The 56570-nt window shown below is 64.8% G+C and carries 47 protein-coding genes and 2 tRNA genes (1 of these 49 running past the window's edge); 21 read left to right on the top strand and 28 right to left on the bottom strand.

Going from position 1 to position 56570, the window contains the following annotated elements:
• Positions 1 to 350 precede the first annotated feature (350 nt).
• Both AC1DXS_RS07705 and AC1DXS_RS07710 read left to right on the top strand, forming a co-directional pair.
• On the top strand, positions 351 to 2981 hold the full coding sequence (locus AC1DXS_RS07705) for a two-partner secretion domain-containing protein (protein WP_477736932.1): 2631 nt from the start codon (positions 351 to 353) through the stop codon (positions 2979 to 2981).
• Positions 2982 to 3230: 249 nt separating this feature from the next.
• Positions 3231 to 4916, top strand: a complete 1686-nt coding sequence (locus tag AC1DXS_RS07710) for a ShlB/FhaC/HecB family hemolysin secretion/activation protein (protein WP_477736933.1) — start codon at positions 3231 to 3233, stop codon at positions 4914 to 4916.
• 578 nt (positions 4917 to 5494) lie between these two features.
• Here the strand turns inward: AC1DXS_RS07710 and AC1DXS_RS07715 are convergent.
• From AC1DXS_RS07715 to AC1DXS_RS07755, 9 genes are all read right to left on the bottom strand, one after another.
• Entirely contained in the window at positions 5495 to 5887 is a 393-nt protein-coding gene (locus tag AC1DXS_RS07715; protein ID WP_477736934.1) for a pentapeptide MXKDX repeat protein, read from the bottom strand.
• A 105-nt stretch (positions 5888 to 5992) separates the two neighbouring features.
• Entirely contained in the window at positions 5993 to 6787 is a 795-nt protein-coding gene (locus AC1DXS_RS07720; protein WP_477736935.1) for a molybdopterin-binding protein, read from the bottom strand.
• 24 nt (positions 6788 to 6811) lie between these two features.
• Positions 6812 to 7420: a cytochrome b/b6 domain-containing protein gene (locus AC1DXS_RS07725; protein ID WP_477736936.1), complete on the bottom strand. Its 609-nt coding sequence runs from the start codon at positions 7418 to 7420 to the stop codon at positions 6812 to 6814.
• Positions 7421 to 7536: 116 nt separating this feature from the next.
• Complete coding sequence (locus tag AC1DXS_RS07730; RefSeq protein WP_477736937.1) at positions 7537 to 9609, bottom strand: SdrD B-like domain-containing protein; 2073 nt, start codon at positions 9607 to 9609, stop codon at positions 7537 to 7539.
• The gene (locus tag AC1DXS_RS07735; RefSeq protein WP_477736938.1) at positions 9606 to 10433 is read right to left on the bottom strand and encodes a COG1361 family protein; all 828 of its coding nucleotides are present in this window, start codon (positions 10431 to 10433) and stop codon (positions 9606 to 9608) included. Before AC1DXS_RS07735 ends, AC1DXS_RS07730 begins: the two co-directional genes overlap by 4 nt.
• Positions 10430 to 10912 (bottom strand): hypothetical protein, encoded by a 483-nt coding sequence (locus AC1DXS_RS07740; RefSeq protein ID WP_477736939.1) that lies wholly within the window; start codon positions 10910 to 10912, stop codon positions 10430 to 10432. The genes AC1DXS_RS07735 and AC1DXS_RS07740 overlap by 4 nt, the downstream gene beginning before the upstream one ends.
• On the bottom strand, positions 10912 to 11580 hold the full coding sequence (locus AC1DXS_RS07745) for a hypothetical protein (protein WP_477736940.1): 669 nt from the start codon (positions 11578 to 11580) through the stop codon (positions 10912 to 10914). The genes AC1DXS_RS07740 and AC1DXS_RS07745 overlap by 1 nt, the downstream gene beginning before the upstream one ends.
• A gap of 76 nt (positions 11581 to 11656) precedes the next feature.
• Positions 11657 to 12304: a hypothetical protein gene (locus tag AC1DXS_RS07750; RefSeq protein ID WP_477736941.1), complete on the bottom strand. Its 648-nt coding sequence runs from the start codon at positions 12302 to 12304 to the stop codon at positions 11657 to 11659.
• 52 nt (positions 12305 to 12356) lie between these two features.
• Complete coding sequence (locus AC1DXS_RS07755) at positions 12357 to 12545, bottom strand: hypothetical protein (RefSeq protein ID WP_477736942.1); 189 nt, start codon at positions 12543 to 12545, stop codon at positions 12357 to 12359.
• Positions 12546 to 12709: 164 nt separating this feature from the next.
• Between AC1DXS_RS07755 and AC1DXS_RS07760 the strand changes: the two genes are divergently transcribed.
• On the top strand, positions 12710 to 13276 hold the full coding sequence (locus AC1DXS_RS07760) for a TVP38/TMEM64 family protein (RefSeq protein WP_477736943.1): 567 nt from the start codon (positions 12710 to 12712) through the stop codon (positions 13274 to 13276).
• A 164-nt stretch (positions 13277 to 13440) separates the two neighbouring features.
• Here the strand turns inward: AC1DXS_RS07760 and AC1DXS_RS07765 are convergent, their stop codons facing one another.
• From AC1DXS_RS07765 to AC1DXS_RS07785, 5 genes are all read right to left on the bottom strand, one after another.
• Positions 13441 to 13953, bottom strand: coding sequence for an O-acetyl-ADP-ribose deacetylase (locus AC1DXS_RS07765; protein ID WP_477736944.1), 513 nt, complete (start codon positions 13951 to 13953; stop codon positions 13441 to 13443).
• A 64-nt stretch (positions 13954 to 14017) separates the two neighbouring features.
• On the bottom strand, positions 14018 to 14749 hold the full coding sequence (locus AC1DXS_RS07770) for an amino acid ABC transporter ATP-binding protein (RefSeq protein WP_477736945.1): 732 nt from the start codon (positions 14747 to 14749) through the stop codon (positions 14018 to 14020).
• Positions 14727 to 15494, bottom strand: coding sequence for an amino acid ABC transporter permease (locus AC1DXS_RS07775; RefSeq protein ID WP_477736946.1), 768 nt, complete (start codon positions 15492 to 15494; stop codon positions 14727 to 14729). Before AC1DXS_RS07775 ends, AC1DXS_RS07770 begins: the two co-directional genes overlap by 23 nt.
• 20 nt (positions 15495 to 15514) lie before the next feature.
• On the bottom strand, positions 15515 to 16282 hold the full coding sequence (locus AC1DXS_RS07780) for a basic amino acid ABC transporter substrate-binding protein (RefSeq protein ID WP_477736947.1): 768 nt from the start codon (positions 16280 to 16282) through the stop codon (positions 15515 to 15517).
• Between the two features lie 194 nt (positions 16283 to 16476).
• On the bottom strand, positions 16477 to 17370 hold the full coding sequence (locus AC1DXS_RS07785) for a dienelactone hydrolase family protein (protein WP_477736948.1): 894 nt from the start codon (positions 17368 to 17370) through the stop codon (positions 16477 to 16479).
• Between the two features lie 345 nt (positions 17371 to 17715).
• Here AC1DXS_RS07785 and AC1DXS_RS07790 point away from each other — a divergent pair, with 345 nt between their 5' ends.
• From AC1DXS_RS07790 to AC1DXS_RS07805, 4 genes are all read left to right on the top strand, one after another.
• On the top strand, positions 17716 to 18522 hold the full coding sequence (locus AC1DXS_RS07790; protein WP_477736949.1) for a DUF2726 domain-containing protein: 807 nt from the start codon (positions 17716 to 17718) through the stop codon (positions 18520 to 18522).
• A gap of 92 nt (positions 18523 to 18614) precedes the next feature.
• Complete coding sequence (locus AC1DXS_RS07795; protein ID WP_477736950.1) at positions 18615 to 18902, top strand: HNH endonuclease; 288 nt, start codon at positions 18615 to 18617, stop codon at positions 18900 to 18902.
• On the top strand, positions 18899 to 21709 hold the full coding sequence (locus AC1DXS_RS07800) for a 7TM diverse intracellular signaling domain-containing protein (protein WP_477736951.1): 2811 nt from the start codon (positions 18899 to 18901) through the stop codon (positions 21707 to 21709). Before AC1DXS_RS07795 ends, AC1DXS_RS07800 begins: the two co-directional genes overlap by 4 nt.
• A gap of 12 nt (positions 21710 to 21721) precedes the next feature.
• Positions 21722 to 23308, top strand: a complete 1587-nt coding sequence (locus AC1DXS_RS07805) for an alkaline phosphatase D family protein (RefSeq protein ID WP_477736952.1) — start codon at positions 21722 to 21724, stop codon at positions 23306 to 23308.
• Between the two features lie 60 nt (positions 23309 to 23368).
• Here AC1DXS_RS07805 and AC1DXS_RS07810 read toward each other — a convergent pair whose 3' ends face one another.
• The 5 genes from AC1DXS_RS07810 to mfd form a co-directional block, all read right to left on the bottom strand.
• A complete protein-coding gene (locus tag AC1DXS_RS07810; protein ID WP_477736953.1) occupies positions 23369 to 24490 on the bottom strand; it encodes a 2OG-Fe(II) oxygenase in 1122 nt (373 codons plus the stop codon).
• A 25-nt stretch (positions 24491 to 24515) separates the two neighbouring features.
• Positions 24516 to 25934, bottom strand: coding sequence for a TolC family outer membrane protein (locus tag AC1DXS_RS07815; protein ID WP_477736954.1), 1419 nt, complete (start codon positions 25932 to 25934; stop codon positions 24516 to 24518).
• A gap of 122 nt (positions 25935 to 26056) precedes the next feature.
• Positions 26057 to 27916: an ABC transporter ATP-binding protein gene (locus AC1DXS_RS07820; protein ID WP_477736955.1), complete on the bottom strand. Its 1860-nt coding sequence runs from the start codon at positions 27914 to 27916 to the stop codon at positions 26057 to 26059.
• A 115-nt stretch (positions 27917 to 28031) separates the two neighbouring features.
• Entirely contained in the window at positions 28032 to 28742 is a 711-nt protein-coding gene (gene serB / locus AC1DXS_RS07825; RefSeq protein ID WP_477736956.1) for a phosphoserine phosphatase SerB, read from the bottom strand.
• Positions 28739 to 32227: a transcription-repair coupling factor gene (mfd, locus tag AC1DXS_RS07830; protein ID WP_477737022.1), complete on the bottom strand. Its 3489-nt coding sequence runs from the start codon at positions 32225 to 32227 to the stop codon at positions 28739 to 28741. The genes serB and mfd overlap by 4 nt, the downstream gene beginning before the upstream one ends.
• 140 nt (positions 32228 to 32367) lie before the next feature.
• On the opposite strand from mfd, the gene ispD reads away from it, so the two are divergent.
• Positions 32368 to 33099, top strand: a complete 732-nt coding sequence (gene ispD / locus AC1DXS_RS07835) for a 2-C-methyl-D-erythritol 4-phosphate cytidylyltransferase (protein ID WP_477736957.1) — start codon at positions 32368 to 32370, stop codon at positions 33097 to 33099.
• 41 nt (positions 33100 to 33140) lie between these two features.
• The gene (ispF, locus tag AC1DXS_RS07840) at positions 33141 to 33635 is read left to right on the top strand and encodes a 2-C-methyl-D-erythritol 2,4-cyclodiphosphate synthase (RefSeq protein ID WP_477736958.1); all 495 of its coding nucleotides are present in this window, start codon (positions 33141 to 33143) and stop codon (positions 33633 to 33635) included.
• Positions 33636 to 33648: 13 nt separating this feature from the next.
• Here the strand turns inward: ispF and AC1DXS_RS07845 are convergent, their stop codons facing one another.
• Together AC1DXS_RS07845 and ompR are read right to left on the bottom strand one after the other, a co-directional pair.
• The gene (locus tag AC1DXS_RS07845) at positions 33649 to 35025 is read right to left on the bottom strand and encodes a sensor histidine kinase (RefSeq protein ID WP_477736959.1); all 1377 of its coding nucleotides are present in this window, start codon (positions 35023 to 35025) and stop codon (positions 33649 to 33651) included.
• A gap of 246 nt (positions 35026 to 35271) precedes the next feature.
• Positions 35272 to 36009, bottom strand: coding sequence for an osmolarity response regulator transcription factor OmpR (ompR, locus tag AC1DXS_RS07850; protein WP_007866319.1), 738 nt, complete (start codon positions 36007 to 36009; stop codon positions 35272 to 35274).
• Positions 36010 to 36396: 387 nt separating this feature from the next.
• On the opposite strand from ompR, the gene AC1DXS_RS07855 reads away from it, so the two are divergent.
• A complete protein-coding gene (locus tag AC1DXS_RS07855) occupies positions 36397 to 37110 on the top strand; it encodes an SIMPL domain-containing protein (RefSeq protein ID WP_477736960.1) in 714 nt (237 codons plus the stop codon).
• A 28-nt stretch (positions 37111 to 37138) separates the two neighbouring features.
• Here the strand turns inward: AC1DXS_RS07855 and AC1DXS_RS07860 are convergent, their stop codons facing one another.
• Positions 37139 to 37600 (bottom strand): multidrug/biocide efflux PACE transporter, encoded by a 462-nt coding sequence (locus AC1DXS_RS07860; protein WP_477736961.1) that lies wholly within the window; start codon positions 37598 to 37600, stop codon positions 37139 to 37141.
• A 130-nt stretch (positions 37601 to 37730) separates the two neighbouring features.
• Here AC1DXS_RS07860 and AC1DXS_RS07865 point away from each other — a divergent pair, with 130 nt between their 5' ends.
• Positions 37731 to 38642 carry a LysR family transcriptional regulator gene (locus AC1DXS_RS07865; protein ID WP_477736962.1) on the top strand — a complete coding sequence of 304 codons (912 nt, stop codon included), beginning with the start codon at positions 37731 to 37733 and terminating at the stop codon, positions 38640 to 38642.
• A gap of 72 nt (positions 38643 to 38714) precedes the next feature.
• Here the strand turns inward: AC1DXS_RS07865 and AC1DXS_RS07870 are convergent, their stop codons facing one another.
• Positions 38715 to 39341 (bottom strand): outer membrane beta-barrel protein, encoded by a 627-nt coding sequence (locus AC1DXS_RS07870; RefSeq protein WP_477736963.1) that lies wholly within the window; start codon positions 39339 to 39341, stop codon positions 38715 to 38717.
• Between the two features lie 244 nt (positions 39342 to 39585).
• Between AC1DXS_RS07870 and AC1DXS_RS07875 the strand changes: the two genes are divergently transcribed.
• Genes AC1DXS_RS07875 through AC1DXS_RS07885 form a run of 3 tightly spaced genes read left to right on the top strand, consistent with a single transcriptional unit; the run spans position 39586 to position 42609 of the window.
• Positions 39586 to 40431 carry an N-formylglutamate amidohydrolase gene (locus tag AC1DXS_RS07875; RefSeq protein WP_477736964.1) on the top strand — a complete coding sequence of 282 codons (846 nt, stop codon included), beginning with the start codon at positions 39586 to 39588 and terminating at the stop codon, positions 40429 to 40431.
• A 46-nt stretch (positions 40432 to 40477) separates the two neighbouring features.
• Complete coding sequence (locus AC1DXS_RS07880; RefSeq protein WP_477736965.1) at positions 40478 to 41515, top strand: histone deacetylase family protein; 1038 nt, start codon at positions 40478 to 40480, stop codon at positions 41513 to 41515.
• A complete protein-coding gene (locus AC1DXS_RS07885; RefSeq protein ID WP_477736966.1) occupies positions 41515 to 42609 on the top strand; it encodes an NAD(P)/FAD-dependent oxidoreductase in 1095 nt (364 codons plus the stop codon). Before AC1DXS_RS07880 ends, AC1DXS_RS07885 begins: the two co-directional genes overlap by 1 nt.
• A gap of 6 nt (positions 42610 to 42615) precedes the next feature.
• Here the strand turns inward: AC1DXS_RS07885 and AC1DXS_RS07890 are convergent, their stop codons facing one another.
• The gene (locus AC1DXS_RS07890) at positions 42616 to 43398 is read right to left on the bottom strand and encodes a 3-hydroxybutyrate dehydrogenase (protein WP_477736967.1); all 783 of its coding nucleotides are present in this window, start codon (positions 43396 to 43398) and stop codon (positions 42616 to 42618) included.
• A gap of 118 nt (positions 43399 to 43516) precedes the next feature.
• Here AC1DXS_RS07890 and AC1DXS_RS07895 point away from each other — a divergent pair, with 118 nt between their 5' ends.
• From AC1DXS_RS07895 to rimO, 5 genes are all read left to right on the top strand, one after another.
• On the top strand, positions 43517 to 44422 hold the full coding sequence (locus AC1DXS_RS07895; protein ID WP_477736968.1) for an alpha/beta fold hydrolase: 906 nt from the start codon (positions 43517 to 43519) through the stop codon (positions 44420 to 44422).
• Positions 44423 to 44469: 47 nt separating this feature from the next.
• Entirely contained in the window at positions 44470 to 46731 is a 2262-nt protein-coding gene (locus tag AC1DXS_RS07900) for a RelA/SpoT family protein (RefSeq protein ID WP_477736969.1), read from the top strand.
• A gap of 265 nt (positions 46732 to 46996) precedes the next feature.
• Positions 46997 to 47073 (top strand) — tRNA-Val (locus tag AC1DXS_RS07905).
• Between the two features lie 273 nt (positions 47074 to 47346).
• Entirely contained in the window at positions 47347 to 47838 is a 492-nt protein-coding gene (gene phaR / locus AC1DXS_RS07910) for a polyhydroxyalkanoate synthesis repressor PhaR (RefSeq protein ID WP_051001938.1), read from the top strand.
• 97 nt (positions 47839 to 47935) lie between these two features.
• Positions 47936 to 49345 (top strand): 30S ribosomal protein S12 methylthiotransferase RimO, encoded by a 1410-nt coding sequence (gene rimO / locus AC1DXS_RS07915; RefSeq protein ID WP_477736970.1) that lies wholly within the window; start codon positions 47936 to 47938, stop codon positions 49343 to 49345.
• A 132-nt stretch (positions 49346 to 49477) separates the two neighbouring features.
• On the opposite strand, the gene AC1DXS_RS07920 is transcribed toward rimO, so the two are convergent.
• Positions 49478 to 49562: transfer RNA gene (locus AC1DXS_RS07920), tRNA-Leu, on the bottom strand.
• Positions 49563 to 49677: 115 nt separating this feature from the next.
• Between AC1DXS_RS07920 and rnr the strand changes: the two genes are divergently transcribed.
• Positions 49678 to 52035 carry a ribonuclease R gene (gene rnr / locus AC1DXS_RS07925; RefSeq protein ID WP_477737023.1) on the top strand — a complete coding sequence of 786 codons (2358 nt, stop codon included), beginning with the start codon at positions 49678 to 49680 and terminating at the stop codon, positions 52033 to 52035.
• Positions 52036 to 52096: 61 nt separating this feature from the next.
• Positions 52097 to 52654: a YggT family protein gene (locus AC1DXS_RS07930; protein WP_477736971.1), complete on the top strand. Its 558-nt coding sequence runs from the start codon at positions 52097 to 52099 to the stop codon at positions 52652 to 52654.
• Here AC1DXS_RS07930 and AC1DXS_RS07935 read toward each other — a convergent pair.
• The 3 genes from AC1DXS_RS07935 to AC1DXS_RS07945 form a co-directional block, all read right to left on the bottom strand.
• Positions 52651 to 54150: an NAD(P)H-hydrate dehydratase gene (locus AC1DXS_RS07935; protein WP_477736972.1), complete on the bottom strand. Its 1500-nt coding sequence runs from the start codon at positions 54148 to 54150 to the stop codon at positions 52651 to 52653. The genes AC1DXS_RS07930 and AC1DXS_RS07935 overlap by 4 nt on opposite strands.
• Before the next feature lie 73 nt (positions 54151 to 54223).
• Complete coding sequence (locus tag AC1DXS_RS07940) at positions 54224 to 55483, bottom strand: D-amino acid dehydrogenase (protein WP_477736973.1); 1260 nt, start codon at positions 55481 to 55483, stop codon at positions 54224 to 54226.
• Between the two features lie 120 nt (positions 55484 to 55603).
• Positions 55604 to 56570 carry the 3' portion of an amidase gene (locus tag AC1DXS_RS07945; protein ID WP_477736974.1) on the bottom strand. Its footprint extends 386 nt past the window's final position, so only the last 967 of its 1353 coding nucleotides appear in the window; its start codon lies beyond the right edge, outside the window; its stop codon occupies positions 55604 to 55606.

Raw genomic sequence — 56570 nt, forward strand, 5'->3', positions numbered from 1 at the left:
GTCCTGGCTGGGCCGAGGAGCGCAGAGACAAGCGGATCAGGGCAAAAACTTGTTTGAGCGAAGCGAGTTGTTTTTGACCCCGCTTGGCTCGAGCACCGCAGGTTGCCCGAAGCGAAGCGTAGGGACCCAGACTGCGGGTCGCCTTTCTTTTGGGTACTTTTCTTTGGCGAAGCAAAGAAAAGTGCCTCGCCCGCCGGGGCGAGTCCCGGCCAGCAAGACCAAGAAGAGGAAGGAGGAGGAAGAGCGCGAAAGGCCGGAGCAAGACCCGGCCCACAATTTCATTTGTAATGTTCCCCCTCTGGGCGAGCAGCACCAAGAGGCATACCATCGCTGGCAGGCAAGGAGGAATCATGAAAAGCCACGCCAGCATCAACCGCATTTACCGCCTGGTCTGGAGCCCGGTTTCCAACAGCGGTGTCGCCGTGGCGGAGAACGCCAGGGGCCGTGGCAGGACGACTATTTCCCTGGGAATGGCAGGCTTGGTGCTTGCCGTGGCATGTCTTGCGCAGCAGGCCCGGGCCGCCGATGCGGGCAATGCCAGTGTTGCCGCCGGCACGGGCAGTGTCTTCACGCTGGGCAATACCACCACCATCAACCAAAGCAGCCAGCGCCTGGCGATCGACTGGACCAGCCTGTCAACCCGCGCCAACGAGGCACTGGTGTTCAACCAGCCCAATGCGGCGGCGATTGCGCTGAACCGCATCACGGGTAGCAGCCCGAGCGAGCTGCTCGGCAGCCTGACGGCCGATGGCCAGGTGTTTATCCTGAACCCGAATGGCGTGCTGTTTGGCGCGAGCTCTCAAGTCAACGTCGGCGGCCTGGTCGCTTCGACCTTGAACATGAGCAATGCCGAATTTATGGCGGGCAGGCATTTATTCACAGGCTCGGGCGGCTCGGTTGTCAACAAGGGAAACTTGAACGCGGGGCAGGGTGGTTACCTGGCGCTGCTGGCGCCCGAGGTACGCAATGAAGGCGTGATGACGGCCTCACTGGGCACGGCATTGCTGGCTGCCGGCAACAAGGTCACGCTCAACCTCGACAACGGCAGCCTGCTGGGCTACAGCATTGACCAGGGTGCGATCAGGGCGCTGGCTGAGAACAAACAGCTGATCCAGGCCAACGGCGGTCAGGTGCTGCTGTCGGCCAAAGCGATGGACAGCCTGACCATGGCCACAGTCAACAACACCGGCGTGATTGAAGCCAAAACGATTCAGAACAAAGCCGGCCGCATTTTGCTGATGGGCGATATGGAGAGCGGTACCGTCAATGTGGGCGGCACACTGGATGCCAGCGCTCCCAATAGCGGCAGCGGCGGCTTTGTCGAAACCAGCGCGGCCCACGTGAAGGTAGCCGACGGCGCTGTCATCACCACGCTGGCCGCCAGCGGAAACCACGGCAGCTGGCTGATCGACCCGACCGACTTCACCATCACCGCGGGCAGCGGCGGCTTGACCGGCAGCGGCATGGGCGCGACGACGCTGGCCAACAACCTCAACCTGGGCAATGTGGCGCTGGCGACCAACAATGCGGGCGGCAGCGAGGCCGGCGACATTCATGTCAATGCGGCGGTCACCTGGAACGCCGGCACCACGCTGACCTTGAGCGCCTGGCGCAACATCAACATCAACGCGTCCATCACCTCGCAGCACGCCAACGGCAAGCTGGCGCTGGAATACGGGCTGGGCGCGCTCAACGCGGGCAACACGGCGACTTACAACGTGCGCGCCCCGGTCAACCTGCGGGCCGGCGACAACTTCAGCACCCGGCTGGGCAGCGACGGTGTCACCGAGCCCTACAAGGTCATCACCAGCCTGGGGGCGGCCGGCAGCACCACCGGCACCGACCTGCAGGGCATCAACGGCAACCCCACCGGCAACTATGTGCTGGGCGCCGACATCGATGCGAGCGCCACGGTGAACTGGAACGCCGGCTCGGGCTTTGACACCCTGGGCGGCGTGGGCGCGCCCGGCATTTTCGAGGGGCGTTTTGACGGCCTGAACCACAGGATCAGCAACTTGTTCATCAACCGCCCTGGCGACAACTTTGTCGGCCTCTTTGGCCTCACACAAAGCACCAGCATCCAGAACCTGGGGCTGGTCGGCGGCAGCATCACCGGCGGTGACTTTGTGGGGGCCATCGCGGGGCAGGGCTGCTGCACCACCTTCCGCAATGTCTACAGCACGGCATCGGTGCAGGGCAGCGACTATGTCGGCGGGCTGGTGGGCGAACTCAGCGACGGCGGCATCACCGACGCCTACGCCGGCGGCGCCGTGACGGGCAGTGACAGGGTGGGCGGGCTGGTCGGCAGTTCGCTGGACGGCACCATCACACGCGCCTACAGCACCGGCCGCGTCAGCGCCACCGGCATGGTGGGCGGGCTGGTGGGCGAGGAGTTCGGCACCGCGGTGACCCGCGACAGCTATTGGGATATCGATAGCTCGGGCCAGGCCACCAGTGCGGGCGGCACGGGCAAGGCCAGCGGCCAGATGCTGCAGGCCGCCACCTTCAGCGGCTGGGACATCGCCACGCAGGGCGGCAGCACGGCCACCTGGCGCATTTACGAGGGCCAGACCGGCCCACTGCTGCGCGGCTTTTTGCAGCCGCTCACGCTGCCCGATACCAGCGTGGCCTTTAACGGCGCGCAGCAGTCGGGCGTGGGCGCGGCGGGCGTCACGGCCGCCAGCGGTATCAACCCCGGCATCTACAGCGCCTGGTCGGGCCAGGAGGGGTTTGACATCACGGGCGGCAGGCTGATCATTCGAGGCGATGAGCCCCGGTTCCTGATCGACGAGGCCTACCGCAGTGCCATGGTTTACCTGGCGGGTGTCGGCCGTCCGGCCAATGCCCAAGCCGGCCAGGACCCCTGCGCCCTGGCCGATGCCTTGTCCGCCGCCGGGGTGGAGTCGGGCGACGAGGCCAGCCAAAAGGCCTTGGCCGTGCTGCAAGGGGCTTGCCGTGGTGCAAGGCCTCGAGGCTCATGATGCGCCTGCGCCAGTGCGCTTTCCACGTCAAAGCCCTGGGCGTTGTCGTCTATGTCGCTAAAAATAGGGACATACAGGCCGGCCGCGCTCTGCGACAGTGCGGGAGCGGCGCATCTGCTGCATTTGCAGTATGGCGCCGCGGTCCGGGGATACAGAAAATCGTGGGATGCCGGGAGGACGCGGCTGGCGGCCCTGGGGTGGCGGCCGTTGCCGTGTGTAGCCGCGTGAGTGTCATATCGAAGTGAAACAATGAAAACCAATTCCTTGCCTCTTTCCACCCTGGCCTCGGCGCTGTTGCTGGCAATCCACGGCGGCGCCTGGGCGCAGACCCCGCCTGTGCCCGACGCCGGCCAGGTGCTGCGCGACCTGCGCCAGGCCCCGGCGCTGCCGCCGCAGCAGGCCGCACCGTTGCAACGTATCGAGGAATCCGCAGACCTGAGCCAGAAGGGCGAGGCCCAGGTGCTGGTCAAGTCCATTGCCATCACCGGCAACCAGGAAATCCCCACGGCGGAGCTGCAAGCCCTGGTGGCCGGTCTGGTCGGCGCCGAGCAATCGCTGAGCCAGCTCAATGCCGCCGCGCGCCGCATCACCGCCTATTACCGCGGCAAGGGTTTTGCCGTGGCCCGCGCCTTTCTGCCGGCGCAGGACATCACCGACGGCGCCGTCACCATTCGCGTGATCGAAGGACGCATCTCCAGCCACAAGATCAACAACCAGTCGCTGCTCAGCGACGAGCGCGCCCAGGCCTACCTGGGGCAGGTCAAGGACGGCGACGTCATCAAGAGCGACCAGATAGACCGCGGCCTGCTGCTGCTGCAGGACACGCCCGGCGTGAGCACCTCACGCGCCACGCTGCAGCCCGGTGCCAGCGTGGGCACCTCCGAACTGCTGATCGAGGTCAACCCCGCCAAGCCCTACAGCGGCAGCGTGGTGGCCGACAACTACGGCAGCCGCTACACCGGCGAGTTCCGCCTGGCCGGCACCTTCAACCTGGTGAGCCCGCTGCGGATTGGCGACCAGCTCACGGCCAATGTGCTGACGGCCGGCTCCGGCCTGACGTTTGCCCGCCTGGCCTACCAGCTGCCCGTCGGCAGCGACGGCCTGAAACTGGGCGCGGCTTACTCCGACATCCACTACAAGCTGGGCAAGGAGTTCGAAGCCCTGCAGGCCCACGGCACGGCGACCAGCACCAGCGTGTTCGCGGCCTATCCTTTTATCCGCAGCCAGTTCACGAACCTGAACGGCACGGTCTCTTACGAAGACAAAAGCCTGAAGGACTATGTGGACGGCACGGCCACCTTCACGCCCAAAAAAGTCGGCGTTACCAGCTTCGGCCTTTCGGGCAGCCTGCAGGACGCGTTGGGCGGCGGCGGCATCACCGGTGTGGACCTGAGCGTGGCCTTCGGCAACCTGAGCATCAATTCGCCCACGGCGCTGGCCATCGATGCAGCTTCGGCCCAGTCCAACGGCAGCTACACGCGCTTCAGCTATGGCGCCAACCGCCTGCAGCGCTTTACCGACAGCACCTTCCTGGCGCTTTCCGTGACCGGGCAGACCGCCAGCAAGAACCTGGATTCGTCCGAGAAATTCTCGCTGGGCGGGATCAACGGCGTGCGCGCCTATCCGCAAGGCGAGGCCAGCGGCGACGAAGGCTACCGCGCCACGGTGGAGCTGCGCCACAACGTGATGCCCAATGTGCAGGCCACGGTGTTCTATGACGTGGGCAAGGTCACGATCAACCGCAAGCCTTTCGGCCCCGCTGCTTCCAACAGCCGCAACCTGGCGGGTGTGGGCGTGGGCCTCAACGCGGGCCTGGGCCCGGTGCAACTGCGTTCTTCGCTGGCCTGGCGCACCGACGGTGGCTTGCCGACGTCCATCCCGGCTTCGGCGGCCAAGCGGCCTACGTTGTGGATGCAGGCGTCGGTTGCTTTTTGATATAGCGCCCGCACCCTGATTTCAATCCCTCTCCCTCTGGGAGAGGGTAGGGTGAGGGTTTGCGGCCTTTAAATATGCGCGGCTCACACATCGAGCACCGCCGGCCCTCATCCCCGCCTTCTCCCAGAGGGAGAAGGAGTAAAAACCAAACTTCCAGAGTTCACCTCTTTTCCCTCTGGGCGCGGGTGGGGTGAGCGCCTGTGCCCGGTTCAGGCGCGAGCGGCGCTGAAAAGTAGCGTGCCGAGGTTTCCAGCACGCACCGCGCGTTCAGCTCGACATCGAAGCAGGGCCGTGGCGACTGCACATAAAAAGGCCAGATGGAGGCCGCGGGTGCGCGGCCCGCTTGCGGGCGGACCAGCGGTGTAGCGGCCCGAGGCACAGGGGTGTGGGAAAGCTGCATGTCTGTCCTTTGCCCCTGGCAGGGGCGGTATTGTTGTTCTGTAAGAACCCCAATACTACTGGATATAAATACAGTAATCCACCCTGATTTACCCCTGGAAACAATGAGCCCAGGCGCCCGTGAGCGCCTTACTTGGCGCACGGAGCGCCGTGGCTTTTGAAGAGGGCTTGCGGGCCTGTTATTTCTTCATCCCGTCCTTGGCCATGGCGTCTTTGCCCATCGCATCCTTGCCCATGGCATCTTTCGCCATGGCGTCTTTTTTCATGCCGTCCTTTGCCATGGAGTCCTTCTTCATCTTGTCTTTTTTGGCCGAGGCCATCTTGTCGCCGTCATGCTTCATGCCGTCCTTGGCCATTGCATCTTTGCCCATCGCATCTTTCGCCATGGCGTCCTTGCCCATGGCATCCTTCTTCATGCCATCCTTGGCCATGGCATCTTTACCCATGGCATCTTTACCCATGGCATCTTTGCCCATGGCGTCCTTTTTCATGGCGTCCTGGGCCAATACGCTGCCGCCGGCAAAAAGCATGCAGGCAGACAGGAGGGCGGCGGTCAAAGTCTTGGTGTTCATGGTGTGTGTCCTTGATGAGTGTGTTGGAAAGTTATTGAAGAAAAAAACGGCAAGAGCCCTTGATGGATGAATGCCTTGCCGGCGTTGCGGGGTCTCTGAGCGGGCTCAGCTCCCTCCGAACCAGTTGTAGCCCTGGTCTTCCCAGTAGCCTCCAGGGTAGGTGTTGGTGACAAAAATCGCCTGGATGTGTTTGGGGTTCTTGTAGCCGAGCTTGGTGGGCATGCGCAGCTTCATCGGAAAGCCGTATTTGGGCGGCAGCACCTGGCCGTCGTAGGTCAGCGCCAGCAGGGTTTGCGGGTGCAGGGCGGTGGCCATGTCTATGCTGGTGTAGTAGTCGTCGGCGCATTTGAAGCCGACGTATTTGGCGGTGGTGTCGGCGCCTACCTTGCGCAGGAAATGAAAGAAGGGCACGCCGCCCCATTTGCCGATGGCGCTCCATCCCTCGACGCAGATGTGGCGCGTGACCTGGTCGGCCTGCGGCATGGCGCGCAGCTCGGGCAGCGACCATTTACGCCTGTCGGCGACCAGGCCGGCAACCTCAAGGCGAAAGTTTTCTCCGTCGACTTCACGCACCTCGTCTTCGCCGTAATAGGCGTTGAAAGGAAAGGGCCGGGTGATCATGGAATCGGGGTAAGTGGGCGCCAGGCGATTCGGGTCGAAGAGCAGGCCTTGCACGTCATCGTTGACGCGCGAAATGCGGCTGAGGGCGGTGTTGACGGATTCGCTGTCGTCCAGCATGCAGCCGCTCAGCATCGCCAGGCCGCCCAGGGTGAGCGAGCCGCGCAAAAAGTTGCGGCGGGCCGATGAGAGCTTGTTCGCGGTCGCGATGCGGTCGACCGCTTCCTTGAGGACGGCATCGCCGTCGATGTTGGTGAGGCGCCTGGGGCGTTGGATGTTCATGGGTGTTCCTTGAGGGGGCGGTGTTCAGCGGCCGCGCAGCATGTAGACCAGGGTTTTGGGCACCAGTGCCACCATCACCAGGTGCACGGCGACAAACCCGGCAAGCGCCGCCATCGCAAAAAAGTGGACCAGGCGCGCGCCTTCGTAGCCACCCATCAGTTCACGCAGCAGGGGGAACTGCACCGATTTCCAGAGCACCAGGCCCGAAACAACGATGAGCACGCTGTCAGCCATGACAAAGAGGTAGGCCAGGCGCTGCACCATGTTGTAGTGGCGCGGGTCGGCATGGGCGAGCTTGCCCTTCAGTGCTGCCAGCAGGTCGGCCGCGATGCCTTTGAGGGTGAGCGGGAAAAACTTGTGGAACAGCCGCCGCGTGAAGATATTGAAGGCCAGGTAAAGAATGCCGTTGAAGAACAGCAGCCACATGGCGGCGAAATGCCACTGAAGCGCACCGCCCAGCCAGCCGCCCAGCGTGAGGTCCTTGGGAATGGTGAAGCCCAGGAAGGCGGTGGCGTTGTAGATGCGCCAGCCGCTCATCATGAGCACGACCACGGCCAGCGCATTCAGCCAGTGCATGGCGCGCAGCCAGCCGGGGTGAATGCTGGGGTGGGTCGCCTGTTTGTTGGTGTTCATCTGAGAATGCTCCTCTCGGTTCGCCGCAATGTTTGCTGCGTTGGGGTTTGGTCGGGCGAGCTGCGGCTTTCTTACAGGCCCCATGAAATTTATTTGCCGGCGGGCGCCGCCGTGCTTCAGCGTTCGCGTTGCACCGCGAAATCGTGCGAATGCGCTTGTCGCACCAGGACCGTGGTTTTGAGGGGATCGCGAAGAACGGGATTCCAGGGCAGCGGGATGTTGTCCGGGGAGATTTCGAGCAGGTGCTCGCCGGCCGCGACCGAGGGGAACTCATACCTGCCCTGGGCGTCTGTCTGCGTCACATAGCGCCGGTCGAGGATGACGGTGACGCCCGGCACGCCGGCTTCGGACGCTTCCCGCCGGCCGTTGGCGTCGGCGTCGAAGAAGACGGTTCCGCCCAGGCTGCCTGCGCCTGTGCCTGGCAGGCCGCCCAGCGGTGCGCTTGCCGTGCCGGCGTTGCCCTGGTAGCGCAGCAGCAGTTGCAGGCTGCGGTTGCTTTGGGTGACCGGGTTGCCTGGCAGCGTGGCCGCGGTCAGGGCGGAGACGACCAGTGCCTGCGGGGATTCCTGGCCGCGCGACTCGGTGTAGCGCAGGGAGAGCGACCATCCGCCGTAGGCTTGCCAGTTCAGGCCGATGTTGGCGTTCATCGATTCGCTGCCGCCGCTGCGGCGTGTCCCGCGCAGGGATGCGTCCATGGACCATTGCGGCCAGGGCGACAGGGTGGCCAGCACACCCCAGATCAAGCCGAGGGTGGGCTGGTCGCTTGTGTTGATCCGCTCCAGGGCCAAGGAGGTGCTGAGGAAGGTGGTCGATTGCACCGGCCAGCTGTGGTCAAGCCCCAGCCTGAGGCTTCGCGCGCCCTGGGCATTGGCCAGATCGGCGCGCCATTGTGTCTGGCCCCAGTCGCCGTTGCGGTTCCATGAGAGCTGGATCGCCTGCCCGGGGCTGGTGATGGTGCGAAAACTCAGCACCGCGGCCACCGAGTTGCGCATGTCCAGCAGGTAGCGGCCGTTCAGGCTGGCGAAGACGCTGCCCCCCGAGGCTGCGCTGCCCGCCTGGCCGCCGCTGACGCTGTCGCTCAGTTCGACGGCAAACCCGGCTTGCCATTGGCGTGCGGATGTGTCGCCCTGCCAGTACAACCCCTGCAGGTCGCCGGCAAGGCCTGTCGTGCCCCATCGCAGTTTGGGTTCAAAGCGGAACAAGCCCGCGGTCTGGCGCCAGCGCTCGGTTCGCCAGGCGGCGTCCAGCCAGAGGCCTGTCGCCGCGCCGTCCTGCGTGCCCTGGCTTTGCACCATATTGGCCTGAAGGCGCAGGCCGCCCACGCGTTCATTGGCCGCGTCATAGCCGGCGGCCAGCCCGCTTCCCCATGGGGCGGGGCCCTCCCAGGATGCGGCGGCAAAGTAGGCGCGCGTGTCCTGGGTGGCGCCGGAGGCCGCGCCTGTGGGGATGTTTTTGCCGTCCATCAGCTGGAAGGCCGCATCGCCGCGTTCAGCCGACCCACCCGATTTGGCGATGGGCACCCGAAATTGCGCACCCAGAGAGGAGATGCTGCCGCCCGAAGCCTCAAAGCCGGCGGCGTTGACCCCGCTGAAGAGGCCTGTGCGTCCCGCCGCCGCGTTCAGATCCAGGGTGTCCTGCAGGTACCACTGGCCGCCTATCCCCTGGATCGCCGTCGTGGGGACGGACACCCGGCCTGTGCCGCGCGCGAGCCGCGTGCTGCCGGTGTTGATGCTGCCGGCCTGGTGATTGGCAAACCATCCGCCGTCCAGCGGCAATGCCCGCTGGTCAATGCGCCAATCGTGATCCCCGGCCGCCGCCTGGGAGGCGAAGGTGCCGGAACCTTGCCGGGCCAGGCTGGCGTGGACGGACAGGGCGCCGTGGTTAGGGGTGTCGATGAATCCGCCGAGGTCTATCGCGCGGGTTGCGGTGTTTCCGTTGCCTGTCTGCCGGAACACCGAGTAGTCAATGCGCCAGCTTCGCGGCCAGCCGGCTTCGTTGTAGCTGCTGGCCTTGAGCTGGAGGCCGCCGTCGATTTCAGGCTGGCCGTCCATGACGCGATCAATGTAGGGTGTGCCCGTCTGGCCCAGTGCCGCCGCCGTTGCCAGGCCGGCGCACAGTCCCGCGAGGCGCTGGCGCCATCTGCGCGAACTGGGGGAAAGAGCGGCCGGCGGATGCGCCTGCGCTTTCATGGCGCGAAGTGCTGTTCAATGTTTTGCGTCTTGCCTTTGCCCCAATCGAGCTTCCCGCGCACCGTGACCGGAAACCGGATTTTCGCGGCGCTGTCCTGGTCGCCGGGACGGGTTGCGCTCAGGAAGATCGCGCGTGTTTCACCCGGCAGGATCGGGGTGTTGGCGGGCGTGAATTCGAGCGCGGTGTTGGAGGCATCCGTGCCTGCCAGGAAGCCGTTCACACGGCCATGGGCCGTGCCGCTGTTGCGTACCTGCAGGACGGGTGTGGGCTGGCCGTTAAGGGGCTGGACCCCGGCCCCGGCGATGCTTAGCTCCGGCACCGCACCCGCGATGGCCGCGTACACCACAATCCCCAGGCGAGCCGCAAACGGGATGGGCGGGCCCGACTCCATGCGCGTGAGCTGCTCCTGGCCCTCGAGCAGGATGGCGAATCGGCACTCACCGGCCTGGGCATCGGGCGGCACGTCGACCTCGAAACGGAAGCGATAGGGCCGGCCCCCCGCCATGATGAGCTCGCGCCGCTCGATGGCGACCCACGGCCTGCAGCTGCCGGGCTGCAGTTCGTCGGAAAAGGTCACCGAGTTATCCGGGCCCAGCAGCCAGTCGGCCGTCTTGATGCCGAAGCTGGTGGCGGTCGCCGAGGCATTGGTGATCTCGATGACCTGGCGGCTACGCTCACCGGGCTTGAGCTCGAGTTCAAACCGCGGAGGGGACACCGCCAGCGCGAACTCGCCGGCCCCCGCGACCGGTGGGACAAGGACGGCCGCAAGGGAAAAAAGGCCCGCCAGGCAGGGCCGGGCAAACGCCACGCGAAGGCTGTTCATGGAGTGTCCACCTCAAAATAAAACTGCAGTGCCTGCGTGGAAACCAGGGCCCTGCCGTCGGTGCTGAGCGTGAGCTCCAGGGTTTCTTCCAGCGAGGCCGCGCCGGCGATGCCGTCAAAAACCAGCGCGCGCGCGCCACTGCGGACAGTTCCGGGCAGCAAACGACCCTGGGTGCGCCATGCGGCACGGATAGGTTCGCCCGCCACCGGTGCCAGTCCCATATAGAGCTTGACGGGCTGGTTCAGCCAGCGCGAGAGGTTCAGGCGCAGTGCCACGCGTACGCTGCCTTGCACAGAGTGGTCCGCTCCGCGGCCTGGCACCAGCTGCCGCCAGCGCATGGGCAGGACGCCCTGGCTGACGACAGTGCCGCTGTCGTCCACGCGCGTCGTGGCGGCGGCTGCGCATTCCGTGGCGCACAGGCTTGCGGCCAGCAGGGGGGCCGCGAGGACGCTTCGTGCGAGGCATGACGGCCTGCTCATCATGGCGCCGTCAAGGTGTAGCCGACCCTGCCTGTGAAAGTGCCGGAGCCCACCAGCTGGGTGTTGGCGTAGTTGAACTGCAGACAGCTTTCAAACCAGGTGTTGCGCGAGATGCTCAGCAGGACTTGCGATGCGCCGCCGGCGAATGTGCCATTGGAAATGGTCGGTGCCGAGTCGGATGCGCCGGCTGACACCCAGGACACGGCGCTGAAAGGAATGCTGTCGCCGCTGGCATTGGTCAGCGACGCTGGTGGCGCCGCGCTGAGGGTGGCATTGGCGCCCGTACCCGGTGTACGGTAGAAGCCGCCGACATAGACCTGCGTGGGCACCGCGCAAAACGCGCGTCCATCGTAGGCGCTTGCCGTCGTGGTGCTGTCGGTGGTCATGGCAAGGGGACCACCCCCCAGGCTGGCAGCGGGAACAGTGACGCTGACACGGTTGATGGTGGCGTTGTTTCCGGGAACGCCCCCGGAACTGAAATTCCCGCCAGTCATGGCGCCGACCCCTACTTGCAGAAACAGGGAGGGAGTACCCGGCGTGATGCTGACGGAGAAAGCCTGAACGCCGGTGCACAGCAAGACGCTGCTGACGGTGATGAGAGCGCTGCGGACTCCGGGTTCACCGCGGCAAAGTTTCGATGCAAGGGCAGGCAGGGCAAGCATGGGCATCGCTTGAAACTTGTCAGGAAGAGTCAATGAAATGGCCTCATCGGCAGAGGCCATTTGTCTGGAGAACCGCGAAGAATCAGAGTTGGGTGGCGGTGTAGGTCACGCGGCCGTTTTTGGCTACCGTGCCGCCGTAAGAGCCGGCAGCGGGGATGGTTGCATTGAGGTAGCTGTAAGTCCACTTGCCTTCGACACGGACAAGGCGATTGGTGGCGGTCAACGTGGCGGCGGTGCCCGCACCACCGGCAGCGCCGGTATTGAAGGCGGGGTGGGTAATGGCCGCGTTGGTGAAGCCGGCTGTGGTGGCTGCCAGAGCCGCGCCTGCGACGCTGACCTGGCTCCAGGGAATGACTTCGCCTGCGGTGCCGGTCGTCAGGGGGCCGGTGGTGGCCGAGTTGAGGCTGATGTTGCCGCCGTTGCCGTAGACCCGCACCGTTACCGCACCCAGGGTCAGGTCGCCACCCACACCGGCAATCACGCTGCCGTCGCCGACGTTGGCCGCAGGCACCGTGAACGTTGTCGCGTCGACGGTGGCTGTGGTCGACGTGTTGCCGGCGCTGGTGCCGACGCGCAAGAACAGTACTTGCGGAATGACGATGGTGAAATCCAGGCGCGCCGCGGCGGTTGAACCCACAATGGCAGGTGTGGTGTATGTGGATTCGGCGTGAGCGGGCGCAAGCAGCAATCCGCTGAGGCTCAAAGTGCTGACAAGCAGTATTTTTTTCATGAAGGCTCCTGTGCAATCGTTCTGGCGTTGAGTGGAGGCGCAGGTCACATGTTCATTTACGACGACGTGCACCGGGAATGATCTTTTTCACTGACCCGCTTTCAAGAAAATATTGAAGGAAGTGAACAGCGGAAAAGAACTGGCTCAGGTTATCGATATCCGTCGCCAGCTTGCGAGCAATGGTCCGCGAGAAGACATTCTTCGTTGATTTTTTTGTACTCGCATACAAAGAAGAAAGCACCAAGGGTCCTTGGGCCGTCCTGGCCCTCCATGCATGCGGCTCAATGCGTGTGCGTGATTGGAACGGCGTGAGCTGATTCAGGCATATCGCCGGCGAGGTTTGCACCGGTTCGGCGCCTAGAATCGGCGAAAACTGCCTGCAGGCGCAGGTAACACGACCAAAAGATGCATCGCTTCAAACGACTGTTCGCCGTGATGGCCTTTCTGGGCCTGTTGCTGGTGGTGTTCCAGCTCTCGGGACTGCGCGACAACCTGAGCCTGGCGTTCCTGCACCGGAAGTTTCTGGACAACGAGGCCAGCGGCATGCTGGTTTTTATTGCGCTGTTCGCGCTGGGCAACCTGGTCCAGATCCCGGGCTGGATATTCCTGGCGGCCGCGGTGTTGGCGCTGGGCGAAGCCTGGGGCGGCGTGGCGACCTACTGCGCGGCGGTGGTTTCATGCGTCTTCACCTTCTGGCTGATACGCCTGCTCGGCGGCGATGCCTTGCGGCAGGTCAGGGGCAAGTGGGCGCAGCGCGTGCTCGCCCAGCTTGACGCAAGGCCGGTGGCCGGTGTCGTGTTGTTGCGCACCTTGCTGCAAACCGCGCCGGCGCTGAACTATGCGCTGGCGATGTCGGGCGTGAAATTTCGCGACTATCTAATCGGGACGCTGTTGGGCCTGCCGCTGCCGATTGCGCTGTACTGCGTATTCTTTGATTACCTGGCGCGGGTGCTCAAGGTGCCGGGGTATTGAGGGGTTATCAGGCCTGAGTTTGTTATCGATGGCCGTGGCCCTCCCTCCGCCCTCTCCCAGAGGGAGAGGGCGCAAGAAACGGCCACTTTTTTCGGATTTACTCCCTCTCCCTCTGGGAGAGGGTTGGGGTGAGGGCTGGCGGCAGAAGTGCTCGCCGCGTATGCTCAAGTGCCACCGAGCAGCCGCTCATAAACCGCGAGGTCTTGCGCCGAGAAACAGCAGAACACCACCTCTGTCACCGATGAAGGCTGCTCCAAGGCCAGGCGCACGCTGGCGACTGCGATCTGGGCAGCCAACTCGATGGGATAGCCGTAAATGCCGGTGCTGATGCTGGGGAAGGCCAGCGAGGCAATGCCTTTGGCGGCCGCGATCTCCATGGATTGCCTGTAGCAGGAGGCCAGCAATTCAGGCTCGCCGTTGGAGCCTCCGCGCCAGACCGGGCCCACCGTGTGGATGATCAATTTTGCGGGGAGCCTATAGCCCTTGGTTGCTTTGGCCTGGCCGGTTTTGCAGCCGCCTAACAGCCTGCATTCATGGACCAGGTCTGGGCCGGCGGCGCGGTGGATCGCGCCGTCAACACCGCCGCCGCCCAGCAGGGACGAATTGGCGGCATTGACGACGGCGTCGACTTGCAGCTTGGTGATGTCGGCCTGAATGGCTCGGAGTACTGCGGTCATGGCGGGCTTTTCGGAGATTGGCAGGTGCTGGCCAGGCAGGAGGCCCACAAAAGCGGGCCGCCGCTCACAACACCTTGCTCAAAAAGCGCTGGGTGCGCTCTTCCCGGGGGTTGTCAAAGATTTCGGCCGGCGATCCTTCCTCGATCACCAGGCCTTCGTCGATGAACATCACGCGGTCGGCCACCTGGCGGGCAAAACCCATTTCATGGGTCACGACCACCATGGTCATGCCTTCTTCGGCCAGGGCCTGCATCACGGCCAGCACTTCACCGACCATTTCCGGGTCGAGTGCGGAAGTGGGTTCGTCGAAGAGCATGATGCGCGGCTGCATGGCCAGCGCACGGGCAATCGCCACGCGCTGCTGCTGCCCGCCGGAGAGCTGGTTGGGGTAGGCGTCTATCTTGTCGAGCAGCCCGACCTTGACCAGCAGCTCGCTGGCGCGGTTGCGCGCTTCCAGGGCCGTGAGCTTGCGCACCTTGGTGGGCGCCAGCGTGATGTTTTCCAGCACGGTCTTGTGCGGGAACAGGTTGAAGCGCTGGAACACCATGCCGATTTCGGAGCGCAGGGCGTCGACGTCGGTCTTGGGTTCGTGCACCGAAACGCCGTGCACCAGCACCTCGCCGCCGCTGGCTTCTTCCAGGCCGTTGAGGCAGCGCAAAAAAGTGCTCTTGCCGGATCCGGAAGGGCCGATGACGCAGACGACTTCGGTGGCCTTGATGGCGCAGTCGATGCCGCGCAGCACCGGGGTGTGACCAAATTGCTTGGTCAGCCGGTTAACGCGAATCACCTCGTCCATAACGAGCCTCCAGTTTTTTGACAAGGTAAGCCAGGCCCAGCGTCAGTACCCAGTACATGACGGAGATCGTGAGGTAAGGCTCCCAATAGCGTGAATAGGCGCCGGCGACGGTGCGCGCGGCGTAGGCCAGTTCGGCCAGACCAATGGCCGAAATCAGCGACGAATCCTTCAGCAGCGAGATCGCGTTGTTGCCCAGGGGCGGCAGCATGCGGCGAAAGGCCTGCGGCAGCACCACGTGGTACATGGTGCGCGGAAACGACATGCCCAGCGAACGCGAAGCTTCCACCTGGCCCTTGTCGATGGACTGGATGCCGGCGCGGAAAATCTCGGAGATGTAGGCGCCGGCATTGAGCGTGAGGGCCACGATGCCGGAGAGGAAGGCGCCGTAGTTCTGCTTGATGTTGCGCGCGGTTTCACCCGAGATGACGATGCCGTCGGCCGGGTTGATGAACAGCGGCAGCACGGCGAAGTGGATCAGCAAAATCTGCACGAACAGCGGCGTGCCGCGGAAAAAGCTGACGTAGACGGTCGCCGGCCAGCGCAGGGCGTATTTGCAGAGTTCGCGCGCGGGCGAATGGCGGGATTCCGCCACGCGCGCCATGCCGATGGCCAGGCCCAGCAGCGTGCCCTGCACGATGCAGATCAGCGTGACCATGATGGTCATCTGCAGGCCGCGCCAGAACAGCACGCTGTACTCGGCGATGATGTCGGCCCGGAACCAGCCGAACCAGAGGACTTGCTCCATAGCGGGGAAGTCTCAGCGTTTTATTGTGCGGGCAACGCGGGTGCGTCGGCCTGGAACCACTTCTTGTAGATGGCGGCATAGCTGCCGTCGGCCTTGACGGCGGCCAGGCCCGCGTTGAGCTTGGCCAGCAGGTCCTTGTTGCCCTGCTTCACGACGATGCCGAAGTATTCCTTGGGGAAGCTCGCGTCGCTGACGGTTTTGAGCTGCTTGTGCTCCTGGGTGCGGAAGGCGATCACGCCGTTGTCGCCGATGGCGGCGTCCAGGCCGTTGTTGGCCAGCTCGGAGATCACCACGGGGGTGCTTTCAAAGCGGCGGATGTCGGGGTTGGTCTTGCCGAATTCGCGAGAGGCCATGTCGTCGCCGGTGCTGCCGGTGACCACGCCGATTTTCTTGCCGGCCAGGTCCTTGAGGCCCTTGGCGGTGCTGTTGCTGTGCACGGCGATCAGCTGGCGCGCTTCGAAGTAGGGGGTGGTGAAGTCGTAGGACTGCTTGCGCTTGTCGTTGATGGTGACGCCGGAGATGACCAGGTCCACGTCGCCGTTGTTCAGGGCCGCGAAGATGCCGGTCCAGGGGGTGTTGACGATCTTGATCTGCAGGCCGGCCTTCTGGGCGATGGCCTTGATCATGTCCACGTCGTAGCCGACGATTTCCTTGGTCGGGCTTTCATAGGCAAAGGGGCGGTAGGTGGCGCTGGAGCCGACGACCAGCTCCTTGGTTTGCGCGTGGGCGGCGCCGAAGGCGAGGGTCAGCAGGCCGGCGGTGGCGGCGATCTTGTGGAGGAAGTTCATAGTCAGTGTCCAGAAAGGGAAAGGGATAAATGCTTGCCGGCCCGTACGGGGAGGCGAAAAGCGAAAGTAGCCAATGGTAACGCGTGCAAAAGCCATGCCCGCTGGCTGGTGGGCAGGGTTTTCGCGAAGAAGACAAACGGGCGGGAAAAACGCCCCAAAGGGCGGGCGGAAGGCTCCCAGGCCCACGCGAGCTGTCAGCCGGTGCGCAACTGCTTGTTGAAAAACGCCACGGTGCGCTCCCAGGCCAGCTTGGCGGCGGCCGCGTCGTAGCGCGGCGTGGTGTCATTGTTGAAGCCGTGCTGGGTACCGGGGTACTGGTAGGCGGTGTAGCTGGCGCCGGCTGCCTTGAGGGCCGCTTCATAGGTCGGCCAGGAGGCGTTGATGCGCTCGTCGACCGCCGCGAAATGGATCAGCAGCGGGGTTTTGACCTTGGCGGCGTCTTCGGCCGGGGGCTGGTTGCCGTAAAAAGGCACGGCGGCGTTGAGTTCGGGCAGCCGGGTGGTGAGGGTATGCGTCATGCCGCCGCCGTAGCAAAAGCCGACCACGCCCAGCTTGCCGCTGCAGTCGTCCCTGGCCTTGAGCCAGGTGACGGCGGCCACGAAGTCTTCCACACACTTGCGCTGGTCGAGCTTGGCGAACAACTCGCGCGCCTTGTCTTCGTCGCCAGGGTAGCCGCCCAGCGGCGTCAGGGCATCGGGGGCGAAGGCGATGAAGTTGTCCAGCGCCAGGCGGCGGGTGATGTCTTCTATATGAGGGTTGAGGCCGCGGTTCTCGTGAATCACCAGCACGCCGGGCAGCTTGCCGGCTGCGCTGGCCGGTTTCGCGAGGTAGCCCTTGACGGTGCCGGTGCCGGCGGAGGAAGGGTAGCTGATGGTTTCGGTCTTGATGCGCTGGTCGTCTTTGGCGACTTGCTGGCCCGCGGCAAAGTTGGGGCTCAGGGCGGCCAGCAGGGCCGTTGCCGTCATGCCGGCGGTGGCGAATTTCTGGGCGCGCTCCAGGAAGCCGCGCCGGTCCAGGCCGCCGTGCACATAGGCGTCAAACAGAATCAGCAGTTCCTGGTCAAAGTCCTGGGCGGTCTTCATTGGCATGGCGGCTCCTGAAAAAAGTCCAGCATAGCGGCTCGGCCGCCCGGTGGCAAAGGTGTCTTGCGCGCGACACTGCGGGGCACCGACCCGTTGCGGGTTTGCTATGAAACAGATAGCTGCAGGTGCCCGCACCGGCTGGGCTGAGGCGCTCTGTTGTGCAGCCAGGCGGTGGAAGACCCTGAAAAACCTGTTTTAATAGTGGCTTGGGCTGCAGTGGGTTGAATTGATACGGCGAATTGACACGGCGGGCTTTCTGTGACTCACTGGGCCTGCACGGGCCGTCCAGCCCTTGCTGCCTCTGGCTTTATCCAGGCAGCCGCGCCCCACATAAACGAGGAGAACCGCATCTTGAACCTGATTTCATGGCTGATGGCATTGCTGGGTGTGGCCGTGGGCGCGCTGGCCGGCGTCCTTGTGCACGCCCGCTGGTTGCGGCAACAGGCGAGTGAAAGACTGCGCATTCCCAAAAAATGGCCGCTGGCCGCGCGCGGGGTGGTGACCAACGACGAGCACGAGGTCTGGAAATGGCTGCGCAGTGCTTTCCCCGAGCATGCGGTCATGCTCAAGCTGCCGGTGCTGCGCTTTACCATCCCGACCGAAAAAGACAAGGAAAAGGATAAGAACAAAGAAAAGAAAGAGCGCCTGCTTGAACTGCTCAATGGCGTCTACACCACCTTCACCATCTGCACGCTGGACGGCACGGTGGTCGGCTGCGTCGACCTGCGCGGCAAGCGCGATGTCAGTCGGGCCACCCGGGAACTCAAGGAAACCCTGCTGTCCGATTGCGGCATTCCCTACACCACGGTCAAAGCCAGCCGGCCGCCCACCGTGAGCGCCATGCGCGCGGCTTTCCTGGGTGAAATCCCCGAAGAACTGATCCAGGAGCACCAGGAGACGCGCGGCGGCGACAGCAGCTTCCACGCCGACCTGGAATCCTTCACCCGCGAGCGTGTCAGGGCCGCCAAGGACAAGGCGCTTCAGGAGCTCAACAAGGAGTCCAAGCAGGAGGCTGCCCAGGCGGCCGCCAATCGCGATGTCGGTTTCAACCCGGACGGCACAGGCGGCCTTCGCATCGACAAGAACAACCGCTTCTCGACCAACTGGGAAGACTCCTTTATCGAACCCGCGGACGCGCGGCCGGCCAAGCTCGAATAGGCTGAAGTCCATGAGCGCGGGCCCCCAGCAGGCGTTGCCCCGGCACGCCCACCGTTCCCCGGCCGTATTTTCACGGTCATGAAAACGCCATCGTGAGCAGGCTGGGCCATACCCGGGACAAGATCTACAAGACCGTGGCGCGGCAGCTTCACGGCGTGGTGCCTTGCTGGGTCTGCGGCGAACATGTCACGCCCCAGGCCGCAACGCTGGAGCACATCAAGCCGCTCAGCGAGGGCGGCAACAGCCATGCGGAAAACCTCGCCATCAGCCATGAAGTCTGCAACGGCCAGCGGCATGCCGCCGGCGTGGTGCCGGCCTCGGCAGCGGCGCCGGGGCAGGTGCTCAGGCGTGCCGCGGCAGACCTTGGCGCCAACGCATGAGGCGGAGCTGGTTGCGCAGTCCCTGGGTTTTGCCGGCCATGCTGCTGGCAAGCCTGGCCCTTTCGGCCGCCGCGCAGAAGCCAGTCCCGCAAAGGGCCAAGGCGCCGCCCCCCGCCGCCACCGCGGCCGTGACGCAGGCCGACACCGGAACCGAAGTTGCCATCGGCCACGAAGGCCGCTACGTGTTGTCGCCTTCTTTTTCTTACCTGGAGGACGCGGGCGGCGAACTTGCGCTGGCTGATCTGCTGAAACCAGAAACGCAGGCGCGGTGGCAGCAGGTGCCGCAAACCGGCCCGGCCACCAACTTCGGCCTGACCCGCTCGGCCATCTGGCTGCGTGTGACGCTGCGCGCCGAGCGCGACGCCCCGGCCGACTGGATGCTGGAACTGGCCTACCCGCCGCTGGACCGGCTGGAGCTGTATGCGCCGGACGGCAAAGGCGGCTTCAGCCGTCAGGTGGGCGGCGACCTGTCACCCTTCGCTGAGCGGGCTGTGGTGCACCGCAACCACGTGATGCCTGTGCGCCTCAAGCCCGGCGCCGCTTCCACGCTTTACCTGCGGGTGAGTTCGGGCGGCACGGTGTCCGCGCCGGTGAACCTGTGGCAACCTTCGGCGCTATGGCGGCACGACCAGGCCGAGTACGCCACCATCAGCCTGTACTTCGGCCTGCTGATCGGCCTGCTGCTGTACAACCTGCTGCTGTTTTTCTCGGTGCGCGACGGCGCCTATCTGATCTACGTCGCCTTTGTGGCTTGCATGGCCATCGCGCAGGCGGCGCTGACTGGTTTCGGCGCGCAATTTCTCTGGCCGGGGCAGCTCTGGTGGAACAGTGTGTCACCGCCCACGGGCATGGCGGCGACGGCGATTTTCGGCGTGCTGTTCGCGCGCAGCTTTCTGTCAAGCGCGCTCAGGATGCCGCGCCTGGACAGGTTGATGCAGGCACTCGCGGCGGGCTGGCTGCTGACCTTGCTGGCGGCGCTCACGCTGCCTTACATCGTGTCGTCGCTGATGGTGACGGTGCTGGCGGTCCTCAGCGTCATCACCCTGGTGGTGGTCGGCGTGGTGAGCGTGCGTTCCGGGCATCCGGGCGCGAAATACTTTCTGGCGGCCTGGGCCTTGCTGCTGGTGGGGGTGGTGACGCTGGCGCTGCACAACACCGGCGCGTTGGCGTCGAACGCGCTGACGGCCAACTCCCTGTTGATAGGCTCGGCGCTGGAGATGGTGGTGCTGTCTTTCGCGTTGGCCGACCGCATCAATGTCACCCGCCGCGAAAAGGAGCAGGCGCAGGCGCGCACGCTGGCCGAGCATGCCATGGTCGAAGCCCTGAGCGCCTCGCAGGAAAATTTCCGCACGCAGCTCAAAGAGCGCGAGATGATCCTGGAGAACTCCATCGTCGGCATCGCCTTCCTGACACCCGACGGCCGCTTTCGCTGGGCCAACCAGGCCATGCTGGAAGTTTTCGGCGCGGGCAGCAGCGAGTTGACCTCGATGGAGCCTTTTTACCTCTCGCGCGAGGAATACCTGCGGGTCGGCGGCGAGGTGGCCGACTGCGTCAGCCGCGGCGAAAACTACGAGGCGGAAATCCAGGTGAAACAGTTCGACGGCACCCTCATCTGGGTGTCGCTGTCGGGCAAAGCCGTGAGCGAGCGCGACCTGAGCCAGGGCACGGTCTGGGTCATCATCAACATCACGCGGCGCAAGGAACTGGAAGCGCAACTGGTGCGCACCTCATCGGAACGCGAAGCCATCCTCAACAGCGCGCTGGTGGGCATCGTGCTGTCGGTGAATCGCCGCCATGAATGGGTCAACGAGAAATTCGCGCAAATGATGGGCAGCCCGCGTGAGGCGCTCATGGGCCAGCCCTCGAGCTACATCCATCCCGACCTGGCCACCTGGGAGCAATTCGGCAAGGAGGCCCGCGAGGCGCTGATCGCCACCGGCAGCTACATCAGCGAACGGCAGCTCAAGCGCAGCGACGGGCAGCTCTTCTGGGTACAGATGGCCGGCAGCTGCGTTCAGCCCAGGGAGCCGGAGTCCGGCGTGATCTGGGCTTTCCTGGACATCACCGAGCGCAAGAGGTCGGAAGAAGACACGCGCGAGGCGCTGGAGCAGCAGCGCGCCCTCAACGAGCTGCGCACACGTTTCGTGGCCATGACCAGCCATGAGTTCCGCACGCCGCTGTCGGGCATCCTCTCCGCCGAAGAATTGCTGCGGCACTACGGCAACCGGTTGCCCGAATCCGAGAAGCTTGAAATCCTCGACAGCATCGCCGCGGGCGTCAAACGCATGACGCGCATGCTGGACCGTGTGCTGTTGCTGGGCAAGGCCGATGCGCAGATGCTGGAATTCGAGCCGCATCCGCTGGACCTGCAGGCGCTGTGCCAGCAACTGGTCGAGGAGGCGCGCATGCAGCAGCCGGACAGCCTGTGTGAATTGCGCCTGGACTACACCGCCGAAACGGGGGAGGGGCTTTATGACGAAAAGCTGCTGCGCCACATCTTCAGCAACCTTCTTTCCAATGCGGTCAAGTATTCGCCGCTGGGCGGCCTGGTGCTGTTTCGCGTCCGGACCGAGCAAGACATGGTGGTGCTGGAAGTCGAGGATGAAGGCATAGGCATTCCGGAAGACGAGTTGCCGCACCTGTTCGAGTCCTTCCATCGCGCCAGCAACGTCGGCACCATCCAGGGCACGGGCCTGGGCCTGGCGATTGTGCGCAACGCGGTCGACATCCACGGCGGCACCATAGACGTGCGCAGCAGCGCTGGCTCGGGAACTACCTTCACGGTGCGATTGCCGGTTCGGCGCTGAAGAGGCGAAGGCATGAATACGCCGCTCATGATGCACAGGCGCCGGCTGCTGCAGTCGCTGGCGGCGGCGGGCGCCGGCGTGTACCTGCCGGGCAGGGCGGTCGCGCAGGCACGGCTGGCCCACAATCCCTTTGCGCTGGGCATCGCCAGCGGTTCGCCTACCCACCAATCGGTGGTGCTGTGGACGCGCCTGTTGCTGGACGGCGATGAGGCTTTGCGCCTTCAGCCGGTGCCGGTGCGCTGGGAAGTCGCGCATGACGAGGGCTTCACACGCATCGTGCAGACCGGCCAGGTGCAGGCCGTGCCCGGGCTGGCGCATTCGGTGCATGTGGAGGTACGGGGGCTTGAGCCCGACCGCTGGTATTTCTACCGCTTCGCCGCAGGCGATGCCGCAAGCGCCACCGGCCGCACACGCACCTTCCCCGCCCCCGACGCCATGGTGGCGCGGCTGCGGCTGGCCTATGCCTCCTGCCAGCGCTGGGAGCACGGCTATTACAGCGCCTACCGCCATATGCGCGCCGAAGATCTGGACCTGGTAATGTTCCTCGGTGACTACATCTATGAATACCCGAATGCCGCCCAGGCCGTGCGCAAGCCCACCGGTGGCTGGGTGCTGACGCTGGACGATTACCGCGCGCGCTATGCCCTGCACAAAAGCGATGCCGACCTGCAGGCCATGCACGCGGCCTGTCCCTGGCTTGTGACCTGGGATGACCACGAGGTGCAAAACGACTATGCGGGCGCTTCGCCCGGCGACAGCGGGCCGCCCGTGGCCGATTTCGCGGCCAGGCGCGCAGCCGCCTACCAGGCGTTTTACGAACACATGCCGCTGCGCGCATCGGTGCTCACCCGTGCCATGGCGGGCTTGGCCGGCGGCGCCGAGATGCGCATCTACCAGCGCCTGCCCTATGGCCGGCTGGCCTCGCTCTACATGCTGGACGCGCGGCAGTACAAGGATGCGCAGGCCTGCACGCGTGATGGGCGGCCGGGCTCCAGCACCTTGAACCCCGCCGGCTGCGCCACCTGGAAAGACCCGGCACGCAGCATGCTGGGCGCGCAGCAGGAAAGCTGGCTCGATGCCGAATGGGCCAGCGCAGCTGCCAGGGCGGGAAGCTGGAATCTCGTGGGCCAACAGTCACTCTTCGGCCAGCGCGATTTCCGCCCGGGCCCGGGCCAGGTGCTCTGGAACGACGGCTGGGACGGTTATGCCGCAGCACGCACGCGCTTCACCGATTCGCTGCGCAAGCAGGCCGTCGCTAACCCAGTGCTGCTGGGCGGCGATGTGCACGAAAACTGGGTAGGCCACATCAAGGCCGACTACGGCAATCCGGCCAGCGCGGCCGTGGGCACCGAGTTCTGCGGCACCAGCATCACCTCGCGCTCGGCCGGCAACGCCAAAATTCCCGAGGTCCTGGCCGAGAACCCGCACTTTGTGTTTGCCGATTCAGAGCGAAAGGGCTACGGCGTGGTGGAACTGACGCCTGGCATGCTCACAACCACCCTGCGGGTGGTGGATGATGTGACGCGTGCGGACAGTGGGGTGCAAACCCAGGCGAAGTTTGCAGTGCAGGCGGGGCGGCCGGTGGTGGAAAAAGCCTGAGGGCGGTGGCGACCGTTTGGCCGCAGCCTGTTAAAGATTCAAGTTTCATCCAGGCCCTGTCTAGGCCTTGTAACCCGCCGATAGGCCTTTATCCAAAAAGGCATTGTTGGCCTCGCGCACCTTCGCGGCCTCGTCGTCGTAGAGGAAGGGCAGGAAGGCGTAGCGCCGACCCTGTGTCACTGTGGACACGGCATGCAGCAGTGAGCAGGAGAAAACCACGGCGCCGCCTGGCGGGGGCTTGAAGGACCTGGAGCCGTATTCGGGGAAGCTGATCTCGCCGCCCTCGAAATCATCATTGAGGTTGATGGACACGGCAAAGCGCCTGTGGGCTGTCCCGCGGGTGGTGTTGTCGCGGTGAGGGCTGAAATGCGCCTGCTGGTCGGCGCGGTAGCAGCCGATGATGTAGCGCTCCATGCGCGTGGCAGTGAACTGGTGCACCTTGGCGATTTCCGGGACGATTCGGCGATGGACCCAGGTTTGCGCCGTCTTCATCACGGCGGGATCGGTGATGTCGTAGTCTTCACGCCGCTTGTGGCCGTGGTCATGCGCAAGGAAGGTTTTGCCGTTCTCCTCGCGCATGAAACCCGACTCCTTGCCGCCATGGGCCTCGTAAAGGGTGATGAGCTCCTGACAGAACTCTCGTGGGAAAACATTTGGCAGCACGAGGATGGGAGCCTGCAATTCCGTGCCTGTGAATCGCGAGGGCGGTGGCAGTGCTGTGAGGTAGAAAAAAAGCGCGGAGAGATCACTGGCATCACCGAAGGGCGCTACCTTCAAGACTCTGAGGGTTGGGTCCAGAACGACGTACAGGCGGCGCACACCGGCGCGCTTCTGCGCCAAGCCCGTGTCGAGCGGCGCCGCTCCATACAGTTCGCTCACCTGCGCGTCAAAGTCCCAGAAGAAGCGGTAGCCGGGGTAGCGGTCGGCGACGCGGTTTTCGCTTTCGTCCCGCGGATCCAGGCTGATGCCGAAAAATGAGCAATGCGCGTCGTTAAAGATGTCGGGCCGTTTCAAGGCCATATCGATTGCGGCCTGGGCCAGGGGATGCGCGGCGCTCCCGAAAAAGCACAGCACGAGGTAGCGCCCGGCTGCCGCATGCAGCGCATAGCGCGGATTGGCGAAAGATCTCTGCCTGAACCAGGGTGCCGGATCGCCGGCAAGAAGGTTGATGTACCTGGCCATGTGTTGGTCGGACGAGCGCGTGGGCTCAGGGTTGCCCGGTTTCCAGCATGTCGTTGATAAGGCCCAAATCCGCTTCGCCCAGTGTGGCGTTCGCGGCTTTGAGGCGCAGGCCCTGAAGCAGTGTCTCGGCCCTTGCCTTGTGCCAGTCGCGCTGGGCGGCGAACAATTGCTGCTCGGCGTTGAGCACATCCATGTTGATACGCGTGCCGACGAGGTAGCCCACCTTGTTGGCGTCCAGCGAGCTTTTGCTGGAGGTGATGGCCGAGGCCAGCGCCTGGGCCTGTGCCGCGCCGTTGACGACGCCCGCGAAGGCCTGGCGCGCCTGGGTCATGGCTTGCCGGCGCGCCGCTTCCAGGTCTTCCGCTGCCTTGCCCTTCAAGGCGACGGCTTCGCGCACGCGGGACTGCACGCCGCCGCCGGCATAGAGCGGGATGGTCAGGCTCATGCCGACCTGTGTGGCGCGTGAACGCACGGAAATATCGGCCGGAGAGCTCATGTTCCCCGAAGTGAAGTTGCTGCCGTAAGACGCCGTCAGGTCCAGGGTCGGGGAGTGCGCCGCCTGGCTTTTGGCAATTTCGCGATCCGCCACGTCAAGTGTTGCCTGGGCGATGCGGACCGGGATGGATTGTTCGCGGGCGCTGTCCAGCCATGGCTGCAGCCCGGGGGGCTCTATTCGGGGCAGGGAGCTGTCGGCGCGCAAACCGGCGAGGCGGGCATGGGAGATGCCCAGGATGCGCGTGAGCTCAGCCAGCTTGTTCTGCAGCTCGTTGCCTGCTACCACTGCCTGGGCGCGTGACAGGTCCAGTCGCGACTGGGCTTCGTGCACATCGGTCACCGTGCCGGTGCCGCCTTCGAAGGTGCGGCGGGCCAGAACGCGCTGCTGCTCCATGGCGCCAATTTGCAGGTGAGCCACGTGCTCAGCCTCTTGGGCGACCAGTATGTCGAGGTAGGCCTGCGCGGTGCGCAATATCAAATCCTGCTCGGCCAGCCGGAACTGCGCCTCGGCCAGTACCTCTTGCTGCCCGGCCTGATCCAGCGCCGCCGATGCCGTCGCACGCCAGAGGGGCTGGCTCAACTGCAGGTTCCAGCTGCGGGTGTGCACGTCGCGCTGCACGGACGGCGCCTCATCGAAAGAGGCCCGCCCGATTTGCCGGTTGGCGGAGCCGACCAGGTTGACGGCGGGCAGCAGGGCGGCGCGCGCCTGGGGCACCCTTTCCCGCGCCGCCTGAAGCGCATAGACGGCGCCCCGGTAAACGGGATCGCGTGCCTGCGCCTGACGGTACACCTCCACCAGATCGGCGCCCGGGGCGCTGAAAGAGGCCAGCAGTAGCGGCAGGCCGGCCAGCCATACGCGGGCGCCTGCGTCATGCGGCCTTCTCTGTGGATTCGATGTTTGAAGCTTGAAGCGCGACGGGTGCGCCGGCCTTGGTTCGGGGTCATGCACCTCGACCTCCCTGCGGTAGTTCAGATTTGAACCATACGGGAGGCCTTGGATGCGGCTGCCATTAATTGTCCGTCGGCGGACATTGATTGCGGGAAAACTATCGAGGGGACGGACGCGGTATGTCAGCCCGCCAGTTCCGTTTCCTCCTCCAGGTTGTCGCTCAGGAAGCCGCCGCTCTGGTGCGCCCACAGGCGCGCGTAAAGGCCGCCGTTGGCCAGCAGCGTGCGGTGGTCGCCCTCCTCGACGATGCGGCCCTGGTCCAGCACGATGAGGCGGTCCATGGCGGCGATGGTGGACAGGCGGTGCGCGATGGCGATCACGGTCTTGCCCTGCATCAGGGTGTTGAGGCTGCCCTGGATGGCGACTTCGACCTCGGAGTCCAGCGCGCTGGTGGCTTCGTCCAGCAGCAGGATGGGCGCGTCTTTCAGCATCACGCGTGCGATCGCGATGCGCTGGCGCTGGCCACCCGAGAGCTTCACGCCGCGCTCGCCCACATGGGCGTCGTAGCCGTGGCGGCCGTGTGGATCGGTCAGGTCGGTGATGAAGTTATCAGCCTCGGCGCGCCGTGCAGCCAGGCGCATGTCGTCGTCGCTGGCGCCGGGGCGGCTGTAGGTGATGTTGTCGCGCACCGAGCGGTGCAGCAGCGAGGTGTCTTGCGTCACCATGCCGATGTGGCCGCGCAGGCTGTCCTGGGTAACGTGGGCAATGTCCTGGCCGTCGATCAGGATGCGCCCGCCATCAAGGTCGTAAAACCGCAGCAACAGGTTAACCAGTGTCGATTTGCCGGCGCCTGAGCGGCCTATCAGGCCGATTTTCTCGCCGGGCCTGACGGTCAGCGTGAGCTTATCGATCACGGACTTGTTTTTGCCGTAGCTGAAGTCCACGGCCTCAAAGCGCACTTCGCCGCGCGGCACGTCCAGCGCGGCTGCATCAGGTGCGTCCACGATGGTGTGGGGCCGCGACAGCGTGTTGATGCCGTCCTGCACGGTGCCCACGCTTTCAAAGAGGCTGGTGGTCTCCCACATGATCCAGTGCGACATGCCCTGCAGGCGCAGTGCCATGGCGGTGGCTGCGGCCACCGCGCCCGCGCCGACCTGGCCCAGGTGCCAGAGCCACAGCGAGGTGCCGGCCATGCCGAGGATCAGGCCCATGCTGAGCGTGTGGTTGACGATTTCAAACGCGCTGACGAGGCGCATCTGGGTATAGCCGGTCTTCATGAACTCGCCCATCGCATCGCGCGCGAAGCCGGCCTCGCGCCGGGTGTGCGAGAACAGCTTGACGGTGGTGATGTTGGTGTAGGCGTCGGTGATGCGGCCCGTCATCAGTGAGCGGGCGTCCGCCTGCTGCTTGCCGATACGGCCCAACCGCGGCACGAAGTAAAAGAGGCTCGCGATGTAGAGCGCCAGCCAGACCAGGAAGGGCGCCACCAGCTTCGTGTCGAAGGCCGCGGCCAGCACCGTCATGGTGGCGATGTAGACGCCCATGGCCACCAGCACGTCGGCCAGCACGAAGAGCGTGTCGCGCACCGCCAGCGCGGTCTGCATGACCTTGGTGGTCAGCCGGCCGGCGAATTCGTCCTGGTAGAAGGACATGCTGTGCCCCAGCATGAGGCGGTGAAAATTCCAGCGCAGCCGCATCGGGAAGTTGATGGCCAGCGTCTGGTGCTTCACGGTGGTCTGCAGCGCCACGGCCGCGATGCTGGCCACCACGAGGAGCGCAAGCCAGCCCAGCGCAGTGCCGTGCTCGGCCCACAGGTTGGCGGGTGCCGTCGCACCCAGCCAGTCGACGATGCGGCCCAGCATCGCGAACAGCAAGGCCTCAAACACCGCCAACACCGCCGAGAGCAGCGCCAGCAGCAGGATGTAGCCGCGCGCGCCTTCGGTGCAGGCCCACAGAAAGGCCATGAAGCCCTTGGGCGGCAAGGCGGGGTCGGCGTCAGGGTAGGCGGGAAGCTGGCTTTCGAATCGTTTGAAAAAACCCATGGATGTCGGTGTCTTTGGTTTCAGGTGTCTGCTTATAAGGTGTTATGGCTGCAGGAGGGTTGATTTATTGGGGATGGATTGATGCGCATCGCGCGATGCCGGCCACGCGGGCAGGTCAGCTGAAAAGCTCCAGCAGGCGGTCCAGGCCGCCTTCGTTGATGGCCACCATGGCCTGCTCGCGCACGCGCGGCTTGGCATGGTAGGCCACCGAGAGGCCGGCCACGCCCATCATGGGCAGGTCGTTGGCACCGTCACCCATGGCGATGGCCTGCAACGGGTTGATGCCAAGGTTGCCGCAGGTCTCAAGCAGCATCCTTCTTTTTTCTTCACCGTCGCAGATGTCGCCCCAGGGCTGGTCCACCATCTTGCCGGTGAGAAAACCGTCCTGCACTTCGAGCACGTTGGAGCGCGTGTAGTCGATGCCGAGTTCGTCGCGCACGCGGTCGGTGAAAAAGGTAAAGCCGCCGCTGACCAGCAGCACCTTCATGCCGGCCTGCTTGCAGGCGCGCACCAGCTCGGCCGCGCCGGGGTTGAGTTTGAGGCGCTCGCGGTAGACCTGGTCCATGCTGGACACGCTGACACCTTTGAGCAGGGCCACACGCTGGCGCAGGCTTTCCTTGTAGTCGGGAATCTCGCCGCGCATGGCCGCTTCAGTGATGGCCGCCACTTCGGCCTTGCGGCCTGCGGCATCGGCGATTTCGTCGACACACTCGATGTTGATGAGCGTGGAGTCCATGTCGAAGGCGATCAGTTTGAAGTCGCTGAGCTTGAGGGTGGGCGTGGCGACGTTGACGACGAGGCCAGGAGATATTTCAGTGGGAGTCATGCGGGCGTGGTTTCCTTGGTGGGTTGTCCGAGTGAACGCAGGACGTCGCGCACCATCTGGGCGCGGTCCTTGGGATTTTCGAGTTCGCGCTCTATGCGCAGCTTGTCGTTGCCGGCCAGCCGGATGTGCCGGTTCTTCTGGATCAGCTGCATGATGGCCATCGAATCGATGGGCGGGTCTTTCTTGAAGGTGATGCTGATCGCGCCGGGCGCGGCATCGACCTTGACCACGCCGTAAGGCCTGGCGATCACGCGCAGGCGGTGCACGTCGATCAGCGTCTGGGCCTGCGCCGGCAGCTTGCCGAAGCGATCGACGATTTCCTCGAGCAGCGCGTCGATCTGGTCGGTGTTCTTCGCTGTCGCCAGCTTCTTGTAGAAAGACAGGCGCAGGTGCACATCGCCGCAGTAGTCGTTGGGCAGCAGGGCCGGGGCGTGCAGGTTGATTTCGGTGGTGACGCTCAGCGGTGAGAGCAAATCGGGTTCGCGTCCGGCCTTGAGCGAGGCCACGGCTTCGCTGAGCATCTCGTTGTAGAGCTGAAAGCCCACTTCCAGCATGTTGCCGCTCTGGTTTTCGCCCAGCACTTCGCCGGTGCCACGGATTTCCAGGTCGTGCATGGCCAGGTAAAAGCCCGAGCCGAGTTCCTCCATCTGCTGGATAGCCTCCAGCCGCTGGCTGGCCTGTTTGGTCAGGCCTTCGATGTCGGGCACCATCAGATAGGCATAGGCTTGGTGGTGGCTGCGGCCCACGCGGCCGCGCAACTGGTGCAGCTGCGCCAGGCCGAAGCGGTCGGCGCGGCTCATGACGATGGTATTGGCGGTCGGCACGTCGATGCCGGTTTCGATGATGGTGGAGCACAGCAGCAGGTTGTGGCGCTGGGCGATGAAGTCCTTCATCACGCGCTCCAGCTCGCGCTCGGGCATCTGGCCGTGGGCCACGGCGATACGGGCCTCGGGCAGTATCTCTTCGAGCTTTTCGCGCCGGTTCTGGATGGTCTCGACCTCGTTGTGCAGGAAGTAGACCTGGCCGCCGCGCTTCAGTTCGCGCAGCACCGCCTCGCGGATCACGCCGTTGTTTTCGCTGCGCACAAAAGTCTTGATGGCCAGGCGGCGCTGCGGCGCGGTGGCGATCACGCTAAGGTCGCGCAGGCCCTCCAGCGCCATGCCCAGCGTGCGCGGAATCGGCGTGGCCGTCAGCGTCAGCACGTCGACCTCGGCGCGCATGGCCTTCATGGCTTCCTTGTGGCGCACGCCGAAACGGTGCTCCTCGTCGATGATGAGCAGGCCCAGGCGCTCGAACTTCACGTCCTGGCTCAGCAGCTTGTGTGTGCCGACCACGATGTCGACCGTGCCGTCGCCCAGGCCCTTGATGGCCGCGCTGATTTCCTTGCCGGAGCGGAAACGGCTCATCTCGGCGATCTTGACCGGCCACTTGGCGAAACGGTCCACCAGCGTCTGGTAGTGCTGCTCGGCCAGCAAGGTGGTAGGCGCCAGCAGGGCCACCTGCTTGCCGCCGGTGACGGCGATGAAGGCGGCGCGTAGCGCGACCTCGGTCTTGCCGAAGCCCACGTCGCCGCAGACCAGCCGGTCCATGGGCCGCGGGCTGATCATGTCCTGGATCACGGCATGGATGGCGGCGCGCTGGTCGGCGGTTTCTTCAAAGCCGAAGTCGTTGGCAAAGGTTTCGTAGTCGCCGGGCGAGTAGCGGAAGGCATGGCCTTCGCGCGCGGCGCGGCGGGCGTAGATGTTGAGCAGTTCGGCAGCCGAGTCGCGTATCTGCTCGGCGGCCTTGCGCTTGGCTTTTTCCCACTGGCCGCTGCCCAGCTTGTGCAGCGGGGCCTCTTCGGCGCTGACGCCGGTGTAGCGGCTGATCAGGTGCAACTGGCTGACGGGTACGTAGAGTGTGGCCTTGTCGGCGTATTCGAGGTGTAAAAACTCCTGCAGCAGCGGTGTGCCGTCGGCGTTGGTGCCCTGGCCCAGGTCCATGTTGATGAGGCCGTGGTAGCGGCCTATGCCGTGGGCGCTGTGCACCACCGGATCACCGACATTGAGCTCCGAGAGGTCCTTGATCAGCGCCTCGACGTCGCTGACCTGCTCCTGCTTCTTGTTGCGGCGGCGTACAGTGGCGCCGGCGGCGAACAGCTCGGTCTCGGTGATGAAATCAATGCCTTCTTCGAGCCAGCTGAAGCCAGTGTTGAGGGCCGCGGTGGCGATGCCCAGCTTTTCGTCGCTGGCCTGGAAGTCGGCCAGCGAGTCAAAGGCCGGCGGGCTGACGCTGCTGGCGCGCAGGAAGTCCAGCAGGCTTTCGCGCCGGCCCTCGCTTTCGGCCAGCACCAGCACGCGGTGCGCGGTGTTGCGCACATGGCCCTTGAATTTGGCCAGCGGGTCTTCGGCGCCGCGCACCACGGCCATTTCGCCGAGCTTCTGGAACTGGGCGTTGTCGGCAACGTCTTCCACCGCTGCGCGTATCGCCAGCTGGGCGTAGTCGTTGGCGCGGGCGTAGAACTGCTCGGTCCCCAGGAACAGCGATTCAGGCGGCAGGGCAGGGCGGTCTGGCGCGTCGCGCACCAGCCGGTACCGGTCCTTGGTGTCCTGCCAGAAGCGCTGGAAGGCCGGCTCCAGGTCGCCGTGCAGCACTACGGTGGCGTCACTGCCCAGGTAGTCGAATACGGTAGCGGTTTCTTCGAAGAACAGCGGCAGGTAGTACTCAATGCCGGCGGTGGCCACGCCGTTGCCCATGTCCTTGTAGATGCGGCTCTTGGTCGGGTCGCCGTCCAGCAGTTCGCGCCAGCGGCTGCGGAATTTGGCGCGCGCATCGTCGTCCATGGGAAATTCGCGCCCTGGCAGCAGGCGCACTTCGGGCACCGGATAGAGGCTGCGCTGGCTGTCGGGGTCGAAGGTGCGGATGCTGTCGATTTCGTCGTCGAAAAGGTCGACGCGGTAGGGCACGGCTGAGCCCATAGGGAATAAATCAATCAGCCCGCCACGCACCGCGTATTCACCGGGACTGACCACCTGCGTGACATGGCTGTAGCCGGCCAGCGTGAGCTGGGCTTTGAGGCGCGTTTCATCGAGCTTTTGCTTGACCTTGAACTGGAAGGTGTAGCCGGCCAGGAAGCTGGGCGGCGCCAGGCGGTACAGCGCCGTGGTGGCCGGCACGATGACCACGTCGGCGCCGGTTTCCTTGTCGCGCTGCTGGATGCGCCACAGGGTGGCCAGGCGCTCGCTGATCAGGTCCTGGTGCGGCGAGAAGGTGTCGTAGGGCAAGGTTTCCCAGTCGGGAAACAGGGCGCAGCGCAGCTCGGGCGCGAAGAAGGCGATTTCCTCCATCAGGCGCTGGGCCGTGGTGGCGTCCGAGGTGACGATGGCGGTGAGCTTGCCGGCGGCTTTTTCGCGCGTGCCCAGGCGTGCCAGCAGCAGGGCATCGGCGGAGCCGGCGGGCTGGGGCAGGGTGTAGCGTTTGCCGGTGACGAGTGAAGGTAGCTGCATGAATCGGTGCGCGGTGAAGGCCTGCTTGGGTTCGGTCAATCAGGAATGAGAAATGATTCGGCAAAAGCCAGGCACCCCAAACCATCCGGAGTGGGGTGCCTGCGTATTCAAGCCCTGATTTTAGAATCTATGATGAAGTTATGACGACAAGTCCCGCCAATACCCGTTCCGATGCCCGTTTTTTTGTGCTGATCCCCTGCGCGGGGCAGGGCAGCCGGGCCGGAACGGCCAAAGCCAAGCAATACCAGCTGATCGACGGGCTGCCCATGGTGAGGCATACGGTGGAAGCCTTTAGGGCCCTGGCAGGCACTTTCTCGGCACTTTGGGTGGTGATCTCGCCAGCCGATGACGACTTTCTCGAGGTGTTTCCTGATTTCAACCAGGGCAATGAAGTCCTGCTCGTCGGCGGGGGCGCCACGCGGGCGGCGACGGTGCTCAACGGCCTCAAAGCCATGGTGGAGCAGCCCGGCGGTGCCGCCCTGAGCGACTGGGTGCTGGTGCACGATGCCGCGCGCTGCCTTGTCACGCCTGAGCAGATCAAGGCCCTGATCAACGAATGCCGCAACGATGCGGTGGGCGGCTTATTGGCGCAAAAGCTGCCCGACACGCTCAAGGCCGAACGGGACGGCCGCGTCGCCTCCACCCTTGACCGCAGCGACAAATGGCTGGCGCAGACGCCGCAGATGTTTCGCATTGGGGCCTTGATCGATGCCTTGCAGCAGACGGGAGACGCCGTCACCGACGAATCCAGTGCCATGGAGGCGGCGGGCTTTTCACCGCGGCTGGTGAGCGGCAGTGCGCAAAACTTCAAGGTCACCTATCCGGAAGATTTTGCGCTGGCTGAGGCCGTTCTCGAGCGGCGCAGAAAATAAGCCATGCCACCGAATCCACATCATTCCGACAAGGCTCCACGATGACCGCCATGAATTTTCGAATCGGTGAAGGCTGGGACACGCACGCCCTGGTGCCCGGGCGCAAGCTCATCATTGGCGGGGCCGATATTCCCCACACCGTGGGCCTGCTCGGCCATTCGGATGCCGACGTGCTGCTGCACGCGATCACCGATGCGCTGCTGGGCGCGGCGGGGCTGGGCGATATCGGTTCGCATTTTCCGGACACCGATGCGCGCTTCAAGGGCGCGGATTCGTCGGTGCTGCTCACCGAGGTGGGGCGGCTGCTGGCCGAGCGCGGCTGGAAAATCGTCAACATCGACAGCACCGTGATCGCGCAGGCACCCAAGCTGGCTCCGCACATCGCCGCGATGCGCGGCAATATCGCCGCTGCCTTGGGGCTGGATGACGACCAGGTCAACGTGAAGGCCAAAACCGCCGAGAAGCTGGGCCCCGTCGGCCAGGGCCTGAGCATGGAGGCCCGCGCCGTGGTGCTGTTGCACCGAGAGCCGCTTTAGGCGGGCGAAAAAATCAGCTGCGGCGCAGCTTGATGTGCGCCGCCAGCCCACCGGAACCGGTGTTGGCCAGGCCGAATACGCCGCCCATGCGGTGAATGGTTTTTTCCACGATCGCCAGGCCCAGGCCCGCGCCGGTGGCGGCCGTGCGGGCCGCATCGCCGCGGAAAAACGGCCGTGTGAGCTTGGACAGGGCTTCGGGCGCCACGCCCATGCCGTGGTCGCGCACCTTGATCAGCACCCACTGGTCACGGCTCTTGGCCGCGATGTCGACCAGCGCGATACCGGTTTCGGGCGTCTTGCCGTAGCGCCTGGCGTTTTCCAGCAAGTTGGCGATCACGCGGGACAGTTCGACCTCATCGGCCAGCACTGCCATGTCGTCGGGGATGGCGACGGTCACGCGCATGTCTTCGTAGTCGGCCACCGCATAGACCGCGGCATCGACCACCGCATTGAGCGACACCCGCTCAAGCCGCGGCGGCTCGGGCCGCGCGTAGTCGAGGAATTTGTCGATGATGGCGTCGAGCTGGGTGATGTCGGCCGCCATATGCTCGCGCGCATCAGGATCGGTGACGCTCATCTCGGTTTCCAGGCGCAGGCGGGCCAGCGGTGTACGCAGGTCGTGCGAAATACCGGCCAGCATGATGACCCGGTCCTGTTCGATCTTGGAGAGCTGCTCGGCCATGCGGTTAAAGCCGATGTTGACCTCGCGGATTTCGCTGGTGGCGACCTTCTCGTCGAGCAGGCTCGCGTCGAAATCGCCGTCGCGCATGCGGCTGGCCGCGAACGACAGCTGCTTGAGGGGGCGGTTGATCAGCCGGGCGATAAAGGCCGCACCCGCCAGCGACAACACCGCCGCCGTGAACAGCCAGATGACCCAGGTGCTGTTGCGCGACGGGCCAATCTTGGACGGATCGGTGAGCAGCCAGTAGGAGTCGCCGTCGATGGCAAAGCCCACCCACAGGCCTTTCTGGCCATTGACGCTGCTGGCCACGACGGTGCCGTTGCCCAGCCGCACCTTGAGTTCTTCGGCGGTGCGCTCGCCCAGCTCGTCGCTCTCGAACAGATCGAAACGATCTTTGGGTTCGCGCGGCGTGATGCGCACGCGCTCCTCGTCGGCCAGGGTCTTGATCAGCGAGACGCGGGCGATGGCGTCGGAATAGCGGAGCGCCGCGCGGCTCAGGTTGACCAGCGAGGCCAGTTGCTGCGCGCTCTGGATGGCGCGCGGCTCGGACTCCAGCGCCCGGAAGGTCTGCAGCCAGGCCACGATGGAGCCGAACAGCAGCAGGGCCAGGAAGAAAAAGGTCCGCCAGAACAGGCTGAAGCCGCGCCGCGGGCGCATTTCCAGCGGTGCCGGGGCGGTTTCAAGAGGGACCGGATTGGTGGCGTCCATAGGAAGTCGGGTACGTGCTTCGAGTGCGGGCGGAAATGCCAGCGGGTGCGTCGTGCGGAAATGGACGTTAGCACGATAAACCCGCGCGGCGGCAGGCAAGCTGTTGCCGCCTGTTGCACGCGCGCGTCAGTGAAGTCTCCAAACCAGCATGAGCCGCGGGACTGGCTTTGCCAGACCGCAGGCGGGCGGCCCCCTCGGGGGGCAGCGCATTACACGAAGCCGAAGGCGCAGTGAAAAGCGTGGGGGCTAGTTAGTGCCATCCGGCACGAAGACGTAGCCTATGCCCCAGACCGTCTGGATGTAGCGGGGCACCGCCGCATCGACCTCAATCAGCTTGCGCAGGCGCGAAACCTGCACGTCCAGGCTGCGGTCGAAGGGTTCAAACTCGCGGCCGCGGGCCAACTGGGCCAGTTTTTCACGGGACAGTGGCTGGCGCGGGTGGCGAACCAAGGTTTTCAGCATGGCGAATTCGCCGGTGGTCAGCGGCAGCTCTTCGCCGTTCTTGTGGAGCGTTCGCAGGCCCATGTCGAAGGAGAAGGGGCCGAAGGTGATGACTTCCTGGTCGCTGGACGGGGCTCCTGGCACTTCGGCGGTGGGGCGGCGGCGCAGCACGGCGTGGATTCGGGCCAGCAGTTCACGGGGGTTGAAAGGTTTGGCGAGGTAATCGTCCGCACCGACTTCCAGGCCGACGATACGGTCAACGTCTTCGCCCTTGGCGGTCAGCATGATGATGGGGGTACGGTCGTTGGCGGCGCGCAACCGGCGGCAGATGGAAAGGCCGTCTTCGCCGGGCATCATCAGGTCCAGGACGATCAGGTCGACAGCATCGCGCAGCATGATGCGGTTCAGGGCCTTGCTGTCTTCGGCCAGGATGACCTCAAAACCCTCCTGGGCGAGGTAGCGCCGCAACAGGTCGCGAATGCGGGCATCGTCGTCAAGGATCAGGATTTTGTCGGCTCGGGCGTTGGGTTGGGCTTGGGTCATAGTCGTCTGGTAATTTGTAACAGAGCCATTTTGAAGGCTGAAAACACGAGATGTCTCGTTTTTCAGTCACTTTGACACACTGTTACAAAAGTTGCGGCACAGTGCAACTGTGAGCACGACTGCGGGCTTGTTGTGGAATTGCTCCTACATGCTTCACCAAAATCACATGCAAAAATGTGGGGCCGCTTCTGCGCACCCGTTGGTGCAGGGCGTTACCCGCCGTAAACAGAAACCGGCCAAGCCCAAAACGGGCATCGGCCGTCGTCACCTTGGGGCTCCGAATGACTTGCAAAAGCCATAAAAAGCGCGGCAGCCCTGACGAATGTTGATGGCTTCTTTTTCTCTTTTTTCGGCCCGGTGCCGAGAACACCCCGAAAGGTTTTTCTGATGCGAACTTCCACCCTGATCGCCGCGTGCGCCCTGTTTGCCGGCGCCGCGCTGGCCTCCAGTGCCATGGCCCAGAGCATGCAGCATGAAACACTGCAGAACGTGGCCCAGCTGTCGGCCAGCGGTTCCGTCGAGGTGCAGCAGGACCTGCTGTCGATTTCCCTGAGCACCACGCGCGACGGCACCGACGCCGGCGTCGTGCAGGCCCAGCTCAAGCAGGCCCTGGACAGCGCGCTCACGCAGGCCAAGCAGGCGGCCGCGCCGGGCCAGATGGATGTGCGCACCGGCAACTTCAGCCTCTACCCGCGCTACGGCAAGGACGGCAAGATCAACGGCTGGCAGGGTTCGACCGAGCTGGTGCTGGAAGGCAAGGACTTTCCACGCATCACCGGCACGGCGGGCAAGATCCAGACCCTCACCATGAGCAACGTGAGTTTTGCCCTGAGCCGTGAGCAGCGTGCCAAGGTCGAGGGCGAAGCCCAGGCCCAGGCGATTGAGCGCTTCAAGGCCAAGGCCGGCGAAATCGCGCGCGGCTTCGGGTTTTCCAGCTACAGCCTGCGCGAGGTCTCCATCAACGCCAACGACCAGGGCAGCCCGCCGCGCCCCCGCATGATGGCGATGGCCAAGGCAGAAATGGCCGATGCTTCAGTGCCCGTGGAAGCCGGCAAGAGCACGGTGCTGGTCAATGTGTCGGGCTCGGTGCAGATGAAATGATGAAGCCGGGCGGTTAACCGCCCTGCATTCAGGCCGCCGAAGCGCAGGCTTTCTGCTTTTGGCGGCGATGGCGGGCGACGACCTTGGCGCGCAGGTGGTCGTAAGCCCAGTTGAAGCCGAAGGTATAGGGCAGGAAAAACAGCACGATCGCGATGTCCAGCACAAAGGCCTCCCATAGGCCTATGTCCAGCCACCAGGCGGCCAGCGGCACCACCGCGATGATCAGGCCGATTTCAAACAGAACGGCATGCACGGCACGCGCCGCCAGGGTGCGTTCAAAGCCCATGCGGCGCTGCGCCCGGTCGAACAGGGCGTTGAACAGCATATTCCAGCTCATGGCCATCAGCGAAACCATCAGGGTCAGCAGGCCCATGTGCGCCAGCGAATAGCCGAGCAGCCAGGCACCCAGGGGCGCGCAGATGGCGATGGCCAGGACTTCAAAGCCGAGGGCGTGGAAAAACCGTTCTTTGAGGGATTTCTGCAGACTCACGATGCACGTCACTTTCTGAGGGATTCGGGCCCCATCAGCATGGATGCTGGGGGCGATGACGATATTTTCATCGTTATTTCGAATAGATTAAAATCAATAACTATCGAAAAAATAGATAAAAGGCCGCCCTATGCGCCATTCCCCGGAAGCCCTGACCGCTTTTGCCGAGGCTGCCACCCTGGGCTCGTTTTCGGCCGCGGCGCGCAAGCTGGGCAAAAGCCAGTCGACCGTCAGCAGCGCCATCGCCAACCTGGAAATCGACCTGGGCATCACGCTGTTTGACCGCAGCAGCCGCAAGCCGGCCCTGACGGAGCACGGCAGGGTCATGCTCGGCAAGGTGCAGGAAATCCTGGCGGCGAGCGACCGGCTGGACCGCGCCGCCGGCCAGTTGGGCGGCGGCATGGAGCCCAAGCTCAGCGTGGTCTGGTCCGACACCTACCAGTCCGACCGGTTCGAGGAAATGCTGCTTGCCTTTGAGCAGCGCTTTCCGGACCTTGAGTTCGAATGCCTGATTGCCGAGCATGGCGATCTGGTCTCGCTGGTGCAGACGGGGCGGGCGCATATTGGCGTGGTGGCCGCGCAAAACGCCTACCCGCCGGACATCGGCTCGGCCACCATTGCCGAGCAGTCCGAGATCACCTTGTTTGTGGCCACGGCCCACCCACTGGCCGGCATGAAGGACATCACGCCCGAACTGCTGGCCGGCTTCAGGGAACTGCGGCTCGATACCTATATAGAGGGGGAACAGAGCGCCCAGGGCCTGCCCCAGTCGCGCCGCGCCTGGTCGGCCCCGAGCTACCTCATGCTGATGGAAATGGCGGTGCTGGGTTTTGGCTGGGCGGCGATTCCGCGCTGGATGGTGACGCGTTTTGCTACCGGCAAGCTCAGCGAGCTCGACGCGCGCGGCTGGCCGCGGCGCGTGCCGGTCGATGCCGTGTGGTCGCGCCAGCGTTCCCTGGGGCGCGCCGGCACCTGGTTGTTGCAGGAAATGCTGGCGCCCGCCGGGCCCGGGAATCCGGCCGCGACCCCGGGCGAGACGTGAAAAAGCCCGCAGCCTGGGAAGGCATGCGGGCTGAGGGTGCGGCTAGCGCAGCCGCGCCAGGGCCCGTCAAACTCAGAAGCGGTAGCGCAGGCCCAGGCTGGTGGTGCTGACGCGCTGGTTACCGGTGCCTGTGAATTTCAGGTCGTGCTCGTCCCATGCCAGCACGGCCGACATGGCGGGAGTGAATGCCCATTCGGCACCTATGCCGTAGGACACGCCCCAGCCGCTCTCCGAACCGGAAGGAATGCCGGACAGCGGGGAGGATGACACGCGGGTATGGCTGTAAGTCGTGCCCACTTTGCCCAGCAGGTTGAAGGAGTTGCTCAGCGGCAGGCGTCCAACCAGGCTCAGGTTGATGCCTTGCGCTTCTGTCTGTCCGCCGGCGCGGTTGGCCTTGCCGAAATCGGTGTAACCCAGTTCCAGGCCGAAGTTGTTGTTGAAGTAGCTGCCGCCGTAGAGGTTGTACGAGGTGTCCTTGTTGTCAGACGGGAAAGCGCCGCCGCCGCTGGGCAGCGAGAAATCCGACTGGCCCACGTTCAGGCCGAAGTAGCGCGAGCCCGGTGCATAAAAGGAATAGTTGCTGCTGTTCGACATGCCGGTGCTGGAGCTCGAGCTGCTCTGGGCTTGCGCGCCGGTGGCGGCTACCAGCGCGGCCGCGGCCAGCAAGGTGGCGGAAAAGGTACGGGTCAATGATGGCATGGTGTTTCCTTCAGGGGATTTCAATGGATAAAGGGGCGGCGTCACGCTTGTGGCAGAACAGCCGCAAGTTGTTGATTTCCGTCGTGAAATTTAAGGTGCACCCGGGTGCGCTTTTGTGGGTGCAAAAGTTAAATCCCTGTAGGACAAGCGGAAGTTTGCCCGCGGAGTTTGCGCACAGCGGGCTGCGCCGGCGCGGCGCCGCGCGGGGCTCCTGAGCCGATTTTTGCGGTGCTAAAGTCAGGACATGCCGCTCATTACCTACCTGCCCGGAAGCACAGCGCTGGTCCTGGATTCTCCCCACAGCGGAACGGTCTACCCGGCGGATTTCCGGCACGCCTGCGAGCTCGCCGTGCTGCGCAGTGCCGAAGACACCCATGTCGAAAAACTCTACGACTTTGCCCCCGCCTTGGGCGTGCACTGGGTGGAGGCGCACTTTCCACGCAGCTACCTCGACGCCAACCGCAACACCACGGAAATGGATGTGAGCCTGCTGGACGGGCCGTGGCCGGGACCTGTGGAGACAGACGCCAAGAGCCTCGCCAAAGTGCGCCTGGGCAAGGGTTTGATCTGGCGCACCACCGACGAAGGCGTGCTGCTCTATGACCGCAAGCTTGGCGTGGCGGAGGTACAGGCGCGCATAGAGCAGTGCTGGAAGCCCTACCACGCGGCCGTCGCGCGTGCGATTGACGCCGCCCACGAGGCGCACGGCTACAGCATCCACATCAACTGCCATTCCATGCCCGCGGTGGCCTCCAGCAGCGCCACGGATTTTCCGGGCGAGGCGCATGCCGACTTCGTGGTGGGCGACCGTGAAGGCACGACGGCCAGCAAGGTTTTGTCCAGGCTGGTGTGCGAACACCTGAAGGCGCGCGGCTACAGCGTGGCCTACAACCACCCCTACAAGGGCGTGGAACTGGTTCGCCGCTACAGCCGGCCCGCCGAACACCGGCACAGCATCCAGCTCGAAATCAACCGCAAGCTTTATATGGACGAAAGCAGCTTCGCGCTGACACCCGGTGCCGAATCGCTCAAGGCCAGCTTGCGCTCGCTGGTCGATCGGCTGCTCGAAACCGACCCCCGCGCGATGTGAAAGCCCGCGGGCCGCCGCCCGCATTTTTTGCCCCAACCCCGCCGCCATGCTTACCTTTTTCAGCGACAGCCACCATGCCCATGCCCCGCAACACGAATTTTTTCGCGGCGAGCGCGTGCCCTGTTTTGAAACACCGGCGCGCGCCGAATATGTCAAAACCCGTTTGAGCGAACGCGGCCATGTGCTGCAGATGCCGGATGCCGACAGCCGCGCGGTGCTGGCCAAGGTGCACAGCGCCCGCTACCTCACGTTTCTTGAGCATGCCTGGCGTGACTGGGTGCAACTGGAGGCCGGCAACGAAGAGCGCCAGCCCTTTCCCTCGGTATGGCCGGTGCGCACGCTGCGCAGCGACGTGGAGCCGCTCAACTTCACCGCGCGGCTGGGCTTGTATTCGATGGACAACGGCACGCCGCTGTCGGCCGGCACCTGGCAGGCCGCCAAGGCCGGCGCGGATGCCGCCGCCAGCGCCGCGGCCCTGCTCACGGCAGGCGAGCGCGCCGTGTTCTGCTGCAGCCGTCCGCCCGGGCACCATGCGGGGCCTGACTTCATGGGGGGCTATTGCTTTCTGAACAACGCTGCCGTGGCCGCCCAGGCGCTGCGCGACGGCGGCGCGGCGCGCGTGGCGGTACTCGATGTCGACTACCACCACGGCAACGGTACGCAAAGCATTTTTTACGACCGCTCGGACGTGCTGTTTGTGAGCCTGCACGGCGACCCCATGACCGAGTACCCGTTTTACCTGGGCCATGCCGATGAGACCGGCACGGGTGCGGGCGCGGGCTTTAACCTGAACCTGCCGCTGCCGGCGGGCTGCACGGCGGCGCGCTGGTTCGAGGCGCTGGAAGCGGCCTGCCTGCGCATCGCCAGTTTCAAGCCGGACGCACTGGTGGTGTCGCTGGGGCTGGACACCTTTGCCGGGGACCCGATCTCCAAGTTCGCGCTGCAGCCGGACGACTTCATCCGCCTCGGCGAACGCCTGGGCAAGCTGGGCCTGCCCACGGTGTTTGTGCTCGAAGGCGGCTATGCGGCTGCCGAACTGGGCACCAATGCGGTCAACGTCATTGAAGGTTTTGAAGGCCGCTGATGGACAAAGTCGATTGCGTGGTGATAGGCGCGGGCGTCGTCGGCCTGGCTGTGGCGCGCGCTATGGCGCTGCGGGGCAGGGAGGTCATGGTGCTGGAAGCCGCCGATGCGATAGGCACGGGCACCAGCTCGCGCAACAGCGAGGTGATACACGCCGGCATCTACTATTCGCAGGGCTCGCTCAAAGCCAGGCTGTGCGTGCAAGGCAAGGAGCTGCTGTACGCCTATTGCGCCGAACGCGGCATAGGGCACAGGCGCTGCGGCAAGCTGATTGTGGCGACCAATGAGGCGCAGGTCGCGCAGCTGCATGGCATACGCGACAAGGCCGCTGCCAACGGCGTGAACGACCTGGTACTGCTGACACGCGATCAGGCCCGCGCGCTGGAGCCGCAGCTCGAATGCGTGGCCGCACTGCATTCACCCAGCACCGGCATTGTCGACAGCCACGGCCTGATGCTGGCGCTGCAAGGCGACCTCGAGAACGCGGGCGGGCTGGTTGCGCTCAATTCACCGCTGGCGCGAGCGGAATGCTTGCAGGGCGCCATCCATCTCACCGCACAAGACGGCACGGTGCTCGAAGCCACCACCGTTATCAATGCCGCGGGCCTGCAGGCCCAGCAACTGGCCGGGCGCTTTGCCGGCCTGCCCGCGCGGCATGTGCCGCCCAGCCATTACGCCAAGGGCAACTACTTCACGCTGCCCGGGCGCTCGCCGTTCAGCCGTCTGATCTATCCCGTCCCCGAGGCCGCCGGCCTGGGCGTGCACCTGACGGTGGATATGGGCGGCCAGGCCAAGTTCGGCCCCGATGTGCAATGGGTGGATTCGCCCGAGGATCTGGTGGTGGATCCGGCGCGAGGCGAGGCTTTTTATGCCGAGGTGCGCAAGTACTGGCCGGCGCTGGCCGACGGTGCGCTGACGCCGGGTTATGCCGGCATAAGGCCCAAAATCCAGGCGCCCCATGAGGCCGCCAAGGACTTCATGATCGAGGGCCCCCGCGATCACGGCGTGGCGGGCCTGGTCAACCTCTTCGGCATCGAATCGCCGGGGCTCACGAGTTCGCTGGCGATTGGCGACTACGTGAGCCGGCTGCTGTAAGGCCGCTTACTGCGCCGCCCAGCCGCCGTCCATGTTCCAGGCCACGCCGCGCACGTTGTTGCCGGCCGGCGAGCAGAAAAACACCGCCAGCGCGCCCAGCTCTTCGGGCGTGGTGAACTGCATGGAGGGTTCTTTCTCGCCCAGCAGCTGTTTGGTAGCGGCTTCGTTGCTGATGTTGCCGGCGGCGGCTTTGGCGTCCACCTGTTTTTGCACCAGGGGTGTCAGCACCCAGCCGGGGCAGATGGCGTTGCAGGTGACACCCGTGGTGGCGTTCTCGAGCGCGGTGACTTTGGTCAGGCCCACGATGCCGTGCTTGGCGGCGACGTAAGCGGATTTTTCGGCCGAGCCGACCAGGCCGTGGACCGAGGCCACGTTGATGATGCGACCCCAGCCCTTGCCGCCGTTGGCCGCCAGCATGGCGGGCAGGGCCAGGCGGGTGGCGTGGAAGGCGCTGCTCAGGTTGATGGCGATCACGGCGTCCCATCTTTCGACCGGGAAGTTCTCGACGCGAGCCACATGCTGGATGCCGGCGTTGTTGACCAGGATGTCGACCTGGCCGAACTGCGCGGCGGCGTAACGCATCATGTCCTCGATATCGGAGACCTTGCTCATGTCCGCGCCGTGGTAGGCCACGCGCGCGCCCAGCGCTTCCACCTCGGCCTTGGGGCCGTCCACGTCGCCGAAGCCGTTGATGACGATGTTGGCGCCTTGCGCCGCCAGCGCCTTGGCGATGCCCAGGCCTATCCCGCTGGTCGAGCCGGTGACGAGGGCTGTTTTACCTTTGAGCATATTGTTTCTCCGGATGATTTACGATGGTTGAACTGGGATCCCGAACCTCGTGCCGTGCACCTGGCGCCGGGCTGATTTCTCAAGCAATTATCAAGCCTTTGAATTGAACTGCCGCACCATGACCCAACCTACGCTGAACTACGTAAATTGCCCCGATGCCGGCGGCGGCCACCGCATGGCTTACTGGCAGTGGGGAAGGGCGGACAGTGCGCACCTGGTGGTCTGCGTGCACGGGCTGTCGCGCCAGGGGCGCGATTTTGACGTGCTGGCGCGGGCGCTGTCCGAGCAGGCCGATGTGCGGGTGGTCTGCCCCGATGTGGTGGGCCGCGGCGAAAGCGACTGGCTCAAGGACCCCATGGGCTACCAGCTGCGCACCTATGCCGGCGACATGCTGGCGATGCTGGCCCAGCTGCATGCCCAGGCGCAGGTGGCCTCGCTGGACTGGGTAGGCACCAGCATGGGCGGGCTGATCGGCGTGGCGGTGTGCGGAACACCCAACCTGCCTTTGCCGGTACCGGTGCGCCGGTTGGTGCTCAATGACGTGGGGCCAGCTATCCAGTGGCAGGCTATTGTGCGCATAGGCACCTACCTGGGCCAGGCCGGCCACTTCGGCTCGGTGCAGGAAGCGGCCGATGCGATGTGGGCGATCTCCCAGAGCTTCGGCCCGCACACGCCCGAGCAGTGGCTGGCGCTGTCGCGCCCCATGCTCAGGCGCGTTTCGGAAGCCGCTGACGCCAAGTGGCGCCTGCATTACGACCCGGCGATCGCCGTGCCTTTCAAGCAGGAGACCGAGGAATCCGCGCGCCAGGGTGAAACCATGCTCTGGCAGCTCTACGACAATATCAAGGCCGGCACCCTGGTGATACGGGGCCGGCAATCCGACTTGCTGAGCACCGAGACGGCCCAAGCCATGACGCAGCGTGGGCCGCGTGCCCGCGTGGTGGAATTCGAAGGTGTGGGACATGCGCCCACGCTGGTCGCATCCGATCAGGTCGCTGCAGTAACGGGCTTTCTGCTGGGCTGATGCCGTAATGGGCTCGCAACTCTCTGACTGAATTTGACTGAAGTTTCATGAAAAGCAACGTGGTCGGGCCAGGCGGCCCGACAGCCCCCCAGGGGGCGAATGCCTCCATCGTGACCGCCACGGCTGACAGCCTGCCGGACCAGCCGCATGCGCTGGCCCGTGCCCGCGCGTTTGCCGAACCCCTGATCGCCAGCGAAACGCATGACACGGGCGAAAACATTCTCGCCCATGCCGACGCCGTGGCGACCATCCTGAAAACCATAGGCGGCTCCGAAGCCATGCAGGCGGCCAGCTACCTGGTCTATGCCTGCCAGCATCTGAACAAGCCGCAGGAAGTGATCACCAAGGCCTTCGGCGCCAACTACGCCGCGCTGGCGATGGAGACCACCAAGCTGGTCCAGGTGCAGCGCCAGGCACGTTCGGCGAATGCGAAGGCCCAGTTGCTGGACGACCCGGCCGCGCAGACCGAAAACGTGCGCAAGATGCTGCTGGCGTTTTCGCGCGACCTGCGGGTGGTGATGCTGCGCCTGGCGTCCCGCCTGCAGACCCTGCGCCACTACGCCGCGACGCGGCAGACTGCGCCGCTGCCGCTGGCTTACGAATCGCTGCATGTTTTTGCGCCGCTGGCCAACCGCCTGGGCATCTGGCAGATCAAGTGGGAGATGGAGGACCTGGCCTTTCGCTTCCTGGAGCCCGAGACCTACAAGCAGACAGCCCGCCTGCTCGACGAAAAGCGGGTGGAGCGCGAAGGCTTTATGGAAGCCCTGCGCGCGCAGCTGGAGCGCGAACTCAACCAGAACGGCATTGCCGCGCTGGTGCAGGGCCGGCCCAAGCACATCTACAGCATCGTGAAGAAAATGCGCGGCAAGTCGCTGGACTTCGAGCAGGTCTTCGACATCCGCGCCCTGCGCGTGATCGCCGCCGACGTCAAGGGTTGCTACGCGGCGCTTGGCTACGTGCATTCGCGCTTCACGCCGGTGGACGGCGAGTTCGACGACTACATCGCCAAGCCCAAGAGCAACGGCTACCAGTCGCTGCACACCGTGGTGCGCGACGAGGCGGGCAGGGCGGTGGAAATCCAGGTGCGCACCCAGGCCATGCACGACCATGCCGAGCACGGCGTGGCGGCGCACTGGGCTTACAAGGAGGCCGGCACCAAGGGCTATGGCGGCGTTTCGGCCAGCAGCGAGTACGACGCCAAGATTGCCGTGCTGCGGCAACTGCTGGCCTGGGAGCGTGATCTCTCAGGCCCGGCGGCCCAGCGTGCGCGCGACGACAAGCAGGGCCTGTTCGAGGACCGCATCTACGTGCTGACGCCGGATGCCGCCATTGTGGAACTGCCGCAGGGCGCGACCACGGTGGATTTCGCCTACAGCGTCCACACCAGCCTGGGCCATCGCTGCCGCGGCGCGCGCATCGACGGCGTCATGGTGCCGCTCAATACGCCGCTGCAAAACGGCCAGACGGTGGAGGTCATTACCGTCAAGGAAGGAGGGCCTTCGCGCGACTGGCTCAATCCTGAATTGGGTTTTCTGAGCAGCCATCGTGCGAAGTCCAAGGTGCGTGCCTGGTTCAACGCACTGGCGATGGAACAGACCGTGGCCAGGGGCCGCGAGGCCGTGGAAAAGCTGCTGCAGCGCGAAGGCAAGACCGCGATGAAGCTGGACGACCTGGCGGTGCAGCTCGGCTTCAAGGCGGCCGATGATTTGTTTGAGGTGGTGGGCAAGGACGAGCTGTCCCTGCGCACGATAGAGAACATGCTCAGGCCGCCCGAGCCTGCCATGAGCCAGGACGACTACGTGCTGGCAAAAAAAGCGCGTGCACCCAACCCGAATGCCAAGAAGGGGGCGGGCGGTGTGCTGGTGGTCGGCATGGGATCTCTGCTCACGCAACTGGCCAAGTGCTGCAAGCCCGCGCCACCCGATGAGATCCTCGGCTTTGTCACAAAGGGCAAAGGCGTCAGCATCCACCGCAGCGACTGCAGCAATTTCCGCAACATGGCAGCTGGCAGCCCGGACCGCGTGATCGAGGTGCAATGGAATTCGCCCAAGACACCCGACGGCGCGGTGTATCCGGTGGACGTCGCCGTCGAGGCGGCCGACCGACAGGGCCTGCTGCGCGATATTTCCGAGGTGTTCGCCAAGGAAAAGATGAACGTGATCGGCGTGCAGACCCAGTCGGTAAAAGACAACCGCGGCGGCACCGCCTGGATGACGTTCACTGTGGAAGTGGCGCAATCGGGTCGCCTCAACCAGGTGCTGGCCGTCGTCGCCGAGGTGCCCGGCGTGCGTTCCGCGCGCAGACGTTGAGCGCGGCTCTGATCCGGACGCGAAGTGAATGCGGACGCGGTTTCCCATATCAGCCGGGGCCGCGGAACCGGCTTCGCCGGGCTGCGGGCGCAGCGGCCCCCGAGGGGCTGGAGCCCGCGGCTCCAAGCCTGCCTGCGCAGGCTTGGACGGGCGACAGAGGCGAAGCGTCTCGCGAGCCGCGGCCTGCAAGGCCTCGGGAGCGACACGAAGTGCGCGACCGTGGGGGTCAAAATAGATGCTATACTGCTAGCTTCGAACAGTCCTTAGGCGCGTAGCTCAGCTGGTTAGAGCACCACCTTGACATGGTGGGGGTCGTTGGTTCGAGTCCAATCGCGCCTACCAATTCCCAAGAACGGTTCCTGTCCAGGCTTTTGCATCGATGATGCGATGCCCATCACACAGGGTAAACCAAGGGGATTGAGTACATCAGAATTCCTAGAATGTCTTGAGCCCCGGCGTCCCGACGCTGGCCGTCATTCAGAGGAGAAATCAGTGCCAAAAAGCAAATCCACCAGTCCGGCATCCGGCCTTCCGCCTTCAGAGGGCGAAGCGGCTGTCGACGGCAATTCCGGCGCCAAAAGCGGCCGGGCTGCCGGCAAGACTGCGGCGTCCCGCGTGATCAAGAAGTACCCGAATCGCAGGCTCTACGACACCGAGACCTCGACCTACATCACGCTCACCGAAGTGCGGCAACTGGTGATGGAGAGCGCTGATTTCGTGGTGCGCGATGCCAAGACCAACGAGGACCTGACGCGCAGCATCCTGCTGCAGATCATTCTTGAAGAAGAAACCGGCGGCGCACCCATGTTCACCGAGGCCGTGCTGGCCAACATCATCCGTTTTTACGGGAATGCGATGCAAGGTTTCATGGGCGCTTACCTGGAAAAAAATGTCCAGAGCTTTATGGACTTGCAGGTCAAGATGGCCGAGCAGTCCAAGGGGCTGACCCCTGAAATGTGGGCGCAGTTCATGAACGCCCAGTCGCCCATGATGCAGGGAATGATGGGTACCTATGTGGAGCAATCCAAGAACGTTTTTACGCAGATGCAGGAGCAGATGCAAAAGCAGAGCGAGCAGATGCTCCAGGCTTTTGGTTTGAAAAAGTGAGCTGGGCGCCGGGCATGTGCCCGCGCGCTGGCAGGCCATTGAAGGCCATCCGGGGTTCACGGTTCGCCCTGACGCCTACCCTGAGACAATAGACCCCATGAGCGACGTAATTTCCCCATCCGCCCCCGCCAATGCCAAGGCCGCGCCGCGAGTCGGCTTTGTCAGCCTGGGCTGCCCCAAGGCCCTGACCGACTCCGAACTGATCCTCACGCAATTGAGCGCCGAGGGCTACCAGACCTCCAAGACCTTCGAGGGTGCCGACCTCGTGATCGTCAACACCTGCGGCTTTATTGACGACGCGGTCAAGGAAAGCCTGGACACCATCGGTGAGGCGCTGGCGGAAAATGGCCGCGTTATCGTCACCGGTTGCCTGGGCGCCAAGGCCGGCGAGGATGGCGGAAATCTGGTTCGCCAGATGCATCCCAGCGTGCTGGCCGTCACCGGCCCGCATGCGACGCAGGAAGTCATGGATGCGGTGCACCTGAATTTGCCCAAGCCGCATGATCCCTTTATCGACCTGGTTCCCAACGCCTTCGGTGTTGCGGGTGTCAAGCTCACGCCCAGGCACTATGCCTACCTCAAGATCAGCGAAGGCTGCAACCACCGTTGCACCTTCTGCATCATCCCTTCGATGCGCGGCGACCTGGTGTCGCGCCCGATTGGTGATGTGCTCAATGAGGCGCGCGCACTGTTTGAAGGCGGCGTCAAGGAACTGCTGGTCATCAGCCAGGACACCTCAGCCTACGGCGTGGATGTGAAATACCGCACCGGCTTTTGGGACGGTAAACCCGTCAAGACGCGCATGCTGGAGCTGGTGCAGGCGCTGGGCGAGATCGCTGAGCCCTATGGTGCGTGGGTGCGCTTGCATTACGTCTACCCGTATCCCAGTGTGGACGAAGTGCTGCCACTGATGGCTACCGGCAAGGTGCTGCCTTACCTGGACGTTCCGCTGCAGCACAGCCATCCGGATGTGCTCAAGCGCATGAAGCGGCCGGCCAGCGGCGAGAAAAACCTTGAGCGCATTGCGCGCTGGCGCGAGATCTGCCCCGAGATCGTGATTCGCAGCACTTTTATTGCCGGCTTCCCCGGTGAGACCGAGGCTGAGTTCGAACACCTGCTGGACTTTATGCGCGAAGCCAGGATCGACCGCGCGGGCTGCTTTGCCTACAGCGCGGTGGAAGGTGCCACGGCCAACGATATTCCCGGCATGCTGCCTATGGAACTGCGTGAAGAGCGGCGCGCGCGTTTCATGGCGGTGGCCGAGGCGGTGTCCAGCCAGAAGCTGCAGCAGCGCATAGGCGCGACCATGCAGGTGCTGGTGGATTCGGCCCCCGCGCTGGGCCGAAAGGGTGGTGTCGGCCGTTCCTATGCCGATGCGCCCGAGATCGACGGCGTCGTCAAGCTGCTGCCGCCCGAGAAAATCAGCAAGACGCTGAAAGTAGGTGAGTTCACGCGAGCCCGCATTGTGGGGACCCAGGGACACGACCTGGTTGCTGTGCCTGTTTGAACAATCCCGCGAACGGCAAACCGGGCCACAAGAGGTGGCCCGGAAACAAAAAAAGCCACTGGGTCGCAGTGGCTTTAATCTTGCTTTCTTCCAGAGCTCGTTTCAGAGTCTGGCAAAGCTGTTTGGTGTATCTGGTGCCCGGGAGAGAACTCGAATCTCCACATCTTGCGATACACGGACCTGAACCGTGCGCGTCTACCAATTCCGCCACCCGGGCACAGCTAGCAGTGTACCATTACTTGAACGCTTTTCGAGGCTCGAATTCGCAAATTTCCTGAAATATTTCGGCTGCATACTCAAAACCAGCAGCCCCCAACAAAAAGAGACTTTTTATCAAAACAACTCATTCCTCCGCGGGCGCATCGCCCGCCCATTCCTCCAGCCTGCTCGCTGAATTCGAGGGCACTGTTTCCGGCCACCGCGACGGCCACGGTTTCGTATTGCGCGACGATGGCGAGGCGGATATTTACCTGCCGCCCAATGAAATGCGCGCGGTGCTGCACAAGGACCGCGTCAAGGCGCGCATCGTGCGGCATGACCGCAAAAACCGGCCCGAAGGCCGCGTGACCGAGATCATCGAGCGCTCCTCCAATCCCATCATCGGCCGCCTTCTGCAGGAAAGCGGCGTCTGGCTGGTTGCACCTGAAGACAAGCGCTACGGCCAGGACGTACTGATTCCGAAAGGCGCTACCGGCACGGCAAAGGCCGGCCAGGTGGTGGTGGTGCAACTGACCGAGCCGCCTGCGCTGTTCGGCCAGCCTGTGGGCCGTGTCAAGGAAGTGCTGGGCGAGATCGACGACCCCGGCATGGAAATCGAAATCGCGGTGCGCAAATACGGCGTGCCGCATGAGTTCAGCGACGAAGCGCTGGCCCTGGCCCGCGCCTTGCCGGATGCTGTGCGGCCGACCGACAAAAAGCACCGCATCGACCTGACCGACGTGCCGCTGGTCACCATCGACGGGGAAGACGCCAGAGACTTTGACGATGCCGTCTATTGCGAACCGGCCAAGGTCGGCCGCGGCAAAGGCTGGCGCCTGCTGGTGGCGATCGCCGACGTGAGCCATTATGTGGAGACCGGCAGCGCCATCGACATCGACGCCTACGACCGCGCCACCAGCGTGTACTTCCCGCGCCGCGTGATTCCCATGCTGCCGGAGAAACTCTCCAACGGCCTGTGCTCGCTCAACCCCAACGTCGAGCGCCTGTGCATGGTCTGCGATATGCTGGTCAATGCCAAGGGCGAGGTCCATGCCTACCAGTTTTACCCGGCGGTGATGTTCAGCCACGCGCGCTTCACCTACACCGAGGTCGCCGCCATCCTGGCCAACACGCGCGGCCCCGAAGCCGCGCAGCGCAAGGCGCTGGTGCCGCACTTGCTCGATCTGCACGACGTCTACCAGGCTTTGCTCAAGGAGCGTGGGGTGCGCGGGGCGGTGGATTTTGAAACCACCGAAACGCAAATCGTCTGCGACGAGGCCGGCCGTATCGAAAAAATCGTGCCGCGTACCCGCAATGTGGCGCACCGCCTGATTGAGGAGGCCATGCTGGCCGCCAATGTCTGCTCGGCCGATTTCATCGCACAGAGCAAACACGTCGGCCTGTACCGCGTGCATGAAGGCCCGACGCCCGAGAAGAAGGAGATGCTGCGCAACTACCTGAAGATCGCCGGCGTCGGCATGACCATCAGCGACGACCCGGAACCCGGTGAGTTCCAGCGCATCGCGCTGGCCACCAAGGACAGGCCGGACGCGCAGCAAATCCACTCCATGCTGTTGCGCTCCATGCAGCAGGCCATCTACACGCCCATGAACAGCGGCCACTTCGGCCTGGCATACGAGGCCTACACGCACTTCACCAGTCCGATCCGGCGCTATCCTGATTTGCTGGTGCACCGCGTCATCAAGGCCGTGCTCAACAAGGCCAAATACCAGTTGCCGGTCCTGCCCACGCCGGGCGAGGCCGAGGCCAAGCTCTCCAAGCGGCTGGCCTCGCGCGTCAACGCCAAGGAGCCGACGCAAAAGCCCAAGAAGGCCAGCGCCGACGAGCTCGCCTGGCAGGCGGCCGGCCTGCACTGCAGCGCCAACGAGCGCCGCGCCGATGAAGCCAGCCGCGACGTCGAGGCCTGGCTCAAGTGCAAGTACATGCGCGAGCATTTGGGTGAAGAGTTCGGCGGCGTCGTCACGGCGGCCACGGGCTTCGGCATCTTCGTCACGCTGGACGCGATGTACGTGGAAGGCCTGGTGCATATCACCGAGCTGGGCGGCGAATACTTCCGCTTCGACGAAGCCCGCCAGGAGCTGCGCGGCGAGCGCACCGGCATACGCTATGCCATCGGCACACGTGTGAGGGTTCAGGTCAGCCGGGTGGACCTGGACGGCCGCAAGATCGACTTCCGCCTGGTGAACGAAGGCCAGGACCTGGTTGGGCGCGCCATGAAGGACAAGACCGGTGGCCATGCCGCGGAGTTGCCTGCCCAGGAGCGCGAGGCCAGGGAAACCAGGACAGGCAAGGCCGGTAAAAAAACAGCCGGCAAACGCACGGAAACCCGCTCCGGCAGCCGTGGCGGCGGTTCAGGCCGCAGCGCCAGCAGCGAGCGCGCGGCCAAATCGCCTATTCAGGCTTTGAAGGCCGCCGTCAAGAAAGCCGCAGGCAGCGCCGGGCGCAAGCAGGGCAAGAAGCCGCGCCGTTAGGAATGCAGGACATCGCGATGAATTGTTTTCTTTGTCGTTTCCCAAGCAGGGCGGGCCGCGCATGCTGATCCGCATCCTGTTGTTTGTTCTTGAAACCATCTTCTTCCTGCTGATTGCCGCGGCGCTGCTGCGCGCCTGGATGAACTGGGTCCGGGTCAATATGAGCGCCCAGCCGGGCCGCTTTGTCATGGCCCTTACCGACTGGCTGGTCAAGCCGCTGCGCCGCGCGTTGCCCAGGTCGCTCGCACAGTCGCGGGTGGACTGGGCCAGTGTGATCGCCGCCGCCTTGCTGGCGCTGGCCTATGCCTTGCTATGGGGTCTGCTGGTCGGTTTGCTGCTGGGCGCAATTGCGTTTGTGCCTATGGTGTTGCTGACCTTGCTTTCCTTTGCGCTCAAGATGCTGATCCGCGTGGCGCTTCAAACCTTGTTCATACTGGTACTGGGTTTTGCCATCCTCTCGTGGATACAGCCGGGCTCGCCCGCCTATGCCTTGCTGGGCCGCCTGACCGAGCCCGTGCTGGCGCCGCTGCGCCGCGTGATCCCGGCCGTGGGAGGGGTGGACCTCTCGGCGCTGGTGTTGATCGTGCTGTTGCAGATCGCCTTGATGGTCCTGGTTTAGGAGGCGGCCAGCGCTGAGGCCGTGAGCGTTTGTGCGCCGTGGCGTGTCGGCCATTCATCGGCCATGTGGCCATGGGCAAACACAGCGCAGCACGCCGCCTCAAAAGCCTCCAATCCCCCGGCCATTCGGGCTCCCAGCATGCCGGCGAGCACGTCGCCGGTGCCTGCCGTGGCCAGCAGGGCATTGCCGCTGCTGTTGATGGTGCAGGCCTGGCCGGGTGCCGCAATGATGGTTCCCGAACCCTTGAGCACGACGACGCACTGAAAGCGGTCGACCAGCCGACGAGCGTATGCCAGCCGGTCTGCCTGCACGTCCTGCGCGCTGGTGCCGGCCAGGCGAGCGGCTTCGAGCGGATGCGGGGTGAGCACCGTCGCGTAGCCGCGGCGGTGGCGGGCCGCGAGCTGGGCCTGCAGCTGCGTATCGCCGGCAATGGCATTCAGCGCATCTGCATCCAGCACCAGCTGTGGCGTGGCCGACAGCACCTTGGGCAGCACGGCGCGCACGGCGTCACCGCCGCCGCATCCGCACACGAGCACTTGCCGCGGCAGGTCCAGGGCTTCTGGCGTGCGAAACATCAATTCGGGTTGCTGGATATCTGCGCTGAGTGCCGGGGTCCCGAGCAAGGCCACATATACCCGGCCCGCGCCCGCATGCAGCGCTGCCCTTGCGGCCAGCAGCGCGGCACCGGCCATATGGCTGCGGGCAGCGGTTTCCCCGCCCAGCACCGCCACGTCGCCAAAACTGCCTTTGTGGCTGGCGTGTGGGGTGCCGTGCCTGGGCGCGTGCGACGCCCGGTCGGCCCCCAGCAACCAAGCATCCGGCGCCGGTCCGCCAACGGCCGCTGTGCCAAGATCGTCAAACCACACCTGGCCCGCTCGGTCGCGGCCATTCGCGGTAAACAGCCCCGGTTTCAGGGTCAGCAGGCTCAAAGTGAAAACATCCGGTGCAGCGGCCAATCCGACGGGAAAGGCCCCGGTGGCTGCGTCCAGGCCGGTGGGCAGGTCCACGGCCAGCCGCGGGACAGCGCTCGCCTGCATGCGTGCCAGCCATTCCAGCATCAAGGCCGTGCCAGGCCGGGCCGGATCCAGCGTTCCGCCTATGCCTAGCAGCGCGTCTATGCAGAAATCGAAGTCCTCGGGTGGCTCCACAGCCATGGGCACGCCTGCGGCCAGGGCCCGCTCGCGCGAGGCCTGGGCGTCGGGCGGCTGGCCGGTTTTTCCGGGCGGTGGGCCTGTCCAGGTCAGGCTCACGGTTTTGCCCCAGCGGTGCAGGTGCATGGCGGCCTCGAAGCCGTCGCCGCCGTTATTGCCGGGGCCGCAGGCGATCCAGATGCGCCGCGCGTGCGGCGCCAGGGCAAGCGCCAGGCGCGCGACTGAAAGGCCGGCCCGCTGCATCAGCGTGTGCGGCGACAGGCCGGCGGCGGCGAGCCGCTCAAGTTCGCGGGTGGCCGCCACGCTGTGAAGCGGCTCGCTGTGGGCGCTGGAAATTCTTCGCATGGCCCGATTGTGCGGCCCCGGGCGTAAAAAAGCCCGGCGGACCGGGCTTTCGGGGAGCGCAAGGGAGCGGGGTTCAAGCCAGGCGCGCGACGCCCAGGCCTTCCATGTCGATGTCGGTGTTTTTGCCGGCCATGAGGTCGGCCAGCGCTCGCGCGCTGCCGCAGCTGAGCGCCCAGCCGCTGGAGCCATGGCCCAGGTTGAGCCAGAGGCCGGGGATGCCGCTGTCGCCGATGATGGGCGGCCCGTCGGGCAGCATGGGCCTGGCGCCTTTCCATTCCTGCACGCTGGAGCCGGTATTGGCGAGCTGGGCCGCACCCGGAAACCAGTCATGCAAGACCTTGTAAAGGGTTTGCAGCGATGCGGCGCGCTTGTTGTCCAGCGAGCCGCCGATCTCGGCGCTGCCGGCCACGCGCACGCGGTTGCCCATGCGCGAGATGGCCACCTTGTAGCGCTCGTCCATCAGCGCGCTGCGCGGCGCGTTCAGGGGTTCGCGAATCGGCGCGCTGATGGAGTAGCCGTAGACCGCGGCCATCGGAATCTTCAGGCCCAGCGGCCTCAAGAGCTGCGCCGAGGCCAGGCCCGCGCACATGACCACTCGGTCGAAGCCGCGCGGCGTGCTTTCACCGGTGATGACCAGGCTGGCGGGTTGTGCCTGCTCCAGCCGGGCCACGGTGGTATTGAACTCAAAATTCACGCCCAGGCGCTGGGCCTCGTTCTTCAGCAGCAGCGCGAACTGCCGGCAATTGGCCACCTCGTCGTTGGGCAGGTGCACGGCACCCAGGAAGGGCGTGTCGGGGTTCAGCGCCGGCTCGATCTTGAGGACTTCCTCGGGGCCGATTTCCTTGAAGGTTACGCCCGCGTCGCGCAGTACCGCCAGACCGGGCTGCACCAGTTTGCTGTCTTTTTCGGAACGCAGCAGCACCATATAGCCGGGACTGCCGTCGTATTCGAGCTGCAGCTCGGCCGTCAGATGGTGAAGTCGCTCGCGGCTGTAAAAAGCCAGGCGCTGCATGCGTGCCCGATTGGCCAGGTAGGTTTCCAGATTGCAGGCACGGAACCACTGCCACATCCACGCGAGTTCTCCGGCCGACAGCGGCCAGCCGAGCTTGACGGGGGCGTGGCGGCTGAACAGGTGGCTAAGGACTTTGCGGGGCATGCCGGGCACCGCCCAAGGTGTGACGTAACCCGGTGCGACCAGGCCGGCGTTGGCGAAGCTGGTTTCCTCGGCTGCCGCGCCGCGCCGCTCGAACACGGTGACTTCATGGCCGTCCAGGGCCAGCTCGTAGGCTGTGGTGACGCCGATGATGCCGGCGCCGATGATGGCGATCCTCATGCGAAGGCTCCGCGGCGGCATGGCGTGGAGGCGGGGCGTTTGGGACGGGAAATCTTGTTGTGCATTGTTTTTTTTATGGGTGAGCAGGCCGCGAGCCCGGGCAGGATGGGGTTGCGGCGGTTATTGTTGTAGCGACTGTGCCAGGGCGGCTTCCACTTGCAGGGCCAGATCCAGCACCCCGTCGTCATGCAGGGCCGCGTGCCACAGCATCAGGCCCACGGGCAACTGGCCGGGCGTGTGGCAGGGTAGGGAAATCGCGCAGCCGTCGAGCATGTTCACCACCGAGGTATTGCGCAGCAAAAGGCCGTTGACCCTGAAAAACTCGGTGTCGTCGCCCAGCAAACCGGCGATGGGCGGCGCGACCAGGGGCACGGTGGGCGACAGCACGGCGTCAAAGCCGTCCAGGCGCGTTTCCATGCGGGTGATCCAGTCCTTGCGTGCCGCCAGCAGGTCAATGTAGTCGGCCGCGCTCATGCTGGCGCCGCGCAGGATGCGCAGCGCGACACGCGGGTCGTAGCGCGCCTGGTGTTCGGCGATCAGCTTGCGGTGCCAGGCATAGCTTTCCGCCGCCGACAGGCCTCCGGTGGCGTTGATGGCCGGCAGTTCACCGATTTCCTCCAGTGCGATCTCTTCGATGCGAGCACCGGCGCGGCGCAGAACCAGCAAGCTGCGTTCGAACGCCTGGGCTACTGTATCGCTCAATGCGTCCTGCATCAGGGTGCGGCTGACAGCCAGACGGCAAGCCGACAGCGGCTTGCCAGCCAGCCTGACCTGGCGCGCCGCCAGCACCTCGTGCACGATGACGGCGTCGCGCACCGAGCGCGTGAGGGCACTGACGGTGTCCAGGCTGGTCGAAAGGGGCAGGGCACCGGTGGTCGGCACCAGGCGGGCGGTGCTCTTGAAGCCGACGATGCCGCACAGTGCGGCGGGAATGCGGATCGAGCCGCCGGTGTCCGAGCCCAGCCCCACCAGGGCCGCGCCAGTGGCTACCGACACCGCCGCACCTGAGGAGGAGCCGCCAGGGATGCGGGCGATTTCCGGATCGGCTGGGTTGGCGGGCGTTCCATAGTGCGGATTGATGCCCACC

The sequence above is a fragment of the Polaromonas sp. P3_B1 genome (assembly GCF_056402935.1).

What these genes read in the sequence shown, in the direction of transcription:
- AC1DXS_RS07705 (WP_477736932.1), top strand. Translation starts at nt 351, where the DNA reads ATGAAAAGCCACGCCAGCATCAACCGCATTTACCGCCTGGTCTGGAGC.
- AC1DXS_RS07710 (WP_477736933.1), top strand. Translation starts at nt 3,231, where the DNA reads ATGAAAACCAATTCCTTGCCTCTTTCCACCCTGGCCTCGGCGCTGTTG.
- AC1DXS_RS07715 (WP_477736934.1), bottom strand. Translation starts at nt 5,887, where the DNA reads ATGAACACCAAGACTTTGACCGCCGCCCTCCTGTCTGCCTGCATGCTT.
- AC1DXS_RS07720 (WP_477736935.1), bottom strand. Translation starts at nt 6,787, where the DNA reads ATGAACATCCAACGCCCCAGGCGCCTCACCAACATCGACGGCGATGCC.
- AC1DXS_RS07725 (WP_477736936.1), bottom strand. Translation starts at nt 7,420, where the DNA reads ATGAACACCAACAAACAGGCGACCCACCCCAGCATTCACCCCGGCTGG.
- AC1DXS_RS07730 (WP_477736937.1), bottom strand. Translation starts at nt 9,609, where the DNA reads ATGAAAGCGCAGGCGCATCCGCCGGCCGCTCTTTCCCCCAGTTCGCGC.
- AC1DXS_RS07735 (WP_477736938.1), bottom strand. Translation starts at nt 10,433, where the DNA reads ATGAACAGCCTTCGCGTGGCGTTTGCCCGGCCCTGCCTGGCGGGCCTT.
- AC1DXS_RS07740 (WP_477736939.1), bottom strand. Translation starts at nt 10,912, where the DNA reads ATGAGCAGGCCGTCATGCCTCGCACGAAGCGTCCTCGCGGCCCCCCTG.
- AC1DXS_RS07745 (WP_477736940.1), bottom strand. Translation starts at nt 11,580, where the DNA reads ATGCCCATGCTTGCCCTGCCTGCCCTTGCATCGAAACTTTGCCGCGGT.
- AC1DXS_RS07750 (WP_477736941.1), bottom strand. Translation starts at nt 12,304, where the DNA reads ATGAAAAAAATACTGCTTGTCAGCACTTTGAGCCTCAGCGGATTGCTG.
- AC1DXS_RS07760 (WP_477736943.1), top strand. Translation starts at nt 12,710, where the DNA reads ATGCATCGCTTCAAACGACTGTTCGCCGTGATGGCCTTTCTGGGCCTG.
- AC1DXS_RS07765 (WP_477736944.1), bottom strand. Translation starts at nt 13,953, where the DNA reads ATGACCGCAGTACTCCGAGCCATTCAGGCCGACATCACCAAGCTGCAA.
- AC1DXS_RS07770 (WP_477736945.1), bottom strand. Translation starts at nt 14,749, where the DNA reads ATGGACGAGGTGATTCGCGTTAACCGGCTGACCAAGCAATTTGGTCAC.
- AC1DXS_RS07775 (WP_477736946.1), bottom strand. Translation starts at nt 15,494, where the DNA reads ATGGAGCAAGTCCTCTGGTTCGGCTGGTTCCGGGCCGACATCATCGCC.
- AC1DXS_RS07780 (WP_477736947.1), bottom strand. Translation starts at nt 16,282, where the DNA reads ATGAACTTCCTCCACAAGATCGCCGCCACCGCCGGCCTGCTGACCCTC.
- AC1DXS_RS07785 (WP_477736948.1), bottom strand. Translation starts at nt 17,370, where the DNA reads ATGCCAATGAAGACCGCCCAGGACTTTGACCAGGAACTGCTGATTCTG.
- AC1DXS_RS07800 (WP_477736951.1), top strand. Translation starts at nt 18,899, where the DNA reads ATGAGGCGGAGCTGGTTGCGCAGTCCCTGGGTTTTGCCGGCCATGCTG.
- AC1DXS_RS07805 (WP_477736952.1), top strand. Translation starts at nt 21,722, where the DNA reads ATGAATACGCCGCTCATGATGCACAGGCGCCGGCTGCTGCAGTCGCTG.
- AC1DXS_RS07810 (WP_477736953.1), bottom strand. Translation starts at nt 24,490, where the DNA reads ATGGCCAGGTACATCAACCTTCTTGCCGGCGATCCGGCACCCTGGTTC.
- AC1DXS_RS07820 (WP_477736955.1), bottom strand. Translation starts at nt 27,916, where the DNA reads ATGGGTTTTTTCAAACGATTCGAAAGCCAGCTTCCCGCCTACCCTGAC.
- serB (WP_477736956.1), bottom strand. Translation starts at nt 28,742, where the DNA reads ATGACTCCCACTGAAATATCTCCTGGCCTCGTCGTCAACGTCGCCACG.
- mfd (WP_477737022.1), bottom strand. Translation starts at nt 32,227, where the DNA reads ATGCAGCTACCTTCACTCGTCACCGGCAAACGCTACACCCTGCCCCAG.
- ispD (WP_477736957.1), top strand. Translation starts at nt 32,368, where the DNA reads ATGACGACAAGTCCCGCCAATACCCGTTCCGATGCCCGTTTTTTTGTG.
- ispF (WP_477736958.1), top strand. Translation starts at nt 33,141, where the DNA reads ATGACCGCCATGAATTTTCGAATCGGTGAAGGCTGGGACACGCACGCC.
- AC1DXS_RS07845 (WP_477736959.1), bottom strand. Translation starts at nt 35,025, where the DNA reads ATGGACGCCACCAATCCGGTCCCTCTTGAAACCGCCCCGGCACCGCTG.
- ompR (WP_007866319.1), bottom strand. Translation starts at nt 36,009, where the DNA reads ATGACCCAAGCCCAACCCAACGCCCGAGCCGACAAAATCCTGATCCTT.
- AC1DXS_RS07855 (WP_477736960.1), top strand. Translation starts at nt 36,397, where the DNA reads ATGCGAACTTCCACCCTGATCGCCGCGTGCGCCCTGTTTGCCGGCGCC.
- AC1DXS_RS07865 (WP_477736962.1), top strand. Translation starts at nt 37,731, where the DNA reads ATGCGCCATTCCCCGGAAGCCCTGACCGCTTTTGCCGAGGCTGCCACC.
- AC1DXS_RS07870 (WP_477736963.1), bottom strand. Translation starts at nt 39,341, where the DNA reads ATGCCATCATTGACCCGTACCTTTTCCGCCACCTTGCTGGCCGCGGCC.
- AC1DXS_RS07875 (WP_477736964.1), top strand. Translation starts at nt 39,586, where the DNA reads ATGCCGCTCATTACCTACCTGCCCGGAAGCACAGCGCTGGTCCTGGAT.
- AC1DXS_RS07880 (WP_477736965.1), top strand. Translation starts at nt 40,478, where the DNA reads ATGCTTACCTTTTTCAGCGACAGCCACCATGCCCATGCCCCGCAACAC.
- AC1DXS_RS07885 (WP_477736966.1), top strand. Translation starts at nt 41,515, where the DNA reads ATGGACAAAGTCGATTGCGTGGTGATAGGCGCGGGCGTCGTCGGCCTG.
- AC1DXS_RS07890 (WP_477736967.1), bottom strand. Translation starts at nt 43,398, where the DNA reads ATGCTCAAAGGTAAAACAGCCCTCGTCACCGGCTCGACCAGCGGGATA.
- AC1DXS_RS07895 (WP_477736968.1), top strand. Translation starts at nt 43,517, where the DNA reads ATGACCCAACCTACGCTGAACTACGTAAATTGCCCCGATGCCGGCGGC.
- AC1DXS_RS07900 (WP_477736969.1), top strand. Translation starts at nt 44,470, where the DNA reads ATGAAAAGCAACGTGGTCGGGCCAGGCGGCCCGACAGCCCCCCAGGGG.
- rimO (WP_477736970.1), top strand. Translation starts at nt 47,936, where the DNA reads ATGAGCGACGTAATTTCCCCATCCGCCCCCGCCAATGCCAAGGCCGCG.
- AC1DXS_RS07930 (WP_477736971.1), top strand. Translation starts at nt 52,097, where the DNA reads ATGCTGATCCGCATCCTGTTGTTTGTTCTTGAAACCATCTTCTTCCTG.
- AC1DXS_RS07935 (WP_477736972.1), bottom strand. Translation starts at nt 54,150, where the DNA reads ATGCGAAGAATTTCCAGCGCCCACAGCGAGCCGCTTCACAGCGTGGCG.
- AC1DXS_RS07940 (WP_477736973.1), bottom strand. Translation starts at nt 55,483, where the DNA reads ATGAGGATCGCCATCATCGGCGCCGGCATCATCGGCGTCACCACAGCC.